The following is a 57,671-nucleotide window of genomic DNA, read 5'->3' on the forward strand; positions in this document are numbered from 1 at the left end:
TCATTGATTTTTTTGCACAAGCTCTAATTGCTGACTCTAATAATAGTCTGTCTCGTCCTTCTTTACTTCTCCAATATTAGACCTGAATCCTTACGATGTTTCATACAATTCTAGGATCTTAGATTGCAGGCAATAGTCTTCTTATACTGGTACAACCATAACCGGTGCGCTGTTAGCAGTGACTGCCCCAGTCATCGTAACAGCAGGTCCCATTGTCGCAGGTCCAACAACTGTAAAAGGTCCTGTTGTTGTCACAGTTCCTACCATAGTGATTGCAGGTGCCATCATATTAATTGATGCACCTTTTAATGAAATTGCGCCCACTGCATTGACATTGATCAAGGGACCAGCATTTACATTAATCGTTCCTGTGGTTCTAAGCATAACCGTCATTCCAGTGTCAAGAAAGGTTAGCTGTTGTCCCATTCTAGTTCTAACGCTAACAAGAGATCTTGTATCATTTAAAATCACTTGATTTCTACCTGACGTTTTAATTTCGATCTTTTTTGACATGGGTTTGTCGTCCATACGGATGCTATGCCTACCAGCAGTTTTAATTTCTATAAATTTCTGACTGTCGTTGATGTCGATACGATGTCCGCCGCTAGTTTTAATATAGATTCCTGCTTTGGACCTCTTATCATCTTCCTCAACAAATTGAATCGTATGTCCTGTACGGGTTTTAATGGTGCGTACTCTCACTTTGCGGTTCTTAATAGTATTAGCAACTGTTTCAACCGTTTTGTCCTTGCCATTCCACACGCCCCCTACTATATAGGGCCGATGAATATCACCGTGTTCAAAACCGACAAGCACTTCATCATTAATTTCTGGTAAGCAATAAAATCCTCTTTGATTAGCTGCCCCTAAACCTACTACCCTAGCCCAATTGCTTTCATGACCCATAGTCAAAGTGGGGAATTTTACTTTAACGCGACCCAAACCTTTTGGATCGTTATTCTTAGTCACCAAACCTACCAATAGAGTTTGACCAGGTTGCAGATGAGTCTTGGGAGGCAATGTAGAAAGTAAGCTACCTTCTCTTAGCCCTCGAACTGTAAAATCAGTTGTATAATTCCCCTGTATGTAGTGGTGACAAGTTTCTGTTACATAGTAATCACCACTGTAGCGAGTTCCCATATTTTTAAGTGTAACCACTTTGCCCGGTCGAACTAAAGGGTTTCCCATAGCTTTGGCATCAGCAGTCACAAACTCTCCGCCTAGCTCATTACAAAGAGCCTGAGCCATCTGTTCTGCTTCTTTTAGAGTATCTACAGGTTGGTCTACCACAATCATTTTAGGAGGTTGTTGCATTTTAAACTTATTACTGATGCTGCTCCCCTCACCATTTCCCGTCACCGTAACCAACTGTTCCTTTGAGGCGGTTCCTGTGATCAACTTTTTATTACTATAATCCCAGCTATTAACCTGAACCGAACTAACTTGTTCAGCACTGGTAACTCTTACATCAAAGCTCATAAGATTATGAAGCCACTCTAAGTTGATAGAGCCTTCACGTTTGGGCTTGCGAAAGTGAATCTTATTGTCTTGAACAAAGAGTTCAAACCCTATTCTTGCGGCTCGCTCTCGCAGAAACTCCATATTGGTTTGATTTTCTTGAAAAACATAATCATGGGAGACACCACTGGCATCCAATTGACCAATTTTAATCTTCGCTTCTTGAGCAACCTTTCGTACAATATCAGTATCCGTACAATTTAAGAAAGATCGGTTGTAGCGACCCCGATGCAGTCGATGGGAAACGTCATAGCCGCGCACAATAATATGGGCTGTAGATGGAGCGACAAATTTGACTTCAATACCTGTAATTTCGCCCTCAATTAACCGCTCCTCTATTTCAACCACATCAAATTCAATATCTTCTGTCGTACCAGCCCCAAATCCAATCGTAATTTGATCGCCAATATTAAAGTAATTTTCGTTTTTCCAAGGCTTGCTGTTCTCGCTTGCAGCAACATACACATTATGGATTTTCATGACAAACATACTTGGCAAATGTAAGCTTTCATCCACAACAATTTCCAGAATGTCATCTACTAGTTCCTTTGGTGCCGACGCTCCACCCAGTTTAAGTATAGGCTTGTTTAAATAAAGGTTTTCACTATTATTTTTGGCAGAGTTAGGTTTGGCAGACCTAGTTTTGGCAGAGTTAGGTTTGGCAGGCATTGGCAAATACTCTCAGTGTTGTTAGGTAATTTAGAGTTTGTTCTCTTAATAGGTAGAATAGATTCCTGGATTGATATAACCTTCAGCAAGTTTTAAAATTTAGTGAAGTCTTTTACCGCTTCGGCCTTGGCTTCGACGAGGGTGGATTTTTCGACCCAGGTGGTTTTTTTGACCCAGGTGATTTGCCCCCCGACATATCTTCAGGATCGACTTCTCGGAGCGAAATATTAACGATCGCTTTAACCGGGGTACCATCAGCTAAAAATAAAGTGAGTCGATAGTTCAAACTCGTCATAACACAGTGAAAATAGCTATCTTGCCAGGTCAAAATATAGACTGGCGGACGAGTAAGAGCAGTGCTACGAGCCGTTGCACCCTTTTTTATATTGTCAATATATTCCTTAAGAACAGATGTCTTTTTTTCGTAAGTATCAAATAACAAATTTTGTAATGTAAACGAATAGGGTTCTACTCCAGAAAAATTAACTTTTGGCAATAACGTGCTTCCCCGCTGACCTATATCACTATGCCAAATTACTTGACGAGTGAAATCAAGTTCTGACGGATTAAACATGAACTCAATATCTTTGGCCTGCCCGCTGGGGTCGCTATGCACCATCAGCTTTGCTTTTACAAGTTGCATTGCGTTTTTATCAACCTTTTAAATGTATTAAAATTACCAGGGTAAACAGCCTCCAGACCGTCCCCATCGCTCGCGCTCATAGATTAGACGGTGGTGCAAAAGCTGCTCGATTTCCTGGATCAGCCGTTCTAGTACATCTGCTGCCTGTTCAGATTTTGAGGAAATCTTATCGGTTGCAATTGTTTGGTGTGAAAAGATTCGGTTGCTTTGATGGAAGCCTCTACGTTCCATCTGAGAATTTAGATGCGGACTGATGCGATCGCAAACAATCTGTGCAAGTAATTCTAAATCTTTTGCTGCTTGCTCAATAGTATTGACGGTTGGAGTTAGGACTTCCTCAACTTTGGGGTTTTGGGGTGCAAAAGTACCTGGTGGAAGCTTACCTTCCTGCTGGGTCGAGTCTTGAGTTTGCGACGGAGCTTTAGCACGTTGGTCATGGCGATCATTTGTCATAAGCCAGTAACTCTCGAATACTAAACTGTTGTGTCGATCAATGGGTTGATGTCTTCGCTGCATTACTCCGATTGATCTGCCGCAATAGGTCATCAACACCATTATCAGAAGCGCCGTTAGATCGTTTTGACAATTTAAACTTAATAGAGGAGTTAAGGGACTTCCAATTAAAAAAATAATCAATCACTGTGTAAGCAGGGGGGAGAAAGAAGAATTCAGCACTCAGGAGTCAGAAGTCAGAATTTATAAGAAGTTTAGTAGAACTAGGATATTCATTTACAAAATCTGATTCTGATTCTTTAACTATTCAGACGGATGTCTTCTAACTCCTGAATTCTTACGAATATCATTTAAATAAATTGATTAATTTATTCTCTGGAAGCCCCTTCAACTCACTCATGATTAAACTTCCAATTTGCGTTCATTCCCAGGCGCTCTCAGCAAAATATCCCTTCGCATCCCTAGAGACTGCATCGCCACCAGCAGACTGCTTAGTAATTTTTAAACCCTCAAAGGCTAAAGTTAATTCTTCAACTGCAACCGTATTGCCATTAGCCTCTAAACTAGGGAGTTTCCACCCCACTGGAATGGCACCAATTAGGCACCAGCTCTTCATGATATCCCCAGCTTGGTTATAGGTCACAATATTAACGTTGCGTCGTTGCGTTTTTTGCTCAAATAATTCGCTTAACCACTGTGAAAAGGTATTGTCGTCAGTTGTACCCCGCTTTAGTGTGATATCTGAAAAACGAGTGTGTCCTAAGCTAATTCTTTGCTGATCGTTTACGCCACCCTCTTGATATACCTCTTTTTCTACGTCAATACTGATACCCGAACATTCCGAGAATGAGGCAACTGTATTTTCTTCAATTTCTATATAAAATCTATTGGTTGTGACGTAGTTCTCAACGTTAGAATTGGATTTTTTACTACTTGAATTACTAGGTTTTTTACTACTTGAATTACTAAGTTTTGGTGCAGCCATTTTATTGTCTTCCTGTACTAGAGTTACCGATTCTTTCTTTTTGAATTTTGATATCTGCGTTGAGTCGTTCGTAAACGCGATCGCATAATTGATGCATTAGCATCGGATTGTTGAGATATTGTTGCGCTGACTGTACCAGATGCTTATACTCAAAATTTGTGTCAGTTAAGTTTGTATGACTATTTTGGGGCATGGACATCACCGAATCATTGATGAGCGTTAACTTCCTAAGACGACCGCTACGCTATGAATGTGCGTAAGTCGGTGGGTAAGCTTATAATAGAGTGGGTAATGAAGCATGAAAACAGACAAAAGTCGGGTTTCAAATCCCAAAAGGCAGTTCTTTAAAATTACTTCCAACTTTGAATCAGCATCTGGGCATCCTTAAAAAAGTGGCTTGTCTCAGAAATTTGTTTAGCCATAGCTCGCGCATCGCGAAATTTACCATTTCTAGCCAGCTCTTTGGCAAAAGAAAGTCGACAATGATCCAACTCCCGCAGTTTTTTCTGATACTGTTCTGGGCTAGGCGGCTCTTCTGAAACCATCACGTTATGAGTAGAACGATTGATGCGGCTAGAAGATGGCTGTTCTAAAGTCTTCAATACAGCTTGCTCCCTGCCTAAATGAAAACGAGATTGTAGTTGCTTTAGGTTAATCTTCCTCCAGATTGAATCAAAAAATTGTCTTGTAAGACTTATAAAGCGCGAGGTAAACGAGCCTGATGTCCGAAAGATATCCCGAAAAATACTTGGATGGAATAGTTGAATATGTGCCCGATTTTTTGGTACATTCTCCGCAGGCATCAACACTGAAGATTGTGGCATCCTCGATTGCAAAACCGTTTGATCCAGTTCTGTAGACAATGGCCGTATTGCTTGATAAACCGTTCGATCTGCTGGATTATGAATAGCTGAGTCCGAGTATTGGACAATAGTCTGATTTGTTAGGTTTTGAATGACCGAATCTGAATATTGAACAGTGGTGTTGTCACAGTTTTGAACTACAGCAACGCTAGTAGTCTGCCAACCCAAAGATGCTGGGTGAGGGCTGGGGAAAGGGGAAAGGGAAAAGGGTAAGGGATTTAAAACCTTTCCCCCTTCCCCCTTACCCTTTACCCCGCCAAGTTCACTTGGCGAACTACTAGTAGCATTAAGATTTTTAGAATCATTCTCTAAAGAAAATTTAGCAATGGGATTTGACGTAAGGCTTACTGCCTCAACAGTTTGCGTAGGTTGGGATGAAGACCCGATCTGTTCTACCATTCCAGGTTTTTGAGGTGAGAGAGATACATGATTGACCTGGGGGCTTAGGTTCGGTAGTCTTTGCAAAATGGTCTTGTCATTCCCTGCTTCTACTTTTGGAAAAGGACTTGCGACTTGCATGATCGTCACATCTTCAGAAATTTGTGCTGACAATGCTTCTGCCTTGATGTCAGTGTTTATTGGAATCTGAGAAGGTCTGACCAATGGAGTTTTGACTGAGTGAGTCCCCATCCATTCAGGCTGGGGCGATATGCGTAGGCGTAGCCCGCCGGAGGCATCGCTCACTTTTACCTGTTCGAGTGCCTCCCGTAACTTTTGCTCTGAAGGGTTAAGATCGTTGGATGGATTCTGCATAGAGTGCTGTCTCATAATGATTAAATGTATAAGTTAAGACATCAATAAACATTTATTTTTTAGACTTGTCGTCTAGAAAATATTGGTTGTTTTGCAGCGTTGTAAGTGCCTATCCAATTCACACAACGTTGAAAGAAGATAATCTCAAATTGGAGCAGAGGAAGAAATGCAGAAAACAAAGAGTCATACTTTTAAGCAATTACTTAGATATAGACTATATAACTCTATATAAGGAAAATTTGAAGCAGAAGAGATCAGACAGAAGTATGATTTGATTTCCTCTGATCTCCATTTCCATTATTGGGGAATATGGACGGAACATTAGATGACGGTCTATCTGGTTCAATCCCATACTGAGCCTGCAAAAACGCCTGATGTGCCGCTTGGAATTCATGTTCCTCTTGGCGTTTGCACATGATGAAGATTGCCGTCGGGAGATGAATGATGCAGAAATTATTACAACGGCTACCTGTGCAGCAATATTCTTTAATGGCAATCAGAGTAAAGCTACTCAGTCCCAAACACAGATTCAACTTGTTCATACACTGACTGGACATAAAAAAGTGACTTTTGGTGTTCGAGCAGTTGTGATTAGCCCAAATGGGCAAACCCTGATTAGTGGAGGTAGAGATGATACAATAAAATTCTGGAATTTACGTACTGAAAAATTACTCCGCAGTTTAGATGCTGACTCAGATGGTGTCACTTAAATAGCTATAGCCGTAGTCACACAAGTTAGGAGATAAGGATGGGGTGAAAGAAGAGAGTTAGCAATAGTTTTACCTCCTGCCTCCTGCCCTCTGCCTCCTGCCTCCTGCCTCCTGCTATATTAGTCCAGAATGATGAAACCCCCAACAAGTTACTACGATACTGAGTTTGGACAGATAAGAAACGAAGATAACCACTGGACTTTAGCACAATGTGCTGTTTTAGGCGATCGCCATGTACCGATTTGTGTGGATTTTGAACAGGAGCAGATTGGGGAACTTTCATCGCTTCAGCGTGAAGCTATTCGGCAAGCTCTAGCTTTGCCACCCGATGTGTTAGGCATCACTGCTCCTGTTGTGCTGCAAAATTATGATGTATATCGTGACATGATTGGAGATCAGGAAATGCCGCTATTGGCTAATCCCATTCAGGTCTGGGATCAGGTCACTTTCTCATATATCTATGTGCCGCCCCACGTTGAGTATGACCTGCATATTGCTACCTTTAAGTTGATAGCTGAGTGTGACTGGGAGCCAGAACACGGCTTGGAAGTACGCTTTCGCAATGGAGTAGCAGATGATGCAGATCAGATAGGTGAAACAGGACGATAAAAACTATATAGCTTGGCATAAAACCGTGGTGAATTGAAGTCTATCGCTTATATGCTGCGATCGCTGCCAGATGAACCAAGTACGGGGCATAGTACATCATTGCTGGCATGATGTACTGATGAGAGAGAATCTGGGGATAGAACAAGTAAGCGACACCGATAGCGTAGGGTTAAAGATGCAGGAGCGTCACAGCCCATCCCGTCGTAGACATATCTAGGCGGGGCAGTCAATCGCTTAAGAGCAATCGATTCTCACGAGTGATTGCCGAAAGCTCTGTTGATGCTGACTAGTGAAGCTAGAGATGTATACCGAATTTGGTACTGAATCATGCTTGCCATTAGAGCCAGAATCAACGATATGCAACTTGAAAAAACAGCGATCGCTCGAATACAACAAATGTTCACGCTTTATCTAGTTAAACTAATTTTTGAATATCACCATAGGCACGGTAAAATCCGCCACTGGCTGATTCACGTATTTCTTGAACAAGGTAACGCGCACCTTCGATCCGAATATCCTTAGGAAACTGCACTTTCCAGTTGTGGTTGTAACCATCACAAACAACACGAACTCTCAATTTACTTCCTTCTCGAAAGCATTCAACAATAACCCCAGAGCTTGTATTTGTAGTAGTTTCTAAAACAGATGAGGGTGCGGCTCCTTCACCTAATGGTGCTTTAATAACTACTGCTTGGGGAACTGTACCCGTTTGAGCAGAAAGAATTGCAGTTTCATTGGCATCAATGCAAGCCAAATAACCATCTGTTGTAACAATATAAATATGGTTGTTGAAAAACTGCATAGATAAAGCCGAGCCACACCCTGTAGAAAGCTTCCAAAGACGCTTTCCTAGCTGATCAAAGCAGTAAATGGAAGAACTATTATCTCCGGCAAATACATACTGACCGTTAAGTGCGGTAGCGCAAGAGTAAACTGACGCATCACATTTAAAAACGGAGCCAACTTCCCCATTTTTATGAAAGCAGTGAACTTTATGGTCGCTTGTTCCGGCATAGACTGTTGATGCCTCTTGCCAACCAAACAGTACGCTGCCTTGAGTTTTTTGATGCCATAACATCCGACCTTGTTGGCGATCATACATAGTCACGCCTTTGCTATGACCGTGATAAACTCCAGATTGGTCACAGCGTACCATCCAGCCACAATCGCCTTGACTCAGACGAGTCCATTGTGATTCATCATCATGATCGATTGTTGTTACGCCACCATTGGCATCAGAGACGGCTAAGAGTCCATCTTTGATATCTAACCAAAAAATATCGACATTTTCATCAATTTTATAGCTCAAACGTGGTAGCTTGCCGGTCAAGTCGTAAACATTGCCGTCATCACAACCAGCATAAATCCAAATATCATCGGCCACTAAACATTTAACGCCATCAGGAAGCTTAAACCGATTGATCGCTTGACCTTGATGATTCAAAGCAAATACTTGACCTGCTTGATTCCCAACCCAGCAACGTTCGGCATCAATGAAAATTCCAAAAGCAGCTGAAGATGAAGCAAACTTCCAAATAATCGGAGCTTGTTTAGCGTTGGAAATGGTGCTGCTGACTTGGCGGCGTGTCACCGGGCGCTTCTGGCGAACACCCATGACAGCTATCTCGTAACCTTTGTTAAGCTTTTCTTTAATTTTTTTACTAGCTTCTGCTTTCGCTTTATCAGAAGTTGGATAAGCTTTTGTTTGAGTTTGCCCACAGTCGCCAATACGACCATAACGTATAGTTAATTGGTTATCTTGAACTATTACTTCATAAAACTTGTGAGAGCTTCCACTAGCTTCGGAAAGCTCTAAATATGTCTTTTCTTCTAGGATGACTTCTCTCATAAAATCAATACTAATGTTTAAATATATATAACTATTGACGTATGCTTGCTTAGAGGTTATGAAGCAAAGTAACCACAGAATTAGACTTTGCCATTATCTATTGTGGGAAGCATCTTAAGCTTTTAGCACTGATCTAGATCACGAGCTAATAAATGTTTTAAGTAATTTGTAATACTTATAGTATGATATAATTACATATATTAGCTAGCTAACAAAGCTACATTGTTGCAGCATTTCTACTGCTGATCTGTCTAGTCTGACTGTTGCGGCATCACTTAAATCAACGCCAGGAGTAAGTGATTGGTAGACTCCTAACCAAGTTAGTTCAAATTCAGGGCGAGTTAGGCGATCGCCACTTTCAAGCAAAGGCAGATGTCTCTGGTGTGGGTACTCTCTAACCATTTGCCAATCCCTAGTAGTCTGCCAACCCAAAGATGCGCTTTTTCGGGCTGGGGAAAGGGGAAAGGGAACTGGGTTTGGGATTTAAAACCTTTCCCCCTGCCCCTTATCCCCAGAGGGGGCCCCACCTTCCCCCTTACCCAATAAAGAGCTTTCGTCACGAAAGCGAACTACTAGAGTTGCCGGATACTTTTGACTTTAGCAAACCTCAGTTATCAGTTAACATTTCTTGATTTGCTGCTTTCCTGAAATTCCAAAAATCATAAAACGTAATGTTAATTGTCATCGTGTGTTCTACTGTGCCATGCTGTACTCGCTCAAGTTAGGCATCGCCGACAATTGATGCTGCACAACAGAGGCGAAGTAGCTATCATTAGCTAAATGGGATGCCAGATAGATTGATGGCAATACCATTTAGTTAGCAGCCTTTGTCAGCTGCTTACACTCGCACCCATAAAAATTAGTTCGATCCACTTTTTATTCCCGCTCTCTATTGTGATACGCATTAGCTAAAAGTACTCTAAATAGATACGGGGTGCAAAAAATACAAAAAGTTTTTCAAGAATCAAGATTAAGGATAAGGTTATGGCAACCGAACAGTTAACTAGAGACAGCGACAATCTCGATTTAAATCAGCTGTTAAGAACGCTGAATGCTGTTAAACAGGGTGACTTCTCGGCTCGGATGCCCATAGACCATACTGGTGTAGCAGGAAAAATCGCTGATACGCTCAATGGTATTATCAATCAAAATCAGCGGATGGCGGCAGAACTACAACGGATTGGTAACGTTGTCGGTAAAGAAGGCAAAATTGCCGATCGCGCCTCTCTCGGAGATGTTCGTGGTTCTTGGTCAGATTGTGTTACTTCTGTCAATACTTTAATTACAGATTTAGTTCAACCAACAGCTGAAACTACGCGGGTAATTCGGTCAGTCGCCAATGGTGACTTATCGCAAACGATCGCTACAGAAATTGATGGCAGACGTCTGCAAGGTGAGTTTCTCCAAACTGCTAATATTGTCAACACGATGGTGGATCGGCTTGGTTCTTTTGCATCGGAAGTGACAAGAGTTGCGCGTGAAGTAGGAACTGAGGGTAAATTGGGTGTCCAAGCCGAAGTGCAAGGTGTGGCTGGCACTTGGAAGGATTTGACTGATAATGTTAACTTGATGGCGGGTAATCTCACCGGACAAGTTCGTAACATCGCTGAAGTTGCAACTGCGATCGCAAATGGTGACTTATCGAAAAAAATCACTGTTAATGTGAAAGGCGAAATTCTCGAACTCAAAAACACCGTCAACACGATGGTGGATCAGCTTAATTCTTTTGCATCGGAAGTCACGCGAGTTGCCCGTGAAGTGGGAACTGAAGGGAAGTTGGGCGTACAAGCAGAAGTTAAAGGTGTCGCAGGAACTTGGAAGGATTTAACTGATAACGTTAACTTGATGGCAGGAAATTTGACCGCCCAAGTCCGTAACATTGCGGAAGTAACAACGGCGGTAGCGAATGGCGACCTTTCTAAGAAAATTACTGTTGATGTCAAAGGCGAGATTTTAGAGTTGAAAAACACCGTCAACATCATGGTGGATCAACTGAATTCCTTTGCCTCAGAAGTAACAAGAGTTGCGCGTGAGGTGGGTGCAGAAGGAAAATTAGGCGGTCAAGCAGAAGTGCGCGGGGTAGCGGGGACGTGGAAAGACTTGACCGATAGTGTGAATTTCATGGCAGGTAGCTTGACGGCACAAGTACGGAATATTGCGGAAGTGACAACGGCGGTGGCAACTGGCGACTTATCTAAAAAAATCACTGTCGATGTCAAAGGCGAAATTCTGGAGTTGAAAAACACCATCAACACAATGGTAGATCAACTGAATTCCTTTGCATCGGAAGTCACAAGAGTTGCGCGGGAAGTGGGAACTGAAGGAAAGTTGGGCGTACAAGCAGAAGTCCGAGGAGTAGCGGGTACTTGGAAAGATTTAACTGATAACGTTAATTTAATGGCGGGTAATCTCACCGGACAGGTGCGAAATATTGCTGAAGTTGCGACTGCGATCGCCAATGGCGATTTATCTAAAAAAATTACTGTCGATGTCAAAGGTGAAATTTTTGAACTGAAGAATACCATCAATATCATGGTGGATCAACTCAGTTCTTTTGCCAGTGAAGTCACAAGGGTTGCGCGTGAAGTAGGCAGTGAAGGTAAACTGGGCGTGCAAGCCGATGTCAAGGGTGTGGCTGGAACTTGGAAAGATTTAACTGATAGCGTAAACTTCATGGCCGGAAGTTTAACGGCACAGGTGCGGAATATTGCCGAAGTAACTACGGCGGTTGCAACAGGCGACTTATCCAAGAAAATCACCGTCGATGTCAGAGGTGAAATTTTAGAACTCAAAAATACCATTAACACAATGGTGGATCAACTCAATTCTTTTGCAAGTGAAGTTACAAGGGTTGCCCGTGAGGTAGGAAGTGAGGGTAAACTGGGCGTACAAGCAGAAGTACGCGGTGTGGCTGGCACTTGGAAAGATTTAACTGACAGCGTGAACTTCATGGCGGGAAGTTTGACGGCGCAGGTGCGGAATATTGCGGAAGTAACTACGGCGGTTGCAACAGGCGATTTATCCAAGAAAATCACCGTTGATGTCAAAGGTGAAATTTTGGAGTTGAAAAATACTATTAATACAATGGTGGATCAACTCAGTTCCTTTGCATCGGAAGTGACGCGAGTCGCGCGTGAGGTGGGAACTGAAGGGAAATTGGGCGTACAAGCAGAAGTCAAAGACGTTGCTGGTACTTGGAAAGATTTAACTGACAGCGTGAACTTCATGGCGGGAAGCTTGACGGCGCAAGTGCGGAACATCGCTGAAGTGACAACTGCGATCGCTAATGGTGACTTATCCAAGAAAATTACTGTTGCTGTCAAAGGCGAAATTTTAGAACTCAAAAATACCATCAATATCATGGTGGATCAACTCAACTCCTTTGCTAGTGAAGTCACAAGAGTTGCTCGTGAAGTGGGAAGTGAGGGTAAATTAGGCGTACAAGCAGATGTGCGCGGCGTGGCTGGCACTTGGAAAGATTTAACAGACAGCGTAAACTTCATGGCGGGAAGCTTAACGGCACAGGTGCGAAACATTGCCGCCGTCACCACCGCCGTAGCTAATGGCGACTTATCTAAAAAAATCTCCGTTGATGTCAAAGGTGAAATTTTAGAGTTGAAAAACACCGTCAACACGATGGTGGATCAACTCAATTCCTTTGCATCGGAAGTAACGCGGGTTGCCCGTGAGGTGGGAACTGAAGGTAAACTGGGCGTACAAGCAGAAGTTAAAGGTGTAGCTGGAACTTGGAAGGATCTCACCGACAGTGTAAATTTCATGGCGGGAAGTTTGACGGCACAGGTGCGGAACATTGCCGAAGTTACCACAGCAGTAGCAAACGGCGACTTATCTAAGAAAATCACCGTCGATGTCAAAGGTGAAATTCTAGAACTTAAAAACACCATTAATACAATGGTGGATCAGCTAAATTCCTTTGCATCGGAAGTTACCAGGGTTGCGCGTGAGGTGGGAACGGAAGGTAAATTGGGCGTGCAAGCTTACGTCAGAGGAGTGGCTGGAACTTGGAAAGATTTAACAGACAATGTTAACTCAATGGCGGAGAACCTCACCGGACAAGTTCGCAACATCGCGGAAGTTACCAAGGCGGTAGCTAATGGCGACTTATCTAAGAAAATTACCGTCGATGCCAGAGGCGAAATTTTGGATTTGAAGAACACCACCAACACGATGGTAGATCAACTTAGTTCCTTTGCAAGTGAAGTAACACGAGTGGCGCGGGAAGTGGGAACTGAAGGGAAGTTGGGCGGACAAGCGCAAGTCCAAGGTGTTGCAGGGACTTGGAAAGATTTGACAGATAACGTTAACTCGATGGCGGGGAACTTAACGGCACAAGTACGCGGGATCGCTAGAGTTGTAACCGCCGTTGCTAACGGTGACTTGAAACGGAAACTGATGTTAGATGCCAAAGGAGAAATCGAAACTTTGGCAGAGACAATCAACGAGATGATTGATACTCTAGCGACATTTGCCAATCAAGTAACTACAGTAGCGCGGGAAGTGGGAATTGAAGGGAAGTTAGGCGGACAAGCTAGAGTACCTGGGGCGGCTGGAACTTGGAAAGATTTAACGGATAATGTAAATGAACTTGCTGCGACACTGACAACTCAGTTGCGAGCGATCGCCGAAGTTGCTACAGCTGTAACTAAAGGTGATTTAACTCGTTCAATTGCCGTCGAAACACTAGGCGAAGTAGCAATACTCAAAGACAATATCAACCAGATGATTGCCAACCTGCGGGAGACAACGCAGAAAAACACCGAACAAGATTGGTTGAAAACTAACTTAGCCAAGTTTACCAGAATGCTGCAAGGTCAGCGAGACTTGGAAACCGTATCTAAACTGATTCTCTCAGAACTCGCACCTCTGGTAGGAGCGCAACACGGCGTATTTTTCCTGATGGACTTTGTTGAACATACACCGTGTTTGAAACTAATCAGTAGCTACGCTTACCGCGAACGCAGACATCTAGCTAACCGCTTCCAGTTGGGTGAAGGTTTGGTAGGACAATGCGCTTTAGAAAAAGAGCGAATTCTATTGACGGAAGTGCCCAGCGATTATATCAGAATTTCCTCTGGGTTAGGAGAAGCCACGCCTCTGAATGCTGTGGTGTTACCTGTACTTTTTGAAGGACAGGTGACAGCAGTGATTGAATTAGCATCCTTCCGCCGCTTTAGCGAAATTCATCTGACATTCTTCGACCAGCTTACCGAAAGTATTGCGATCGTTCTTAACACGATCGCCGCATCGATGCGAACTGAAGAATTACTCAAGCAATCGCAATCTTTGGCTGAAGAACTACAAGTCCAGCAAAGCGAACTCCGCGAAACTAACAAGCGTTTAGAACAACAAGCCCAATCACTCAAAACCTCTGAGGATTTACTCAAAGGACAGCAAGAGGAACTGCAACAAACCAACGCCGAATTAGAAGAAAAGGCAGAGTTGTTGGCGATGCAGAAGAAAGAAGTCGAGCGCAAAAATCAAGAAATTGAACAAGCGAGACTGTCTTTAGAAGATAAAGCCGAACAATTGGCCCTTTCCTCAAAATACAAATCAGAATTTCTTGCCAATATGTCCCATGAACTGCGGACACCGCTAAACAGCTTGTTAATTTTGGCGAAATTATTAACAGATAATATCGATCGCAACCTCACCGCCAAGCAAGTCGAATACAGCCAGACAATTTATTCAGCCGGTAATGACTTGTTAACCTTAATCAATGACATTCTGGATCTCGCTAAAATTGAATCTGGAACCATGTCCATTGACATGACCCAAATGCCATTGACAGACTTGGGCGAACAGATTGAGCGCACCTTCCGACAAATCGCTCAGAGCAAACGACTTAATTTCGCAATTGAATTTACTCCCGAATTGCCCAACAGCATCTATACAGATATCAAACGCATACAACAGGTGTTAAAAAACCTCCTCTCCAATGCTTTTAAATTTACAGAGCAAGGGGAGGTACGCTTACGGATTGCGGTGGCCAAGCTAGGGTGGAGCAAAGACAACGAAACTTTAAATCGGGCCCAGCTTGTGATTGCTTTCTCAGTCAGCGATACAGGCATTGGCATTGCCCCTGAAAAACAGAAAGTGATTTTTGAAGCATTCCAGCAAGCCGATGGCACTACCAGTCGGAGATACGGCGGCACTGGATTAGGTTTATCAATTAGCCGCGAAATCGCCCGTCTCTTCGGTGGTGAAATTAAACTAATCAGTCAACCTGGTAAAGGTAGCACCTTTACATTCTACCTACCACAAGTTAGTGCTGAGTCACGAACGCTGAGTCCTGAGTTGACATCGATACTCCCCACTCCTCACTCAGCAACGCCACTTGCTACAACGGAGGGAACCTCCGCAACGCAGTGGCTTCTCCCCACTCAGCACGGGCTAAACCTTAGCTATCCGCTAACAGCACTGATTAATGACGATCGCACTACTATTGGCATAGGCGATCGGGTGTTATTAATTGTCGAAGATGACGTTAATTTTGCGCGTATCCTGCTAGAGATGGCGCAACAGCAGGGATTCAAAGCGATCGCTGCCCAAACTGGTAGTACAGGTTTGATGCTAGCGCAGCAATTCTTACCTTCAGCCATTTTGCTAGATATCCGGCTGCCAGAAATGGATGGTTGGACGGTATTGGATCGTCTCAAACATGACCCAAATACCCGTCACATTCCCGTACATATCATGACAGTTGAAGAAGGAAAACAGCGCGGTTTACAACTAGGTGCGATCGCATATCTGCAAAAGCCCTTAACCAGCGAAACAATATCCGAGGCGTTGACCAAAATTAAAGGTTTTGTTGAGCGTCAGGTGAAAAATTTATTGGTAGTCGAAGATGATGATACTCAACGGTTGAGTATTGTTGAGTTGATTGGTAACAGCGATGTTTTGACCACTGCTGTGGCTAACGGTGCAGCAGCTCTAGAAGCGATTCGCACCCAGCATTTTGATTGTATGGTTCTCGATTTAGGGCTACCCGACATGACCGGGTTTGAACTAATTGAGCAGATAAAGCTTTTACCTCACGGCAAAACTTTACCAATTATTGTCTATACAGGTAGAGAAATTAGCAAAGCTCAAGAAACAGAACTCAGACGAATTGCCGAGACAATTATCATTAAAGATGTGCGATCGCCTGAACGTCTTCTTGATGAAACAGCATTATTTTTACACCGAGTTCAAGCAAATTTACCGACACCAAAACGCGAAATACTCGAACAACTGCATTCACAAGATTACTTACTCACTGGCAAAAAAGCGCTAATTGTAGACGACGATATGCGGAATATCTTCGCCCTCACCAGTATGTTAGAGCGTTATCAAATAGAGGTTATATATGCGGAAAATGGCAGAGAGGGAATTACCCTGTTAGAAAATACACCAGATATTGATGTCGTTTTGATGGACGTAATGATGCCAGAAATGGATGGTTACGAAACAACACGTACAATCCGCCAAAATGATCGATTTAAATCTTTGCCGATTATTGCACTGACTGCTAAAGCCATGCTAGGCGATCGCGAGAAGTGTATTGAAGCCGGCGCATCAGACTACATTACTAAACCCGTAGATACTGAACAATTACTGTCGCTGTTACGTGTTTGGCTATATCGTTAATAACGCGATCGCCTTTCGGAAAATGACAGAAGAGGGATATAGCCAATTTCTGCTGACTTCAAAACCAAAAGTAAGCTAAAATTCAAGCAGAGTAAGCATTTCCCGCTCAATAACTCCCCATGTTTGATAACTTGCAAACCCAAATTTACCAACTAGAACAATTTGCCAACAGCCTGGTTTCTAACCAACTAACACACTTAAGCGTGGTGAGTATTGGTATCATCTTTGCAGCTGGTTTGCTCACCAGTCTCACACCCTGTATGCTTTCCATGCTGCCAATTACCATTGGTTACATTGGCGGTTATGAAGCCAAAAGCCGTCTGCAAGCAGCTGCTCAATCAACTTGGTTTGCTTTAGGTTTAGCAACTACACTGGCAGGGCTGGGTATTGTAGCAGGTATTGTCGGAAAAGTCTACGGTCAAGTGGGAATTGGTTTGCCGATTATCGTCAGCATTATTGCCATTCTCATGGGGCTGAACTTATTAGAAGCATTGCCTCTGCAATTTCCATCCTTGGGTGAAACGAATTGGATTTCGCCGGATTTGCCAGCAGGGTTGCGTTCCTATTTGCTGGGACTGACTTTCGGCTTAGTAGCATCCCCTTGTAGCACACCTGTTTTAGCCAGCTTACTGAGTTGGATTGCTAATACACAAGACTTAATTTTAGGTGCTGTTTTGTTACTTTCTTATACGGCAGGTTATGTAGCGCCATTGATTTTGGCAGGTACTTTTACAGCTTCAATTAAAAAATTACTGGAATTGCGTCGCTGGTCTGGTTGGATTAACCCAGTTAGTGGGGCGCTGTTGGTAGGATTCGGTGTATTTTCCTTAATTTCTCGGATTCCCCTCGGCAGTTTTTAATATCAATACATTTGTTAGATTTTAGACATAATGACAATAGATGATTCAGCGTCCAAAGAATTAAAATGGTGGGCGATACCTGGGCAGTTCTTACGCCAAGAGCTTTTGCCTGTACTGACTGACTTACGATTAGCGATCGCACTACTGCTATTGATTGCAATCTTTAGTTCCACAGGTACTGTAATCGAACAAGGTCAATCACCCGCATTTTACCAAGCTAACTATCCAGAACATCCAGCTTTATTTGGTTTCTTAACTTGGAAGGTAATTCAAGTAGTTGGGTTAGACCATGTATATCGTACCTGGTGGTTTCTAGCATTACTCATCTTGTTCGGTACTAGCTTAACTGCTTGTTCATTTACCCGGCAGTTACCAGCCTTAAAAGCTGCCCAGCGCTGGAAATATTACGAAGAACCACGACAATTTCAAAAGTTAGCTTTGAGTACAGAACTAGATACTGGTTCCCTGAATTTTCTTAGCGAAATATTACAGAAACACCGCTATAAAATTTTTCCAGATCCAGAAAAAGCAAATCTCCTTTACGCCCGCAAAGGAATAGTTGGACGCATCGGCCCAATTATCGTTCATATTGGCATAGTTGCGATTTTGCTAGGAGGAATTTGGGGGGCGATGACTGGGTTTCTCGCTCAGGAAATGGTTGCTAGTGGCAATACATTTCAAGTGACAAATATTGTCGATGCTGGCCCAATAGCCGCCAAAATTTCGAGAGATTGGTCTGTGCGCGTCAATCGTTTTTGGATTGACTACACACCATCTGGCGGCATCGATCAATTTTATTCGGATATGTCTGTCTTGGATAATCAGGGAAAGGAAGTTGACCACAAGAAGATTTTTGTCAACGAGCCTCTACGCTATCATGGCATAACTTTCTATCAAACTGATTGGGGAATTGCAGGTGTTCGCGTCCAATTTAACAACAGTCCGATTTTTCAGCTACCGATGGCGCAATTGAACACTAACGGTAACGGGCGGATTTGGGGAACTTGGGTTCCAACTAAACCGGATTTGAGTGAGGGTGTCTCTCTGTTAGCGAAAGACTTGCAAGGGATGGTATTAATTTATGATGCCACTGGCAAACTTGTTGATACAGTCCGCGCGGGGATGTTCACTGAAGTTAATGGCGTGAAGCTGAAAATTCTGGATGTCATTGGTAGTACAGGCTTACAAATTAAAGCCGATCCAGGCATACCAATTGTTTACACAGGGTTTGGCTTGCTGATGCTGGGTGTGGTAATGAGTTACTTTTCCCACTCGCAAATCTGGGCATTGCAAAAAGGCGATCGCTTGTATGTGGGTGGCAAAACTAATCGCGCTCAAGTTGCTTTTGAACAAGAGGTTTTAGAGATTTTAGATCGGCTGAGTTCACAGCCAAAAGGTGAGGAAAAAGAGACGGCGATTGAAGTTTAAACGCAAAGGGGGCAAAGGAAATCGCAGAGGAACGCAGAGGATTATACCAATTCAAAATTCAAAATGACGCTCTCTACGAGACGCTGCGCGAACGCGGACTCGCTAACGCTGCGCTAACAAAATTCACGCATTAAGAAAGCCAGACAGAACAAAGGTATGTTCGGTATCTGTCGCATTCTTTTTTCAAATTGGTATTACTTTGCGTACTTTTGCTTTTTCAAGTTATTTACAATCAATTACGCCTACATAGCTACAAATTAGGAAATTACTAGAGATATTTATTAAACATTGAAACAAAAGATTTCTATATCTGCCAAGCTTCCATCTCAGGGACGGGTTTGCCTTCTACCTTTAATCGCTATCTTGTTAAGTATTGCTTCTTGCGCTGCCGAGCAGAAAAATATCAAGCATATTTCTCTTATTGGAACTGGGGCAAGTTTTCCCGCACCTTTGTACGAGCGTTGGCTTTCAGATTATAATCAGCTAAATCCCAATATAAAAATTAACTATCAAGCTATAGGAAGCAGTGCTGGAGTGCAACAGCTCATTGAAGGTACTGTGGATTTTGCAGCTAGTGATGTCGGAATTACAAGCGAACAAGCAGCAAAGATAAAACGCGGAGTAATCGCTTTGCCCATAACTGCTGGTTCTATTGTCCTAGCTTATAATCTCAAACCAGTTGCACAACAGTCGTCTCAAGTCAATGTGCCAACTGCTCTCAGGCTACCACGCCAAGTTTACGTAGATATCTTTCTTGGAAAAATTACGAATTGGAATCATCCGAGGATAGCCGCAGCTAATCCCGGTGTAAATTTGCCTGATTTACCGATTCAGGTTGTACACCGAACAGATGGTAGTGGAACTACAAGCGTGTTAACGCAACACTTAAGCACTATAAGTCCAGAATGGAAAAGCAAAATTGGGGCTGGTAAATCTGTAGCATGGCGAGTGGGAATTGGTGGAAAGGGTAACGAAGGTGTTACCGCCCTGATTCAACAGATACCAGGAGCTATTGGCTATGTAGAATACATTTACGCCAAACAAAATAAGCTTCCTGTGGCTGCTTTAGAAAATAAATCTGGTTATTATATTACACCGACACCAAAATCAGTAGCACAAACTTTAGAAGCAGTGAAATTACCAGATGATAACTTAATTGCTTTTATCACCGATCCCACAGATGCCCAGTCTTATCCCATCGTCACTTACAGCTGGCTTTTAACTTATCACCAATATCCCAACCGAGTCAAAGCTCAAGCGCTGAAAAATTTTATCGATTGGGCTGTGATTGACGGGCAAAAATCCAGTTTGGAACTTGGATATATTCCTTTGTCTAAAAAAGTTGTGCTTCAAGTGCAATCTGCCGTGAAGAAAATTGCTGAATGAAGCTGATTAATCCCATTTGCATCCATCAATGATAATGTTACTTTTGGTGACGCACTTCAATCACAGTATGTACATTCCCGCGAGGCGTGAAGTCTGCTTTCACCGTCACTTCCAACGGATCGCAAGCCGCCACAAAATCATCTAAAATTTGATTGGCAGATTCTTCGTGAGAAATGTAGCGATCGCGATAACTATTAATATAAAGTTTGAGCGCCTTCAATTCCACTACCCGTTCATCGGGCACATAGCTAACATAAATTGTCGCAAAGTCAGGATAACCGGAAAACGGACATTTACAAGTGAATTCTGGCAAAGTAATGTTAATGTCATATCGTCTCCCGACACGCGGATTCGGAAAGGTAATTAATTTACCTTCTGCAATGTCGCGTTCGCCATACTTCATTTCTTGGCTGATTTGGGATGGACTTTCAGATAATTTATCAGTTGTCATTTCTCAGTTGTTAGTTTTTAGTTGTAATTTGTAATTTTTCATTTACTTCCCCTGCCCCCTGCCCCTCTGCCTCCTAATACTCTTCCTTCTCCCAGTCTGGACAATTCTCATCTTCACAACCGTGGGGATGCATAGCACAAACTAATAAATTACCACCATAAACTTGACCGTGGTAGTGACTACAACCGATACAGGCAGGATTTTTTTCAGATGTAGGTTCAACTGAATAAGGAAAACCCGGATCGACATCTGCTACAATGTCTTCCAATTCCCAGTAAGCCTCTAACATCGGTTCAGCCAAATCCTGTAGATACTGATCGACTTCAGTAATAATATTATTGTGTACTTGCTCGCTGACTTCTTCCGTTAGCTCAAAAAATGCGTCTACCACTTCACCCATTCCCAGGAAGAAGCGCTCTACTTCATCACCCACTGCTTCGACGATTTCTACTAAATCTTTTTGCCACTGTTCCATAAACTTGACACCTTTGCAGGCTATAAACAGGACGCTTTATGTTATCTGGCTTGAAGCACTAAAATACACACTAAGCAATGTATCTTATCAAGTTTTATCCAAAGTGTCATGTCAAAATGCCACTTATTAATAATATTTTGCTCAAACAATGCTTTTTATTGATCGCGTTGCAATCGTTTTAACTCGTCTTGTAGATTTAGCACTTCTTGGCGCAATTTATCTACATTCTCATCATTTGACGCCTCTTTCACCGTTGGTTCTTCATCTTCCTCTAAAATTTCAATGCGGCGAGGTTGAGAAGGGGACGTTTCTGGTGAGGCTACACCAGATGGTTGGGCTTGTTGGGCTTGCTTCATCATATCTTCAACGAAGCGGCGGGCTTCTTCTGTGTTCATTTCGCCCTTTGCCACCATTTCATCTGCCAGTTTTTGGACTTGCGATCGCACTTCGGCTAATTTTCCCCCTGCTTTCTCACCCGCGTAAGAAGCTAATCCAACTCCGAGGTAAAAAGCTTTTTGAACAATATTTCCAAAACCAGGCATTATTGCTAACCGCTCCTAAAAATAGGGCGACCCGGAGACTAAGCCTACCACAAGCCTCCCGTGTTGCTGCTACCTTCCGGTTCTGACAAGATTTGGGTGTTGCGATCGCATAGATCCAGGTCTTATATAAGCATAACATTAAAATTCAGTAAGTGTGTGTTATTCCATGACAATTCGCCATTCATAAAGCTGATAGTTGACGCAGCCGTGTTTCACCAAGGGATCATCAGCTACAATCACTTCTGCTTCCTGCTTTGAGGCAGCCTCAAACAGCAACATCCCGCCTCTTTGCTCTGCCCAATAGCCTGTTCGCGCTTTGTGTCCTTTAGCAATCAAGTCCTGAATGTAAGCTTTGTGGGCAGGTACATATTGGTCAAATGTAGGTTTATCGACTTTGCCTTCTTCAATTTTTACAAACCACGGCATTAGCTTCTTAACTCCAGTTACAACAGATAGTCTGCTTTATTTGTAAATATTTTTGAGTAGCATTTGAGTAGCAATCCACACGAACTACAGTGATTTACTAATTAATATAGAGATATGAGCCGTTTTTTTGTTGCCCTCCTACCACCGCAAGATATTCAAGACTACGCCAACGAGATTAAGCAGTACTTTGCTGATCGCTATGCTAGTAGGGGGGCGCTAAAGTCTCCGCCTCATATTACTCTGCAACCACCCTTTGAATGGGCAGATGCTAACTTGCCATTGTTAGAAGCATCCTTGAAGGAGTTTGCCAGTGAACAACAGCCAGTGGCAATTACACTTAAAGGATTTAATGCTTTTGTGCCTCGTGTGATATACATTAATGTTGTCATAAGTCAAGAACTTTTAACTTTGCAAGCTGATTTAATGGATCATACAGAAAGCAACTTGGGAATTGTTGATCGGGTTTCTAAAACTCGCCCTTTTTCACCCCATTTAACGGTTGCATTTCGGGATTTAACGAAGCAGAACTTTAAAGCTGCTTGGCCAGAATTTGAAAATCGGCAGTTGCATTTTGAGTTTACTGCTGACAAATTAACCTTGCTGCTTCACGACGGAAAGCGCTGGAATATTAAACGAGAGTTGGCTTTTTTTTCTGGTAGTAATTGAGGGATATTTTTGTGATGGATGCTGGTGCTGTTGAATGTTGAATCTAATTTTATTTTGGATTAATTGGTGATTTATATATTCTCTAGTCATAGGTGCTATGGAGAAAAGGTTAGCGTTATTCTCTACTAAAGAACGCTCTTGCAAAGATTCCAAAGCATCTAATAATTGTGGTGTTGATATAGTAGGTGACATTTGCGATCGCAGTTTGGAAAGGGAGGCAGAAGGCAGAAGGCAGGAGGCAGGAGAAGCTGAAAGTAGTGGTAATAAATTATTTAGTGTTAATGCTCCTTCGGGAGATAAACTATATAGTGTAGTATCTGGAAAACCTTTGCCGCAATGTCCTTTAGAAGTTCAAGACACTCAGATAAATTTCTTTCTAGATTCAGACGATGCATCTAAAAGAGCTAAAGAACTAGATGCCCAAGGTTATTTTATCTACGTTTCTCCTATTGAGGAATTACGCAAAAAAGTACTTGATGCTCTGTACGATCAATATAGCAGTGGAAGTAAAAATCCATCTTGTTTCTTAGTTAATGGCACTACTAAGAAAATTACAGTTGATTTCCAAAATATTTATACTTTACTTCCTCCTCAATTGCAGCAGCCAGCTAGGGAAAAAGCACTCGTTTTCTTACCTAAGAATGAAAATGAGTTTTTATACGTTGTTAACGCCAGAGAGTCAGTCAGCTAATACTCCATCAGATTAAGTTTGATAAGTTCGTAGTGGATACAGCAGTAAGGGCGCGCAGATGTGCGCCCTGAACACGTAGTATCATTAATAGTTGAAAATAAGCGATCGCATCTCTTTGTTTTTCACTCTCTGTAGTCGTATACGCCAAACGTCTCAAAGAGTTGCAGCTTGTCGTCACACATCGCTTAACTTTTGGAACACCTTGCAAACAAAAAATGTTAGATTTATTTATTTCTACTTACCTAATTTTTGTCAAACAAGATACATTAAATGGTAGTTTAATTGCAAAGGAACCAAAAAGCATGGTCGTTAGTAGCCCTGAAGTCATCCGTCATATATTGATCGGATTGGGATATTTAGCTGCTGAGATCGATCCTAAGCCGGATCTGACTAAATTTGCTCCCTGGAAGCGGAATAACAACTCTTTGACAGATGATCCTACTGAAGAAGCGATTAAAAAGTTTCAAAAACAGTACTCACAAAAACTTACGGTTAATGGTAACGCTGATGCAGATACTCGAACTGTAATGGAAGATACAGTCAAAGGGCTTCAGAATAGATTGAAGTTTCACGGTTTTGCAACCAATGCTGAAATTCCAAAAGACTTGCCTTTTTATGGGCCGGCTACTTATACAGCAGTTAAAAAATTTCAGAAATCTCAGGGTTTAACTGAAAATGGGATTGCTAGTTTTGAACAGCGTCAAATTTTACAGCAACCTACTATAACAGATAAGCCTCAGTCACAAGTCAAGCTGAAAGATTTGTGTTTCCAATTCCAAAAGAATCCTCAAAATCCTTCTTACATTGCAGCATTAAATAATTTACAACAAAATTTACCCAAGGATGTTTTACACAAAGTTACTAACAAATGGAGGGGAACAAACGATCAAAATCCTGAGATTGTCAAGCTGACGAATGTGTTTACTTATTATGATGACAATAATACAAACCATCGTGATGCACTAAATCACTTACAAAGTCAGCTTACCCCAGCCATCTCTCAAGCATTTTTAAGTCTTTGGAATAAGAAGTAATAACCCAAGTTGCGGGTTATCTAGACAGAGGAATGCTTTTCCGTTTCTCTGTCAATGCGAATCAAAAACGCAGTCATCTCGTTTGTCTGAAGAATCTTTTGTTTAATCCTCCGCACATTGGTTTCGGCATAACTAAAGGGAGGAAGCGGCGCAACCAACACGTGCTGATGGCACATCAGGACGATACCGCCACAGCTGTTGAGCGCACTCCGTAGCCGACTGGGATAGAGCATGAAAAACCCCGCAATCAGCAGGGGATGATTGAGTCCCTGATTCATGACCCGCGTGTTCTTTGGCCAGATACTCTATCAGTGGCAAAAGATGGTTATCTTTATTTCACAGCTAATCAGCTGCATCGTCAAGCCAGATATCACCAAGGAAAAGACCTGCGCCAGAAACCTTATAGTCTGTTCCGAACTCGAATCGATGCCCAACCAGTTGCTTTGCTGCCAAAATAGCTGTCTTTATTTTATCGTTCTCATGCCTCAAAAGTATTACTTACCATAACTACTGGCTGTATGCTGTTGTGAATTGCTAGGAATGCATCTGTATCCAGCAATGCCTATTTACTTGTTTTTTAACAAGACGAAAGCGTTTTAGCAAAGAAAATAGCACAAGGGCGATCGCACAAAGTAGACAACTCACCCCATCCACTCCACGCAATCAGGCGCAGATGAAATCAACTGACCAAATTTCTGTGCGTTAACGTCCTCAAACTCTAGCACCACACCCCAGTGCTGATCACTCGTGAGTGTACTGAGAAATTCTTTAGAAGTTTTACTTGGTTTCAACTTTTACAACTGCTGACATTCCCGGAGTAAATCGAGATTCGTAACCTTGAATACTTGAACGATCAAACAGAATCTTGACGGGAATTTCATGTAGTGAATTACTAGAAGCTGAATTGCTCGTCAGATTATCTTGTGGCAGAAAAGCGATACTATCTACCTTGCCTTGAAACTGGCGATTAGCAAAGGCTGAAACTGTAATATTTACCTTTTGCTCTGGCTGTATTTTTTCTAACTGCTTTTCGGGAAAATAAGCAATAATCCAAGGACGTGGCTGTATTATTGATAAAAGAGTTTGCCCTGGAAGCACCTGCTGTCCTACCTGTACATTTTTATTCCCAACTACTCCACCGATCGGAGTCACAATGTTAGTATAGTTCAACTCCAGTTGTGCTTTTATTACCTCTATCTGCTTTTGAGCAAAAGTAGCGTTAGCTACATTATATTGTTGCTCATTTATCTTCTTTTGCTGATTTAGGACTTGTAGTTGTAAAGTTCTTTTTTTTCTGAAAGCTTGTTGTTGTATTTGATCCTTTTTATTTTCAGGAACTGGTTGTGGTGATAAAATCTCAATAGTAATTTGGGGAATTTTCTCTTGTGCCAATGCTGCTTGCTGTTTAGCTAATTCTAAAGATGCTTTTGCCCGTGCCAAAGATAATTGATAGTTGCTTTTATCAAGTTTCACTAATACCATGCCTGGAGATATCATTTGGTTATCATTGAATGTAATTTCAGTGACTATTCCTGATACACGACTAATCACAGGGCTAATCTCTGCGCTAACATAAGCATTATCAGTTTCTAGATATTTTTGCATATATTGCCATTGCTTATAAGCATAATTAGCTATATAAACTGCAATTACACTAAACAACACTCCCAATCCTATAAATAGTAGATACCGAAGCCAAAAAGGCGATAATCTTTCCTTAAAAGCATTGTTTGATTCACTAGAAGTGTTAGTTGGCTCGTGTTGTGACACAACTGGAGTTTTTTGTTCTGATAATCTAGTAATTTGTTGGGACTGCTGTAAAAAATTTTTAAGTTTCATCAGTGATATTTATGTAATTTCAGATTTAAGTATAAATATTGGCACTGCTAAAGAGTCTGTTTACAGAATACGGCAAATATTACTTAAATGCATAATTGCTCTTAAGAAAGCTTCATGGTCAGCTTCAGAACCCCTCAAATTGGCGCTGCCAAGGTTGCTCGCCACAATTGATGCCATCCATTCTACCCAATCGGTACTTAGAAGCTTAAAATTACAATGCAACGGACTGATGCGAGATCCTAGTGGTGCATCAAAGACCTCGGCAGTCGCACACCGATTTGAGAGGTTATGCAGATATTGCAAGAGGTATATGTATGGACAAAGATCAACTAAAGCGGGTTTTGACGGAGCGGATGGCAATCGGTCCTGGTCAGCCGTGGTTTGAGTCTAAGGTGCACCCCATTGACTGGTTGACTTCACATTCAGCCAATTTTTCTTCACACAACAAACCGCTTCTGTACTGGTGTGCGCGCTGGATGTATATGCGAATCCCTGCTGCCTTTGTACGCCTCGGCTTGCAGCCGAATGGTATCGACGAGGGCGCTGGGTGACGCTTCTAGACATCGACCCGAAATTTGCCGAATTTGCAGAGTTTCTCGGAAGCAACGCGATTTTGTGAGGTCAGGTAAAAAAGTGCGATGCCTGCGGCGGGCTACGCCTACGCTAAAACTTACATTTGTGTATGAAGTAATTTCATTTGCAATTAATATATGTAATTGCACGATAAATCGTCTTGATGAGAGATCTCAAAAAGATTGCTAATAAATTATTTGACGATTATTTTCAAATATATCTGCAATCAGTCTTTAAAACTTAGTATCAATTATGGCATAAACTAACTCAAGTACCCGATTAAAGTATAAAATTTATCAGGAAGTTTGGTGTTTGATAAACGAATTGAAGATAGAATCAGAAAAATTACTATTACATAAGTTCCCCATTTCCAGATTTAATATTTTTGATTGGCGAAGATTAATACCAATTTTACCAAAAAGGTAAGTCAGGCGTTCGATTCGTTTTAAACTAACATTTATTCCCCAATCTCTTAGTGTCAAACGTGCTGCATCAAAACTTAAAATTTATTCATAATTTATGTGTTAATATGGGACTTAATGTAATTAATAATTTATATTACTGAAGAAAGTTTTTAGCGTAGGCGTAGCCCGCCGCAGGCATCGCACTTTTTTCACCCAACCTCACAAAATCGCGTTGCTCCCGGCGCAAAATCAGTCAAGGGAGAGAATGTGCATGGAGAGACAGAGGCGATCGCGGCTGTTGTCCCTTAACCTTTGGAGACTTTTTCTACAGATGCCCAATGGCAATGGTAAGTAAGTTTGTAGTAAGTACAAAGCGTAGTTATTTTCTAAGTACGCTTTGTGCTGACTACAAAGCTCAAAACTATCGAGAGCTTTGTATAGCCGTAGTCACATAGGTTAGGACATAAGGATGGGGTGCAAGAAGACAGTTAACAATAGTTTTACCTCCAGCAAGAACTGCCCTCTGCCTCCTGCCCTCTGCCTCCTGCTATACTAGGTAATCACAGTTGGCTGTTCTCGTCCTGTGAGTGAGCGGATCTGGGCTATCTCCTGGACAATAGTAATTAAAGAAGCAAGTGCAAGCTGTGGCTCAAGGTCATGTTTTGCGGGATCTGGCTCGTAGCTTTCTAGATAAACTCTTAAGGTTGCACCTTGAGTCCCCGTACCAGAAAGTCGCACCACAATTCGAGAGCCATCGGTAAAGCCAATGCGAACACCTTGTTGCTCGCTAACGCTGCCATCAACAGGGTCGGTATAACTAAAGTCATCACTGTATTCAACTTGATAGTTACCGAATTGCTTGCCTTTGAGAGTTGGCAATAAAGAACGTAATCTTTCTATTAAGTTGGTTGCTTGCTCTGTTTCTATCTCTTCATAGTCATGACGAGAGTAATAATTGCGTCCATAGGTTTGCCAGTGTTCCCGTACAATCTGCTCAACAGATTGTTGCCGAACTGCTAGAATATTCAGCCAAAACAGCACAGCCCATAACCCATCCTTTTCGCGGATATGGTTAGAACCTGTACCAAAACTTTCTTCACCGCAGAGAGTAGCTTTACCCGCGTCTAAGAGATTGCCGAAAAACTTCCAACCAGTGGGTGTTTCATAAGATTCAATCCCAATCTGAGCAGCAACTCGATCCACTGCTTGGCTAGTAGGCATTGATCGCGCTACCCCGGCTAAACCTGCACTATAACCAGGGACTAGCTTGGCGTTTGCGGCTAAAACTGCAAGGCTATCGCTAGGAGTGACAAAGAACTTACGCCCTAAGATCATATTGCGATCGCCATCTCCATCAAAAGCTGCCCCAAAGTCTGGCGCATTCTCTGCGTACAAAATATCCACCAACTCATGGGCATAAACCAGATTTGGATCGGGGTGTCCGCCGCCAAAATCTTCCAGGGGTGTACCATTTTGCACAGTTCCCACTGGTGCGCCCAAACGTTGCTCGAAAATGGCATGGGCATAAGGACCAGCCACTGCATGTAAGGCATCGATGCCAAAGCGAAAATTTCCTCTTGTTAACAGTTGGTGAATCCGTTCAAAATCAAACAGGGACTCCATTAACTCTTGATAATCATCTACGGAGTCAATTACCTCAACAAGCGTCTCTCCTAAATGTGACTCACCCAAAGTTTCTAAATCTACATCTGGTGCTTCCAGAATTTGGTAGCTATCAATGACTTTACTGCGCTCGTAGATAGCTAAAGTCACCTTTTCCGGTGCTGGGCCACCATTGCTAATGTTATATTTCACACCAAAGTCACCATTTGGCCCACCTGGATTATGGCTAGCAGACAAGATGATGCCACCAAGAGCTTGGTACTTGCGAATAATTGCAGAAGTCGCAGGAGTAGACAAAATCCCCTGTTGACCAACTTTAATGCGCCTAATGCCATTGGCCGCAGCCATTTTCAAAATGATTTGAATGGCTTGGCGATTGTAATAACGACCATCACCACCTAAGACTAAGGTTTGAGAGCGTAAGTCCCCCACAGAATCGAAGATAGATTGGATAAAATTTTCCAGGTAATGGGGCTGCTGAAAAACCTTAACTGATTTCCGCAGTCCAGAAGTACCGGGCTTTTGGTCGCTAAAGGAAGTAGTTGAGACTTTATGAATGTTCATAGATAATGTTTAACAAAGCATTTTCCTTTTACAGCTTTGCATAGTAAAAGATTTTGCAGCCATTTAATCAGGTGAAAAGGCGAAAAATTACAAAGTCGTTACTGTCACGACGTTAAAACTACCACTGATATCGTGTCCGATTAAAGACTTATCATTAAGACCGCAGTTCTTAGCAGGGGGCAGGGGGAAAGAGGGTTTTCTAGTTTCTGCATAGATTATGGGAATTATAATTAATTAACCGGACATGATATGACAACTCTTATAATCAATTCAAGAGTGATATACAAACAAAAGTGATTTGGTAATGAGAAGTACCCATAACAAGGGTCAAGTTATTGAGGAGCGGTGTAAAGCGAAAGTTTTATGCACGGTTTTGTAGACCAGCGGGGCTGGTGAGTGTGGGAGCTGAGTTTAATATTCATTCCAAAACGGCTCACCATCAGCAATAGCCAGAGCATCATTGATTTTTAAAACTAAACAAAACCACAAAACCGTGCGATCGCCTTCAACTATACCCAATCGGGGGCATCTGTGACCAATTGAGCAAATCTGTCTGGATTTACCGACTCGAACTCCAGCATCACACCCCAACGCTCATCGCTCGTTAGTCTAGTGAGTAATTCTCTCACCTGTTCTACAGATTGTTCTATCCCTTCAATAACTAGTCGAGCGTAATACTTTAACATAGCCTGAATTTTACACCACTGCTCAATGACTTTACAGCCTATAATCATTATTTTTCAAGGCTTTCAGCTTAACAAGAGTCCCATTAGGATAAAGCAGTTTATGTCATTTGGTATATGTGAGCGAACAGCAGTAGTGATTAACTTAAGAATTAGGAAAATGTGCCAGTCAGTTGGGTGTGCGTCAAAAGGATCTGTACAAGCTGTTTAAGTTACTTTTTGATGGCACTCATGCCCAGTCTGACTGCGTGCGCTGTTGAGTCTTGGGAAGCTGGGGAGGCTCACCAAGCTTTGCGTGCTGCCGTCTTCAGGCAGAAGTCTAAACAACACTTCAACAACGAGCTAACTTAGCTCTGCTGACAGCGGGGCTAGACGATCCACTACACCATTCGGCTAGCTACGACATGAGCGAAGAGGTATTAGCACCCATCCGGGAGGTGATTGAATACAAACGACTTATGGAGCAAGATCAGTGCTTTTAGTTTATTAGATCAATCGCAAGAGTCACTAGTAGTTCGCTTTCGTGACGAAAGCTCTTTATTGGGTAAGGGGGAAGGTGGGGCCCCCTCTGGGGATAAGGGGCAGGGGGAAAGGTTTTAAATCCCAAACCCAGTTCCCTTTCCCCTTTCCCCAGCCCGAAAAAGCGCATCTTTGGGTTAGCAGACTACTAGCTGCAACCTATCGCTTTCAGGCTTAACCCCTTCCAGGTAGAGACTAAGGAATGTTCCACCTGGGTAACTGTTTGGGGAATATCTTGTGATGTTGTGTCAGTTACTGGTGTTGTTAACTCTATATTATTGGTGACTGACACCACTTCAGTATTCTGGGATATCGTGTCAATGGTTTGTGTGGGTAACACTATTCAGAATTCTAAGTTCTGATTTAATACTCAATTCCTGGTTGTGCTTTTACACCTTGATCGCGGAAAGGGTGCTTAACTAAGGTCATTTCAGTTACTAAGTCAGCACGCTCAATCAAAGCAGGTGGTGCGCCTCTACCTGTGAGAATAACGTGCTTGTTAGCGGGTTTTTGCGCCAAACCCGCTAAAACGTCTTCTACCGGTAAGTAAGCCATTTTGAGGGCGATATTGATTTCGTCTAACAGTACCAGTTGAAAGTCTGGATTGCGGATGTATTCTAATGATTTTTCCCAGGCGGCGCTAGCTTTGTCAAGATCGCGATCGCGGTCTTGAGTTTCCCAGGTAAAGCCTTCGCCCATTGCGTGAAATTCTATCTGGTCTTCCCAAGAGCTGAAAACCCTTTTTTCAGAAGGTTCCCAGCTACCTTTGATGAATTGGACGATCGCTACTTTATACCCATGACCGAGCGATCGCAACACCATCCCCAAAGCCGCAGTAGTTTTACCTTTACCGTTACCAGTATTTACAATAATTAACCCTTTTTCTGGTACAGCTTCTGCTATACGCTTGTCTTGCACTTCTTTGCGTCGCTGCATCTTTTTGCGGTACTGTTCATCAGTCAGAGATGAAGACATTACCTCATCAATCAAGCGCCCAATTTCTTGGTCTTGGTTCAATTCTTGCGGTGTATCGTTTTTCATCAAGCTTGTTTAGAAATAACTGTTAAAAGTGTTGAGTATGAACCAAAATGCCTTACTTATCCAATTTCACTTAAATTACTTGATTGAAAATATCCAGTAAGTTTTCATGTGAAATATCAATAGTGTGTTAGCTTTATTAATGATTTACAGACAAGTGGAAATATATATAATACACAAGTTAAACTTATAATTTTAGTTTTTTATTACTTTTTTAAATAATTTAATATGTTCATTAAAACACTTTACCGATAAAATATTATCATTATCTCCCTTGATACAGTCATTAGTTAGGCTAACAACCAAAAGCTTGATTTAAATATCAGGACTTATACATTTATAGATGTTGTTGTTTCCATTTCTCCCATAAAGCCTGCCTATCCTCTGGTTGCCCGTCATAGTTGAGCAATTGGTCTGAAATTATCACCCATGACTGGGCACTGCGTGTCCAAATATTACCCACTGGGCGTAACCAACTGGTATCATCTAAGGTTCCAGCTTTGACATTGATAGTATCTGGCTTGTAAGTCCGTTCATGGAACAATCGCGTTCCGCAATCGCCACAAAACAAGTTATTTACTTCACGTCCACTATCATTTTTTCGAGTCCAAGTTTTCGGTTTTCCCTGAACAATTACAACAGCATCTCGTAATACTGTAAGAGACATACCAAAGGCACTAGAAGATTGTTTCTGACATTCCTTGCAGTGGCATAGGTATAAAGTTAAAGGTTGAGCATGAATTTCATAAAGAATATGTCCACATTGACAACCTCCAGTATATGGAAGATTCACAGCTTTTATCTCCTGACAATTTTTGGAATTTAATATGGATAGTAACACTCGCCTACAGATGATTTTAGCTGATACACGTATTAATGCAGTATTAAGAGCGATCGCTCAACTAAATCTACCTAGCTGGTGGTTAGCCGGAGGTGCAGTCCGAAACACCGCTTGGTCTTCAATTTTTGGTAATGACTGTGGGTTAGGTATTAAAGATTTTGATATTGCATTCTTTGATATAGAGGGAAATCGTTCTCAAGAACTAGCAGCAAAGGCGACTCTCACAGAACAATTTCCTGATGACGAGTTTGATGTCAAAAATCAAGCCAGTTTTGCTCGTTGGCGGCTTGGTAGCAGACCTTACACTAGTACAGAGGATGGCATTACAGATTGGCTGCACACTGCTACTGCTGTGGGAGTTCGACTAGATGCTCAAGGACAATGGCAATTTTTTACACCTTACGGGTTGGATGACCTATTTGGTGGCATTATTCGACCTACACCAATGCATACTCATAATTTAGATGCCCATAATAAGGCATCTGGATTTTTACAGAAGTGTCCTTATCTGCGGTTGGTGTAAAAGTTAAAATTAGATTTTAGCCATTAGTTTCCGTTACTAGGAAATAATCGCTTTTTAATTTACAACTTGGATATTGAAGCGTAGTGTTGATAATTTTCTACACTCAAAAAGAACATCTATTAGTCATATTTTTATACAGCTTTGAATTCAAGAATTTTAAATTTTAGCAAACCTTTGTAGTCAGCCTTGATTTTGTTTGATGTATGAATAGAGAAGTTCGCGATCGCTTTGAGGATTTACAATTAAACATGGACTTTTACCGTGATTTCCATTACTGACAATAACAACAGTAATACCCATCCGTGGACAAACCCCTAAACAACTGGTGCTAACGACCCGAAATTCACCCCATAATCCCTCAAATTTTAAACGAGATTTCAACCAATTCTCTAAATCTTCGGAAGCGGTTGAGCCTGACTGCTCGTTTGCACATTGTGAACACACAAGCACCAAACCAGACTTCCATCGGGGATAAACGGTTGGAATACAAGTTTCTAATCGAGAATTTATTAGGGGCGATGGTTGCTGAGAATTAGATGTAAACTTCTTGAGGATACGTTTGAGTAATGCTTTAATACGCTGTAGTAATTTTTTCATAGACTATCCCACCTATTTCTCTGACAGGATAGTGTAAATTTCCTGTTTAGTCTGTTCTAGTAGAACGCCCAACAAATCCTAGTCTATGCCAAGTCATTTGTAGACGATGTAGAATTTTCATCTATGGATGCCAAGGGAACATGATATTACTATCTTTAATTGCAACTCAGTATTACAATCTAAGGGTTCCCACTCGCTGGGGAAACTATATGGAATTAAAACATGACTAAGCTGATCGAATACGAAGAAGCCAGCGACGAAGTACGTGCAGTGTATGATGACATCCGCACCACACGTCAGAATGAATACATTAATAACTTTTGGAAAGCCATAGCTAACCATCCTCCCACTCTACAACGAACATGGCAAGCAGTAAAAGAAGTAATGGTTAGCCCTGGTGAGATCGATCCACTGATGCGCGAACTGATTTATATTGCTGTGAGTGTGACGAATGGTTGTGAGTATTGCATCGCTTCGCACACAGCGGCGGCACGTGCCAAGGGTATGAATGATACTATGTTCGGGGAACTAATGGCGATCGCAGCCACAGCCAATATGACTAATCGCCTCGCCAACGGCTATCAAATTCCGGTGGACGAGAAATTCAAGACGTAGCAGTATAGCTTAATCTATCCTACTTAAAAATCAGGTTTAGCAGAATTATTTACTATGCCCAAGGTTCAGATTAACGGAATTGATTTGTTCTACGACATTAAGGGAACAGGTGAGCCTTTGCTATTAATAGCTGGATATCTTTGCGATCATGCTTATTGGTCGCTGATTATGCCATCACTGGTTTCGCAGTATCAAGTCATTCGCTTGGATAACCGAGGTATGGGAAGAAGTTCTGCTCCCGAAAACCCCTATAGTCTCAAACAGATGGCTAGTGACGTTGCAGGATTGCTCGATCGCATCGGAATTGATCGGGTGCATCTAGCAGGTCATTCAATGGGTAGTCAGATAGCCCAAGAACTAGTGTTAGCACACCCTGAAAAGGTAAAAAGTCTGATGCTACTTTCATCTTTGGCAAAAGGTGATGCATTATTCAATAGCATCATCGAGACTTGGGGCGAACTTCCTAGTAATGTAGACCTAAAACTTTATGAAAAAGTCATATTGCCCTGGATATTTACAGATGCCTTCTACTCAATTCCTGACATGATTGAAGGTCTGATTGAATTTGCTATCAGATATCCTTTCCCACCTGCAACTCATTCACTTTATCATCACAGTCAAGCCATTCTTAACAGTGACACAATAGACCGCCTCCAAGAAATTCATTGTCCTACCTTAGTTTTGGTTGGTAAACAAGATATTTTGACTCCACTAAAGTTTTCTCAACAACTTGCTCAAGGTATTCCCAATGCTGAACTTGTAGTCATCGAACGTGGTGGTCATGGCTTCTTGATTGAGTCGCCGGATGCTGTGGTTTCAGCTATGCTCAAATTTTTGGGAAAGTTGAAGCCAGCTTATACCAATTTTTGATTATTAAGATAATTTGCCAAATCCACCGCCACCAGGAGTTTCTATTACAAAAATATCTCCAGTTTTCATCTCTGCTGTTGCTGTGCTGTCTAAATTTTCTTCAATTCCATTCTGTCGTTGTATCCAGTTGCGTCCTACTTTTCCTGCTTCTGCACCATTTAATCCAAAGGGAGGAACAAGCCGATGACCTGAGAGAATATTAGCTGTCATCGGTTCTAGAAATCGAATACGGCGGACAACTCCATTACCACCCGAATATTTTCCTTTGCCACCACTATCGGGGCGAAGACTAAAGCTTTCTAAAAGTACAGGATAACGGGTTTCTAAAACTTCTGGATCGGTCAAGCGAGAGTTAGTCATGTGGGAATGTACACCATCAGTGCCAGCAAAATCTATTCCTGCACCAGAGCCGCCGCAAATAGTTTCATAATATTGATATTGCTGATTACCAAAAGTAAAATTATTCATCGTTCCTTGAGAAGCAGCCATAATACCCAAAGCACCATATAAAGCATCAACAATAGTTTGAGAAGTTTCTACATTACCCGCGACTACTGCGGCTGGATAGGTTGGGTTGAGCATACAGCCAACTGGGATAATAATTTCTAGAGGATTAAGACACCCGGCATTGAGAGGAATATTATCATCAACTAAAGTACGGAAGACATATAAGACTGCTGCTTGAGTTACGGCTTTAGGAGCATTAAAATTACTATTTAGTTGTAGAGAAGTTCCTGTAAAATCAATAGTAGCACTGCGGTTTTCTGAGTGAATCGTTACTTTAACTTGAATTTGTGCGTCATTATCCATTTTATAAGTAAATGAGCCATCTTTGAGAACTGCGATCGCACGTCTAACAGCCTCCTCAGCATTAACTTGTACAAATGTCATATAAGCTTGAACAGTATCAATTCCGTATTGTAAAACTATTTTACAAAGTTCTTGAACTCCCCGTTCATTTGCCGCAATTTGTGCTTTGAAATCGGCTATATTTTGTTCGGGGTTACGAGCAGGATAAATATGATTCAATAAGTGCTGTTTAACTGCGGATTCTCGAAAATTCCCTTCTTCAACCAAGAGGAAATTATCAAAGAGAATTCCTTCTTCTTCTACTGTGGTACTATGTGGAGGCATAGAACCGGGAGTAATTCCACCGATATCAGCTTGGTGTCCGCGAGAAGCGACGTAGAATAGGGGAGTAGATGCAGAATTTTCTTTACTTTCCAAAAAAACAGGGGTAATTGCAGTGACATCAGGAAGATGTGTTCCACCGTTATAGGGATTATTAGATAGATAGACATTTCCCAGTTTGAAAGTGTCGCCTTTATCATTAATTAAACTGCGGACACTTTCACTCATTGAGCCTAAATGTACAGGAATATGGGGAGCATTTGCTACTAATAATCCCGATGAGTCGAAAATAGCACAGGAGAAATCCAGCCTCTCTTTGATATTCACTGATGTCGCCGTATTTTGTAACACAATTCCCATTTGTTCGGCGATAAATTGATATAGATTTTTGAATATTTCTAAGCGGACGGGATCAGGTTGAGGTGTTGTGTACATTTTTGATTCCTTAAAAAAATTGTGTAGTAGTCGCTTAAGCACTTTTTTAAACACGTTCTAAAATTAGATGGTTTTGTTCAGTTAATTTCGCTTGCCAATTAGGTTCAACTACAATTGTGCTAATTTTTTCCACAACGATCGCAGGGCCATTAATACTATCTTCTGGTTGTAAATCTTCTCGTCGATAAATAGGAGCATCATGCCATCTCTCAGCAGTAAACATCTTTACTGTCTCGACAGATACGGGTGCTTCATGTAGAGAGCGAGTCCGAATAATTAAAGGTTCTTCGGGAGTATCCATTTTTTGAATTACTTCTACTGAAGCAGATTCAACAATTAAGCTTTTATCTAATTGAATAAAACCATAGCGAGATTGGTGTTCTCTCTCAAATTTTTGTTGCATCAATACCAAGTTATCAGCAAAGTTAACGGTCAAGGTAGAGTTAGTACCCTGATATTTTAAGTTAACTTTTCGGACTACTTCTAATTGATTATGTGCTTCATTTATTTCGCTTCTAGCTTGAGTTTCTAAATATTCCATTAACTGCTGTAGTTGAGAGATTAATGGTTGAGTTAAAGGTTGCTCAACTCCTCCTTCTCTAATTGCCCGGACATCAGCTAATCCCATCCCATAAGCGGAGAGAACGCCAGCATAAGGATGTAAAAATATTTTTTTCATTCCCAAGGTATCGGCAATTAAACAAGCAACTTGCCCACCTGCACCGCCAAAACAACAAAGCACATATTGGGTAATATCATAACCGCGTTGCAGACTGATTTTTTTAATTGCGTTCGCCATATTTTCTACTGCGATCGCCATAAATCCTGCGGCTACTTGTTCAGGAGTATAATGATTTAACGTAACGGCTTGAATGTCTTGAGTTAATTGGGTAAATTTTTGAATAACAATATCTTTATCTAAGGGTAAATTACCATCAATGCCAAAAACTGAGGGAAAATATTGTGGGTGAATTTTACCTAACATGACATTGGCATCAGTAACCGCTAATGGCCCGCCACGTCGATAACAAGCAGGCCCAGGATTTGAACCAGCAGATTTAGGACCAACACGATAACTAGAACCATCAAAAAAGAGAACAGAACCACCTCCAGCCGCAATGGTATTAATTGCTAACACAGGAACTCGCATCCGCGCCCCAGCAATTTCTGAATCTAGTTGTCGTTCATACTCTCCTTGAAAGTGGGCAACATCTGTACTTGTCCCTCCCATGTCAAAGGTAATAACTAACTCAAAACCTGCCCGTTTACTAGTTTGAACTGCGCCAACAATACCGCCAGCCGGTCCACTTAAAATACTATCTTTTCCTTGAAATTGTTCGGCTGCGACTAAACCGCCATCAGATTTCATAAACATTAATTTGACGCTGGGTAACTGACTTGCTACTTGGTTGACGTAGCGACGCAGAATAGGAGTTAAATAAGCATCGACTACTGTTGTATCTCCTCGGCTAACCAACTTCATTAAGGGACTAACTTGATGGGATACAGATATTTGAGTAAAGCCAATCTCTTGGGCAAGCTGGGCTATTTGTTGTTCGTGTTTGGGATAGCGATCGCTGTGCATAAAAACAATAGCACAACTCCGAATTCCTGTATGGTAAACTGCTTGTAAGTCACTTTTAACTTGTTCAATATTTATAGATATTAATTCATTTCCGTTAGCATCATAGCGTTCATCTATCTCAATCACCTGTTCATAAAGCATCGTTGGTAAAATTATCTGGCGCGCAAAGATGTTAGGACGGTTTTGGTAGCCAATTCGCAGCGCATCTTTAAACCCTTTAGTGATCAGAAGAACAACCCTATCTCCTTTTCTTTCTAATAGCGCATTTGTTGCTACTGTTGTCCCCATTTTTACCACTTCTATCGCCTCAGTAGGAATGGATTCGTTGCTAGCAATACCCATGATATCTCGAATACCTTGGATGGCTGCATCTTCATATTGTTCGGGATTTTCTGAAAGGATTTTGTAGACTATAATCCATTGCTGATTAGGCAGAGTTACAATTAAAAAACGTTCGGGATATTTTGAAAGTCTATCGATAATTGGTTGATTATTAGTAACAGCAACAATATCTGTAAATGTACCACCTCGGTCAGCAAAAACCTTTAACATTACTCTGTTTCCTGTACAATCATGAAAAATTACGCAATAGCTCTAAGCGCTTGAACGATCGCCGTTACCAAATTGAGTGCGAAAATAGTATGAAATGGTAGATGTCCGCAGGTTAATCGATCGAGTTCAGAACTTGAATGATGAAGATTAAAGCCGATAAACTACAGCGCCTTTATTATTTGCTCGAAATTGCGGCTATACACCTGTTGTCCGTATTCTTGCCACTCTTTGTCTGACGAGTAGGGTGAGCGTTTTAATGTTGCCTGTTGGACGTATGCTATCAATGGGCGACGAAGACACTCATATTTCTCAAAGGCTTTGGCTATAGCTTGCAGATCATCCCAGTTATTCTTCTCAGCAATTTTAGCGATGAGTGTTGTAACTACTAGTGCATCTTCAAATCCTTGATTAGCTCCTTGACCCATGAAGGGAGGCATTCCATGTGCGGCATCGCCAACTAATACGATTCGCCCTACACTCCAGGCTGGTGGAATTTTGGCAGCATTAGCTTCAGTATTGAGGTCTGTTGGGTTAGAAACTTGTAGAGAATCCGAAATGGTAGCATGGTGAATATAGTATGGACGCTGCTGTATCTTGGCAGGAGGAGATATACGTACTAATTGCTTAAGTGCATCAGGAAAGCCTGCCTTCTCCAACTCCTGGAGAGCTAAGTCAATTAAAGAACTTTCAGACTTTCCTTGCAACGAGTCTAAAGGCAAAGCAAGATGTATTATGTACCCTAGTTCACCAGTTGGTCTATGAAATAAAATTATCCTAATGTTATTTATACGAACAGAATTTCCAGATATTTCATCATTAGTGATTGTTACAATTGTTGAGTCTTGAAAGAAATCTTCTTCTAGTTTCGTCCACAGTTCCTTTCCTATCTCAGCTATTTCCATACAAAATATAGCTGCAAAGCCAGAGTATTCAGGTTGGGCAAAATCATGGTATTGAGTATCTGTGTAAAGTAGCCTCCGAACTGTAGAATTAATCCCGTCTGCTGCAACAATTAGTTTAGCTCTAATCGATTTTCTTGCTAATTGTTGGGGGGCAACATCTGAGTTTTGCGACTGCGTGTCATCATGTTTTTGGCCATCTGTCCAAAACGCATAGGGGTTGGCTTCTATTCCTGTGTCACCGACACAATCTATCCGAACACAACCTTTTTGCGGCTCATTCACAACATTAATACAACGGTGATTAGCTTTAACTCGGTCTTGGGGAAGTAGCTGTCTGAGGGTTGTCTGCAAATTGTACCAAGAAATTGACACTCGACCCTCGCCATAATCTTTAAACCAATCATCGAAACTAAGCGAGGTTGACCGAATTATCTGCCCCTGTAAATTTTTAGAAACCCATTGGGGTGAAGTCTTTGGAGGTTGTTGCTCTTGAGTAGTTTCGACAGTTTTCTGGACATTAGACTGCTTGGGACTCAATAAACCAAGCCCAATTTTTTTGACTTCTTCGTAAGCGTTAGAATCTAAATGTTTGAGAGCTTGTAATCCATTGGGGTGAAGATCCAATATTTGTCCAACTTCACGAAAGGCGCGAGTTTGATCGACGACAAGGACATTTTCAATACCACGTTTACGTAAGCCAATAGCAGTTGCTAACCCAATTGGGCCAGCGCCAACCACTACAACATCGTAGATATCCTGAGGAGCAGAAGAGGAGACAACAGATGCAGCTAAGGTATCAGCTTTGGTTGATGTGTTTGTATCTGTATGAGAACTTGATTTAGTTTTTAACATATTTATACATAGGAATCTGGGATCGAAGCTGGGCAATATGGAAAGCTATAGCCATCAAGTTACATAGCAACACACAACAATATTAAAATCAAATGCAACAAGTTAGATATTTCACCGCGATCGCACCTATTATCTGAAGCAAATTATGAAAATTATCGAACCGCCTTCGCATAGCGTCTCGTAGAGAAGCCGCCAAGAGCGCCAAGAGAAGAAACAGAAAAGTTTATAAATTATTACAGTTGGTGTTCAAAGGTGGAGCGATCGCCCTTTTTGCTCGACAGTTGGTGTTCAGAGATGGAGCGATCGCTGTTTTTGCTCGACAGTTGGTGTTCAAAGGTGGAATGGTGAGGTTTTGAGGTCGAGTCTAGAGGCGTAGGAACCTACGATGTTTACGACGAGCTACGCTAACGCACATTGCTACAATGCAATCCTTGATACAGGCTACATTATTAATTAGCTCGATTTCTCTGCTGCGCGTCCAAGCAGCAACTCGTCGTCAAGCATTGCCTCTGTAAAACCCAAAATGACTAACGAAGAACTGCTGCAAATTATTAAACAAACTACCAGAGAAAAGCTGACAAAATTAAACCTTTCTGGCAAAGGCTTAATAACCCTGCCAGCGGAAATTGGCCAACTCAGCAACCTGCAAACCCTCGACCTCAGCAGTAATCAACTGAGCAGTCTGCCAGCAGAAATTGGCCAACTCAGCAACCTGCAATCCCTCTACCTCTACAACAATCAACTGAGCAATCTGCCAGCAGAAATTGGCCAACTCACCAACCTGCAAACCCTCTACCTTAGCGGTAATCAACTGAGCAGTCTGCCACCGGAAATTGGCCAACTCACCAACCTGCAAACCCTCAACCTCAGCGGTAATCAACTGAGCAGTCTGTCAGCGGAAATTGGCCAACTCACCAACCTGCAAACCCTCAACCTCAACGGTAATCAACTGAGCAGTCTGCCATCGGAAATTGGCCAACTCACCAACCTGCAAACCCTCGACCTCAGCAGTAATCAACTGAGCACTCTGCCAGCGGAAATTGGCCAACTCACCAACCTGCAATCCTTCTACCTCTACAACAATCAACTCAGCAGTCTGCCACCGGAATTTGACCAACTCACCAACCTGCAAACCCTCTACCTCAGTGGTAATCAACTGAGCAGTCTGCCAGTGGAAATTGACCAACTCACCAAGCTGCAATCCCTCTACCTCTACAACAATCAACTGAGCAGTCTGCCAGCGGAAATTGGCCAACTCACCAACCTGCAATCCCTCAACCTCTACAACAATCAACTGAGCAGTCTGCCAGCGGAAATTGGCCAACTCACCAACCTGCAATCCCTCTACCTCAGCAGTAATCCTTTAGAATCACCTCCACCAGAAATTATCACGAAAGGGGTTAAAGCAATTCTTGACTTTTGCAGGCAACAACTAGAACAAGAAACTGATCGTCTCTACGAAGCCAAATTACTCATTGTGGGAGAAGGTGGTGCAGGTAAAACTACGCTAGCTAAAAAAATTCAAAACGAAAACTATAAGCTACAACAGGATGAAAGTTCTACTGAAGGCATTGATGTTATTCAATGGAAGTTCCCGTTCAAGAGTAAAGAATTTCAAGTCAACGTTTGGGACTTTGGTGGCCAAGAGATTTATCATGCTACCCACCAATTTTTTCTCACCAAACGCTCTCTTTATGTCATAGTTGCTGATACTCGCAAAGAAGACACAGATTTTTACTACTGGCTAAATGTGATTAAGTTGTTGAGCGATGATAGTCCTTTACTCATTATCAAAAATGAAAAGCACGACCGCAAACGGGAAATAAATGAGAAGGACTTACGAAAGGAATTCATCAATTTTAAGGAAACACTTACTACAAATCTGGCTACTGATCGCGGTCTGCCAGAAATCTTAAATAAAATTAAGCATTATATTACTAACCTACCTCATGTAGGAATAGAACTCCCTAAAACCTGGGTCAAAGTGCGAGAAGCTTTAGAAGGTGACTCTCGCGAATATATTAGCTTGGAAGAATATCTAAACATCTGTAATCAACATGGTTTTACTAAACAAGAGGATAAACTCCAACTCAGTGACTATTTGCATGATTTAGGTGTATGCCTTCACTTCCAAGATGATGACTTTTTAATAAAAACCGTAATTCTCAAGCCCACTTGGGGTACAGATGCCGTTTACAAAGTGTTAGATAATCCCCAAGTAATTCAAAACCTGGGTAAATTTGATCGCAATGATTTAAAAAATATTTGGCACGAAAACAAATATGCCAATATGCGACCAGAACTGTTGCGGCTAATGATGAAATTTAAACTGTGTTACGAAATACCTAGTCGTCCCGGCACTTATATCGCACCTCAATTACTCTCTGTCAACCAACCTGATTTCAATTGGGATGAATCCAATAACCTAATCCTGCGCTATAAATATGACTTCATGCCAAAAGGTATTCTCACCCGCTTTATAGTCGAAATGCACTCTGATATTGAACAACAAACCCTAGTTTGGAAAACAGGCGTTGTTCTTGCTAAAGACCAAACCCGTGCTGAAGTGATTGAACACTACAATCAACGAGAAATTAAAGTCCGCGTAGCAGGAAAAGACAAGAAAGAACGGCTAGCAGTTATCATCCATGAACTAGAAAAAATTCATAACTCTTACGAACCTCTGCAATATCAAACACTTGTTCCCTGCAACTGTGAAAGCTGTAAGAATAGTCAAACGCCTCATTTTTACCGCCGAGACGTGTTGTACAAATTCCGAGAAAATAATCGCGACCAAATCCAGTGCCAAGATAGCGGTGATATGGTAGATGTCCGCAGACTAATTGACGATATTTTACCGACATCACTAACTCTGCAAATACCTATGTTTGAACCCATAACCAGAAATCAAATTTTCATCAGCTATAGTCATCAAGATCGGGAGTGGCTTACCAAACTCCAGAAACACCTCAAACCAATGATTCGTAATCAAAATATGCTTGTGTGGGACGATACCAAAATTCAACCCGGTGCTGAGTGGCGTAAAGAAATTGAAAATGCTTTAGCAGCAGCAAAAGTGGCAGTATTGTTGGTTAGCCCCGATTTTTTAGCATCAGACTTTATTGCTGATAATGAGTTACCGCCATTGTTGGATGCAGCTGAAGCTAAAGGACTCACGATTATTTGGATACCTTTGAGTTTTAGCAGCTATCACAAAACAAAAATTGAAAAGTATCAGTCAGCGCACCCTCCCAATCAACCTTTAGACAGCCTGAACTCAGCACAAGAGAATAAAGCTTGGGTGGATATCTGTGACAAGATTGAAGCAGCACTCCTTCAGTAGAAGAACCTCTCCCTGCCTTGAACTAAAGTTCAAGTTTCTCTGGGAGTCGGAGAGGGACGGTTTTGCGTAGTAAAACCAGGGAGAGGTTTCTTTTGTAAAAGCGATCGCTGCACCAACGTCTTCTCTACGAGACGCTGCGCGAAGACGATCGCAGGTAAACTCTTAGCTATCGGTTAAAACTTCATCCAAGTCGAAGATAACCTGACTAATTTCCGAGCGTGTATTCTGCCAAGGTGGGAATTTTAACTTCTGTTTCAGCTTGTAAATCGAAGTCATACCACTGGTTACGCCATTGCAGACGAAATTTCAAACGCGTCCAGTTAGGTGGTAGATTGGGACAGGCAATGGGTCCAAATTGAGTCATGCGAATGCCGGCAAACCCGAAAACTACTGCTTGCCATACTCCTCCAGCACTGGCAGCGTGAATTCCTTCGGCTGCGTTCAGTCTGACATCATCTAAGTCTACCAAGGCTGATCGCAGAAAGTGTGTATATGCTTCAGTTGGTTGATTGAGGTCGCAAGCTAAGATAGCGTTAATGGCTGGGCCTAGTGAAGAACCATAACTGTGGTCGGTGCGTTGGTTGTAATAGTTCCAGTTGGTGGCGAGGGTGTTATAGTCGTAGCGTAGACGCTTTGCGTCTTGTCGCCAGACATCGCGCAATAAATACAAGAGCATCAACACATCTGGCTGCTTGAGAATCTGCTTTTGGCTGGTAGCTTCAATTCCCAACAAACTTTGCAGAGATTTGCTGCGCGGTTCGTAATCAGCGAGGTTAACGTCTTCTAGCTGGAAAAAACCTTCAAATTGCTCAATTAAACCCGTTTGAGCATCTTCATTGACAAATAGACGCTCTTGGATTTCTGCCCAATGGTGCAGACGTTCTGTGGTTAAATTGAGTTTTTGCTCCAGTTGTGCTGAGATTTCCGGATAAGCTCGTTTGAGCCAATCCCACAGTCGCAAAGCTGACTGCAAATGCCACTGTACCATGAGATTGGTGAAGGCATTATTATCGACGCGATCGTGATTTTCATCCGGGCCAATTACATCTAGGATGTCATAGCTGTGACGCTCTTGGTTCCACTGCACCCGACTTTCCCAGAACACAGCCGTATCAAGGATAATTTCCGCGCCATAATCGCGCATCCAGTCATCATCATTAGTAGTCTGCCAGTAATGCAAAATTGCATAAGCGATATCAGCAGTGATATGCACTTCAATGTCACCGCACCAGATACGGATTAATTCACCATTGGGAGCCGGAACCCAGCGCGGAGTGACTTCATCGCCAGTAGTGGCACTTTCCCAAGCAAACATGGCTCCTTGATAACCTGCTTCTTGAGCTTTGCGTCTCGCTCCTGGTAGGGTGTGGTAGCGGTAGGTGAGCAAGTTACGCGCTAGGGCTGGTTGAGTTAAGGTGAGGAAGGGCAGGATGAATATTTCTGTATCCCAAAAGATATGTCCGCTATAGGCAAAACCGGAAAGAGTTTTGGGAGGAATGCTCACCCGACTATCGTGACGCGGTGTTACAGCTAATAATTGGAAGAGATTGTAACGGACGCTCAATTGAGCCAAGCGATCGCCTTCTATAATAATGTCACTGTCTTGCCACACTTGCTCCCATGCAGTAATGTGAGCTGCCAACAGAGTAGTATATCTAGGTTCATCAGCGAGTCTTTGTAAGGCGGCGGCAATGGGGATTTCTGTCTCTCGTGAAGTAAACACGGTGACAATCTTTTCTACAGTTACCGTTTTTCCGGGATATAACTCTAAGGTGGTTGTCAAAATGGGAGAACTAGAAGTATTTTCGACGCTCACAAGTGTAGTCTCATCACCATCTACCACTAACTTAGCTGCCATCCCAAGTTGAATACCTGAGTGGAGAGTTGTACTGTTTAACCAGATAATCTGCTCTATGCCACCTTGGTTTATGGTTCGCCAATGTTTGATGCCTCGAGTATCTGGTTCGCTGTCAAATCCGGCTTCAACGGTAATTTCACCCTCAAAGTCTACCGATGTGATTTGAGCGCGAATCGCCAAAACGTGTTGGTCTGCTAAACTGGTGAAACGCTCGAAGTGAAAATCTAGGGTATGACCATTAGGACTACGCCACCGCACATCACGGCTAACTAAGCCTAAACGTAAATCGAGCCGACGTTCGTAGTTAAGAATCTCACCACTGTCCATAGTAAAACGTTCGCGTAGCGTCTCCGTAGGAGATTCGCCTGCAACTTTTACCACCAATGGCAGCCAGTTGGGACAGTTTACCAATTCGGTATGAGCAATTGTCACATCATCATAAACACCGTGGATGAGTGTGGCTGGAAAATCTTGGGAATACCCTTCCTCAAACGTACCCCGCACTCCTAACAACCCATTACCAAGAGTGAAGACAGTTTCTTTGTGATGTAACTGCGTCGGATTAAACTCCGTTTCAATAACGTTCCAGTCAGTATTGTCAATTAATTGCTGATTTTGTTGAGAAGTGTGAGTGGATACGTTAAGCATGAGTGATAAAACCTCTTAAGGATGGCTGTGGCTAGGATGCAGTAAAATTAGGAGCAATCTTTAAGTGATTAACTCCTTTTCTTTGGCGCGTAGATTAAAAGACAGTCTGAACACCAAAAAATACGCTTCTGATAAGAGTAGCGTTTCAAATTTCATCTGTCTATAGTTAGATATATTTAAAAATGCCAGTTATAACTCATAAATCTCAACTAACTACAAATTGATTCGGCTTTTCATCAATTTGTTTGGTATTTATGATTAAGGCAAGTCTTTGTGATGGATGATTTTTGACTGGTAAAATCTACAGGTGCAGTTAAGTAACGTTTTGTTCTTTTACCAGAAGTGCTATATTGGCACTTGACCCGACCGAGTACAAACTATGCATAAGCCCACAGGACAGCAAAGAGGTGTTGTACTCAATACTACAGGACAGGAAGGGGGAGTGGGCAGATGAATAAAAATACTGGGCTAGGTAGTGTTTTTTCTCTGTTTCGAGGCGTACCTCTAAGTCGCATCTTGGTAGCATTGTTTCTGCTGCAAATCTTGCTAGCTGTAGGATTGACTGCATACTTATCAATCGGGAACGGGCAAAAAGCAGTCAATCAGGTAGCTAGCGAATTACGTCATGAAGTTGCCAATCGAGTTGAGCAGAATTTACAAACTTATCTGTCAACGCCACGTCAGGTACTAGGCAGTAATCAAAATGTTATCAATATGGGGTTGCTGAAAATAGAGAATCTGGCAACCTGGGAGTCATATTTAATAGAGCAGTTAAAAATTTTTCCAGATGCGTTGGCCTTAACGGCAAGCAATGAACAGCAAGAATATCTAGCGGTGGAGAAGTTCAACGATCGCCAATTTTTACTCAGAAAAGCCGATAAGTCAACTGGCTACGATCTCTACACCTACATCATTGACTCTCAAGGTCAACGTACTCAACTACCAGAAGTAATCAAAAACTATGATGCGCGATCGCGTCCTGATTATCAAACAGCAGTTACCACCAAAAAATTCAGCTTTAGTCAGATTTTTACACCCCGCACTGAACCAACACTCCTAATTAGTGCATCTCAACCCATTTTTAACTCCCAAGGCGAATTACTCGGAGTTAATAGCACTCTCACTCACATATCACAAATTGGGGATTTACTGCAAAACGACAAAGTTGGCAAGTCTGGGCAAATTTTTATTATCGAGCGATCGGGGCTATTAGTTGCAAGTTCCACCGAAGAACCATTCCGCTTACAAAATGGCAAACCCATTAGGTTCGCAGCTTCCCAAAGCGGGAATTCTTTGACTCAAGCAACCGCTAAATATTTAGCAACTAAATTTAATAACTTTGACCAAATTCAACGTTTACAGCGACTAAATTTTTCCTTAGATGGCAAACGACAATTTTTAGAAGTTAGACCCTTTGAGGGCGAACCAAATGTCAACTGGTTGATTATCGTGGCTGTCCCAGAAGCAGACTTTATGGGGCAAATCAATCGCAACATTCCAACTACAATTTTTCTCTGTTTAGGAGCGTTGGGATTAGCTACTATATTGGCAATTGTTACTGCTCGGTGGATAAATCAGCAAATTTTGTATTTCAGCACAGTGACGAAAAATTTCGCTGATTTTCCCATTGGCGAAGACTTAGTGGTGAAAGTACAGGGCATTAAAGAATTAGAAGTGCTAAGTGGATCTTTCAACGAGATAGCACAGCAGTTACGCAAAACCTTTACTGCACTGATTACCAAAAATGAAGATTTAGAACTGCAAGTTAAGCAGCAAACTCAAGAATTACAACAGGAGATTCAAGAACGGATTGACAGCGAGCAAAAACTGGGTCAGTATAATCAAGTACTAGCAGAACTGGCAAATCACAAAGCAATTTTTGAAGGAAATTTAGAAATAGCATTCAAAGCGATCGCAGAAAAAGCGGCTAATGCCTTAGAAGTAGAGCGAGTGAGTGTGTGGTTATTCAATAGTGATAACACTAAACTACAATGTATAAGTCTTTACGAACGCAGCAATCAGAGACATTCGGCAGGTTTAGAACGCAACCTTGCAGATTATTTAATCTACTTTAAAGCTCTGGTTGTTTCTCGTACCATTGCTGTTTCTGACACTCGCACCGATCCACGAGTACAAGAATTATCGGATAAATTGCTCGAACCAAATAATATTGTCTCTTTAATTGATACCAGTCTTTGGGTTGGGGGCAAAATGGTGGGAACAGTATTGTACGAGCAGGTTGATATTCCCCGAAAATGGAAACTGAGCGAGCAAAACTTTGTTAGCTCAATCGCGGAAATTGTCGCCCTAACTTTAGAAGTATGCGATCGCAAACGTGCAGAATCCGCTCTATGTGAGGCTAAAGAAGCCGCCGACGTGGCAAATCGTGCCAAAAGCACCTTTTTAGGAAACATCAACCACGATCTGAGGACTCCTTTAAATTCAATTTTGGGAATCACAAAGGTACTCAAAGAGCAAATGTACGACCTGGTGAGTGAAGAACAACGTAAGTCTCTAAATATACTCGAATCTAATGGTAACAACTTACTAGAATTAATCAACCAAATCCTTGACTTTACCGACACTGAATCCAGGAAGATAGAGTTGCAACTAGATGCTACTTCGATTCAGGGATTATGTGATTCCAGCCTAAGTTTTGTCAAACATCTGGCGTTCCAAAAAAATATTCGACTGAGAACACAAGTACCTGAAGAACTTGAACCCATCCAAGTTGATGAACCCCGCATCCGCCAAGTATTTATCAACTTATTGACTAACGCAATCAAGTTTACTAGAGAAGGAGGCGAAGTTTGGATTGAAGTCCAGCCAAGTTCTACCAATGAATATATCTTTATCAGCGTCGTAGATACGGGCATTGGGATGCTTTCCGATGACCTTTTTAAATTATTTCAACCTTTTGTGCAAGTTGAAAATGCCTCTAACCCTCGTTCTCCAGGTACGGGTTTAGGATTAGTAGTAGTGCAAAAAATTGTCGAGTTGCATAGTGGGACTGTCCACGCCGAAAGTCAGTTAGGTAAAGGTAGTCGATTTACTGTCAAGCTTCCTTGGAAAAAGGCGGGAGAATGAGGAGTTAGGGACTTCCACATAAAAAATAATTAATTATCAAGTAAGCTGTTGTTAAGCTGTTCTTGAGCATGGCAAGAAAATATCTGAATAGTCGTTTTAGATGAAGGAATTGAGTAATTTAATTTTTGGAGTAACCTTAGAGGTTGTTTTAAAAGTAGTTGACTATACCCAAACCTTTGTTGTGTCTGGCTTTTTGAATTTTGAATTTTGAATTTTGAATTTTGAATTGGTATTACTGTAGGTAGATTTCAAGTAAATCAAAGAACATTCAAAATACTATTACAAACACTAATAATTTCTGATTGTAAATGAATATCCTGTGTCGCTGTTCCTGGAGATGGAAAAATGGTTTTTATGGAAAGTAAGCGCTCACTCCTCGTTGCTGACTTTCCATCTGTACAACTTGATAAAGACTCTTCTCAAACTTTAGTGCAAGTACTGCCTTCACCGCATTGTGAAGTTTGTGTAATTGTTCCAGTTTGCAATGAAGCTCAGACATTGGTAGCAACCCTTACTGCCTTAATACATCAAGTTGATCTAGAAGGACAGCTTTTAGATCCCAAACGCTACGAAATAATTTTGTTGGCAAATAATTGTAGCGATGATTCAGCAGCTATAGCCCGGAGTTTCGCAAGACAACATCCAGATATAGCACTGCATATAGTTGAAAAAACTCTGCCACCTGCACAAGCCTATATTGGTCGAGTGCGGCAGATTTTGATGGATGAAGCATATCACCGTTTGTTTAGTTTAGGACGTACAAGGGGGGTAATTGCTTCAACTGATGGAGACTCGCAAGTAAGCCCAACTTGGATTGCTGCCAACCTGTACGAAATTAACTGTGGTGCTGATGCTGTCGGTGGGCGAATTATCACTGAGGGTGCTGGTCGTGCGGCTTTAGACCCTTACGCCAGAGCTTGCTTTCTGCGTGAAGTGGGCTACCGCTATTTAATTACCGAATTAGAAAATTATCTCGATCCCGACCCCTACGACAGCTTTCCCCGCCACTATCAACACTATGGAGCAAGTTTAGCAGTAACAGCAGAAATGTATGCATTGGCAGGAGGCTTACCGCCAGTGCGGACTCCTGAAGATGTGGCTTTTTACCGTGCTTTGGTACGGGTAAATGCCCGTTTCCGCCACAGTTTGCTAGTGCGGGTAGTGACTTCGGCAAGACAAGTCGGACGTACTAATGTCGGTTTAGCAAATCAACTAAATGAATGGATAGAAATGGGACGGCAACAGCAAGCATTTGTAGTCGAGCCAGCAGCTGCTATCGAAACTCGTTTTGTTGCACGTCGCCAATTACGACTGATGTGGTGGTGCGCTCTCAATGGCTATCAGCCATGTTATCCCAGTGTCACGTCTTTGGCAGAGATGCTGGGAATTTCAGCCCAATGGCTTGTCGAGAAATTAACGCAACCTTATTCCTTTGGTCAGTTGTTTGAACTAGTCGAAGAACGCCAGCAAGAAGAACAAACTTGGGCTTCGCGCTGGAAATACGTGGATATCAAACAAGCAATTGGGGATTTGCGCTTACGTCTTGAGAGTTTGCGTCAGTAATTGCTAAGGGAAAGCGTTACCCTACTTTCGGGGGTTTTCTGGCGTTGCATAATTGTGGGATGGGCATCTTGCCCGTCCCTTGTATTTCTAGGCGGGCAGGATGCCCACCCCACAAAAATCATCCCTTGATTGAGCAACGCCGATTTTCTTTATCCAGCAAAAACCCTAGCTTTTTGGCAAATACTTTTTCCACATCACAGATTAGCGATGAAGTTAAAAAAGTAAAACTACTGTCCTATAAAAGTTTCAGTTTAAGCGATCGCGTTGGGAAAAAATGGATAAACACCCTCTCAGACTCGCTCGAATAAATCAAGTCGATATTCTTCCTCGCGTTGACCTTTTAAATGCCGCAATTTATTTGGGGTCAACTCAAAAAACGAGTTATGAACTTCATCTCCACTCAACGGATAATCACGAGCATAAAGTGTCCAATGAACTAAAAGTAAATGTCCTCCAGGTTCTAGGTGTTCTAAAATGTACTGTTGTGATTTTTTCAGGTCTTCCCAGCTTAAGTAATAGCCAACTTCCGAAATCAAGGTCAAATCAAACATTTCGTCAGGATATTGCTCTGGGACACGCATAATTTGGAACTTGACATTAGAGAGATGCTGACAGCGCTTTATTGCTTTATCTTGAGCTATTGTTGATACATCAATCGAGAGGAGTGAATCGCAACGTTTTTGCAGTTTCTCAGTTAAAACGCCAATGGAACCGCCCATTTCAAAGGCAGACCGATAGCGCTCTTTAGGTAAAGCTGCGATTGTGGCAGCATATTTGTTAGCTTCGTATTCGCTTGTCTCAAATCTCCACGGGTCGATGTTTTCGCTGTAGAGTTTATCGAAGTAGCTGGGTGGTAAAGAGTCGGATTGTAACGGGTTCATAGGTTTTCCTCTATATAAACTTCCCAAGGATGAGTGAAGTTCGCTAACATTTCGGCACTCAAGCGAAAGCCTTCTGGATCATCGTCAATTAAGTCTGTAATTTGGGAACGATAAGCAGCGATCGCTTGTTGTTTCAATTCCACTACCGTGCTAATATCTAGTCGCCAGGTTGTCACTTCCAGAGATGCTGGCAAAATCCCGCGTTGCTCCCAGTCCCAATCCCAAATAGGATATTCAATCAATCGCGGGGATAAAGGCAAATCAGCCAGCGCTGCTTTAATTAACTTCCATGTTGCTCGATGGTCTGCGTGCGGGTCATATCGCCACGGTAAAAAGATAATTTCTGGGGCGACTTCTGTGATATATGCACGACAGCTAGCTACTGCACTTTCATACTGTGTTGTAATTGACCCATCTTGCATTCTCAAAAAGCTGACAGCATTCGCTTCTACATTTAGTAATTTCATTGCTGATTGCGTTTCCGCCTCCCGCAATCCCCGGAGCTTATCTGCGGGATATTTCTGGGAATGAGGGTGTGAAAGTGTACCATCACTGACAACTAATATTTGCACACGGCAATTTAAAGACCGTAACAGCGCGATCGCACCTCCACAACCTAATGTCTCATCATCAGGATGGGGTGCGACAATTAGCGCGGAACTACAAGCGATCTCTTTAACTGAACGCCAAGGCAAAATACCCGGATTGTTTAGTGGTAGTCCAATCAAGCTAGATTTATTCATTATTCCAAAGCAAATCAGCAGGATTACTTTTACCCAAGACATACTGTCCTACATTCGCCAAGGATGCATCAAAAGCAGGTTGACGCAGATACAGAGTCAAATCTCGGATGATGCGTTCCATCGGATTTGGTGGCATTAAGCCACGAGTCCCAACAGAACGTTCGCACAACTGCATTACATCAATGCAAATTTGTTCGATTGCTGTCCTCACCATGTTTGCATAGGCTACGAGTTGGTCTGCTTGCGGATGGGGAACTGTGGGATAGCCACCAAATATAGGTGCATAGGCTGCGACCTTATCCGCAGCCCCCCGCAGCCAGAGATTACCACTTTCAATAGCGATCGCCATTCTCCCCAGCCGTTCTTTTTGATAGGGATCGTTCGTATATTGCAAGTCCTGAAGATACTGGCGAGTCAGGTTAAACAGTGCTTCTGCACCACCTAGTTGCACAGCCGCAAACCGAATCACCCCAACAGATAACCAAGGTTGTCGATAGTAATCTCCTGACTGTCCGATTAAAGCGCTCCCATCCAACTCTACACCGCTAAAATCTACTTTATAACTAGCAGTAGCTCGCATCCCAGAAGGTTGCCACCAAGATGCATCGCTAACTGTTGTCACTTCCTCCATCGGCACAATGCATATTTGCCAACCGCCGTCTGGCAATACTCCATTCACGAAAGGACGTTCCACATAACCTGCACCAGTACAAAAGGTTTTAGAACCTTCCAACCGATAACGTCCATTTTCACAAGGAATTACCTTCACACCATCTGAGGCTTCGGCATTCCAAACGCCAAATATTTTATGATCCTCGCGGGCATCACGAGCATATCTGGTGATTTGTTCTCCAGTACCAAAGGTCTGAATCAGTTGCAGAGCGTTGATATGTCCTTCATAAATTCGCCCAACTGCTAGATTGCCATGCCCTATCTGTTTTAATAGTTTTAGAAGCTCGTAGGTAACATTAGCATCTATTCCTGCACCCCATCCACCTAATTCTTTCGCCAATGGTGCAGCCAACAACCCAGCCTTAGCAATTAACTCAAACTCGTGCTTAGGAAAAGCACCATTGTAATCTATTACACTGGCATTATTTGCACAATAATCAGCAATTTCTGTGGCACGTTTGAGATCCAGAGTAATGTTGGAATCATGCCATTTCGGAATGACGACATTCTGTGGTAGTTGGATGCTAATAACCGACTCCTTTGTATAATCTTTCTTTATGCATTGTTGATAATAATGAAATTAAGTCGTTTAATACCTCTATCTTTTGTGTGATTATATACTCAATAAAAAGGAGGAAAATTTCAATGTTGCTACCCCCCTTAGTCCCCCCTTATAAAGGGGGGAAACAAGAAAAATCCAGTTCCCTCCCCTTGTAAAGGGGAGGGTTAGGGAGGGGTAAAAAATATTTGATACATCAATCATGACTTTTCAAACATCCTCTTAGCAACAATTGGACTCCAAAGCACAAGTAATACAACTCCAAAACCTAAAATCAAGAGCTGAATGTTGTTTGTAAGTCTTTGTTCGGTGTAGACGGAATTATTAATCTGCGTCCAGGGTACTAAAGTTTTGCCCCAAACCAAAAAATCATCAATTACTAGGAATGACCCCAAAGCATAGGACTTTTCTTCACGCCATACTAGCGGTAATCCCAAAATTTCAGTGATAGCGAGCGTACTTTCAAACAACTGAGTATCTTGATAAGCATGTGCTGGAGCAATGCTGACAATTGTACTGGTTGGGCCAATGCCAAAGATAATTGGCCCAGAATCAACATCTGCGTGGCCATCAGCGTTGACGGGATACTCCCTCACGGGGAAAAAGCCTAAGACTGAGGAAACAAACTGTTTGCGAAACTGAGCATACTGCTGTTTTGCAAAGTTTGAATCTAATTCTAGGAGAAACGGCAAAAGATAGACTTGACTGGTACCTCGTGCGCCAATCTTAATTTCACCAGTCACAGCGTCAATTTTGTGAGGAATTAAATTTGTTTGTCGGTCAAGATGCTGGCGAGTATAGCTAACCCAACGCTGAATTACTGGTTGATAATTACTATCAAACAATTCATCGTGCAAAGCTAAAGATGCTAAAGCTACGGTTTGGTCACAAGGCCAAGCTTGTCTGGGATAAGCATCAATGGTTACAGTGGAACTTTTTGTAAACGCCTGGGCTAACTCTTGAGATTGGGCACGAAATCGAGTAATATCTTGGAGCGATCGCTCTTTTGGTGACTGAATTTTTAATAGTCCACCCAACAACCGATTACTCCAACCTAAATAAAATACACCATTGGCAACTTGGGTATCTGCTGTAAAAGGTGCGCGTCCTTCGGGTGTATCTATTTGAGATAAAACCCAACGCACCTCTTTAATTGCTTGTTGGCGAAGAGGTTCGGACTTGGAAGACAAAGCAACATTTACCCAACTGTAACCATAAATTATATGGCTAAAAAACCATCCTTCTGGGAAAAACGCTTGCATCGTTTTTCCTTCACCTGCATTTAACCGTCGTTTGATGTTCTTTAATTGCATTAGTGCATCAGGACTAAGTTGTTCAGGTGCATAATCTTTGGCTGACACTGTTAACAGGCAAAAATTAACTCGGAGTGCAAGTAGACTTATAGCAATAGTTAAGAAGACATAAGTCCAATAGCCAAATTTCTGCAATCTACTCATGTTAATTATTTCTAACAGATTTATTCTTTGTGTTTTCTCACAAAGAATTATCTTCTCTTCTTTTTGACCTTTTTTTATGACGGGCTGTACTAAGCTATGTGACGATAAGTATTAAACGGTAATCCAGTGCGCTGCTTGACATCAATCAAGGATTTATACTCACCTCGTTGCTGCCTTTCTGCTACAATTTGTTCTGCGATCGCTCCATCTAATCCACAGGTAATCAATTCATGAGTTGAGTATGTGTTTAATCGTTTCCAAGAAAAATCAGCTTCTTTCTTATAGTTGTAGCTAAAAGTAATCAGTGGTGTAATTCGAGTTACCTGCTTTTCGGGAATTCCGGCTATTTCGATTAACTCTTCTACATGAGTGAAAACATATCCCTCATTCATTAAGGATTCGATGTTATTTGCATAAACTATCGGTAGCCCTAAATAGTTAACTAGTTCATGCTTTGAGCATTCATTAATATCTACTTTATCACGAGAACTCGCAACTAACTTTGCTAACTCTTGTTCTTCAGGAATAGGTAAATTCTTTGGATAAGTTTTGACTAAATAAGATTTTTTGAGATAAAAAGCAATACCAATTTGAGCCATCCAGATTGCAAAGGCTAAATTACTTGCTGATAAAGCTAAAGCTAAAGTAGAGATGCTAATCCCGATGACAACCAAAGTTTTAGTCTTGGATTTATAACCTGCATAGACAATCGCAAATCCCCCCAATGTCGGAATTAATGATAACCACACCCAAGCAGGAGTTTGTTGAAACCAAGATTTAGATTGTGACACAATAAATCAGCTGATAATTTTTATTTACCGAAGAAGAATTCAAGAGTCAGGAGCCAGAATTAAGAATTTAATTCTGTGCGACTGGTGGATGAATCATGGTCTAAAGCCCCCAATTTCAGTCGTGGAGGAGAAAAAAAGTATTCCTTGCTTGAAACCCCTGACTTCAGACACGGGGTATTCTGACTCCTGAATTCTGACTTCTGACTCCTTTTCATAAAGATTTCAGAAGTTTTTGCCGCTTTTCTTCATACTCTTCTGCGGTAATTATCCCAGAATCAAAAAGAGTTTTTAAATCAGCTAAGGCACTGGTTGCATCTTTTGCAGATATTGCCCCATTTGCGCTTGGTAGACCTTTATTATATTTTGTATTGAATTCTGTATCTGACATGACAATTAGCCCGAAGAACTCAACAAACGCTATTAAAGCTGGAATAAAAGTCCAGCAAAACAATAAGTACAAAATACCTGCTACATTTTCTCCTAAATAAAATTTGTGAATTCCCAGCCCTCCGCCAAAAAAGCAAAGCAGAATTGCTGTAGATTTAGTCTTCATGATATTTCCTTCTTTAATTAACTATAATAAATATTGATTGGTATATAATACAAGCAATACTTTTGTCGTCATTTATTATTTATATGGTTTACTAGTGGCTTTTGTTGTCAAGAAATAAATAATTACTATACATACTTGAGACTCCATTAAGACTAAATATCCTTTGATTAGATAGTTTAAATCTAGATTGGAATTAAAATAAAAAATCAGAGAACCAATTGCTAGATATGGAACTAAACGCAACTGATGAAGTTTAAGTTTGAGTCTTTGGTTATTCAAGTCGCTCATCAGTATATAAAGTGATATTAAGCAATAATTACTTATAAATCAATACGCTTGGATTAGTGCCAAAAACTTTAAACTATGTAGGTTGGTTGAGGAACGAAACCCAACATTTACTGAGCTTTGTTAGGTTGCGCTTTGCTTAACCCAACCTCCAATTTTTCTTAGCTGAACTGTATTGGTTTATAAACAATCGAGCAGTTATTACAAATTTATTTGGTTTAACAGATATTGACTTTTATTTAAAACTAATTTTAGTTAGTTTCTATCTGTTAAACCTCACGAATTTTACCGACTTTACTTATAGTTATATTAATGGAGTTACGTAAAGTTTCTGATGACTCAAGTAAAATGCAAGTTTTACCTTCTTTGCTGTTTTAGATAACAGAACAATCTAAAATTCAAGCAGGACAGCGATTAGCAGTTATTG

At 41.8% G+C, this 57,671-nt stretch carries 47 protein-coding genes, 1 other RNA gene and 2 pseudogenes; 17 read left to right on the forward strand and 33 right to left on the reverse strand.

Features of this window, described 5'->3' with window-relative positions:
• Nucleotides 1–141 precede the first annotated feature (141 nt).
• The 6 genes from V7K79_RS20640 to V7K79_RS20665 all read right to left on the reverse strand — a co-directional run bounded on the left by V7K79_RS20640 (nucleotide 142) and on the right by V7K79_RS20665 (nucleotide 5,899).
• Nucleotides 142–2,187: a VgrG-related protein gene (locus V7K79_RS20640; RefSeq protein ID WP_335049913.1), complete on the reverse strand. Its 2,046-nt coding sequence runs from the start codon at nucleotides 2,185–2,187 to the stop codon at nucleotides 142–144.
• A gap of 112 nt (nucleotides 2,188–2,299) precedes the next feature.
• On the reverse strand, nucleotides 2,300–2,830 hold the full coding sequence (locus tag V7K79_RS20645) for a CIS tube protein (RefSeq protein WP_335049915.1): 531 nt from the start codon (nucleotides 2,828–2,830) through the stop codon (nucleotides 2,300–2,302).
• A 33-nt stretch (nucleotides 2,831–2,863) separates the two neighbouring features.
• Nucleotides 2,864–3,283, reverse strand: a complete 420-nt coding sequence (locus V7K79_RS20650) for a hypothetical protein (RefSeq protein ID WP_335049917.1) — start codon at nucleotides 3,281–3,283, stop codon at nucleotides 2,864–2,866.
• A gap of 421 nt (nucleotides 3,284–3,704) precedes the next feature.
• Complete coding sequence (locus V7K79_RS20655; RefSeq protein WP_335049918.1) at nucleotides 3,705–4,268, reverse strand: phage tail protein; 564 nt, start codon at nucleotides 4,266–4,268, stop codon at nucleotides 3,705–3,707.
• A gap of 1 nt (nucleotide 4,269) precedes the next feature.
• Nucleotides 4,270–4,467: a hypothetical protein gene (locus V7K79_RS20660; RefSeq protein WP_335049920.1), complete on the reverse strand. Its 198-nt coding sequence runs from the start codon at nucleotides 4,465–4,467 to the stop codon at nucleotides 4,270–4,272.
• A gap of 151 nt (nucleotides 4,468–4,618) precedes the next feature.
• Complete coding sequence (locus tag V7K79_RS20665) at nucleotides 4,619–5,899, reverse strand: hypothetical protein (RefSeq protein ID WP_335049922.1); 1,281 nt, start codon at nucleotides 5,897–5,899, stop codon at nucleotides 4,619–4,621.
• A 386-nt stretch (nucleotides 5,900–6,285) separates the two neighbouring features.
• Between V7K79_RS20665 and V7K79_RS20670 the strand changes: the two genes are divergently transcribed.
• Nucleotides 6,286–6,594 (forward strand): WD40 repeat domain-containing protein, encoded by a 309-nt coding sequence (locus V7K79_RS20670; RefSeq protein ID WP_335049924.1) that lies wholly within the window; start codon nucleotides 6,286–6,288, stop codon nucleotides 6,592–6,594.
• Between the two features lie 129 nt (nucleotides 6,595–6,723).
• Entirely contained in the window at nucleotides 6,724–7,203 is a 480-nt protein-coding gene (locus V7K79_RS20675; protein WP_335049926.1) for a DUF6985 domain-containing protein, read from the forward strand.
• 47 nt (nucleotides 7,204–7,250) lie between these two features.
• Here the strand turns inward: V7K79_RS20675 and V7K79_RS20680 are convergent, their stop codons facing one another.
• From V7K79_RS20680 to V7K79_RS20690, 3 genes are all read right to left on the reverse strand, one after another.
• Nucleotides 7,251–7,433: a hypothetical protein gene (locus V7K79_RS20680; protein WP_335049927.1), complete on the reverse strand. Its 183-nt coding sequence runs from the start codon at nucleotides 7,431–7,433 to the stop codon at nucleotides 7,251–7,253.
• A gap of 185 nt (nucleotides 7,434–7,618) precedes the next feature.
• Entirely contained in the window at nucleotides 7,619–9,040 is a 1,422-nt protein-coding gene (locus V7K79_RS20685) for a WGR domain-containing protein (RefSeq protein ID WP_335050035.1), read from the reverse strand.
• 216 nt (nucleotides 9,041–9,256) lie between these two features.
• Nucleotides 9,257–9,454 (reverse strand): hypothetical protein, encoded by a 198-nt coding sequence (locus V7K79_RS20690; RefSeq protein WP_442938959.1) that lies wholly within the window; start codon nucleotides 9,452–9,454, stop codon nucleotides 9,257–9,259.
• Between the two features lie 582 nt (nucleotides 9,455–10,036).
• Between V7K79_RS20690 and V7K79_RS20695 the strand changes: the two genes are divergently transcribed.
• The 4 genes from V7K79_RS20695 to pstS all read left to right on the forward strand — a co-directional run bounded on the left by V7K79_RS20695 (nucleotide 10,037) and on the right by pstS (nucleotide 20,373).
• Nucleotides 10,037–16,699, forward strand: a complete 6,663-nt coding sequence (locus V7K79_RS20695; RefSeq protein ID WP_335049929.1) for a hybrid sensor histidine kinase/response regulator — start codon at nucleotides 10,037–10,039, stop codon at nucleotides 16,697–16,699.
• Between the two features lie 119 nt (nucleotides 16,700–16,818).
• Nucleotides 16,819–17,559 carry a cytochrome c biogenesis protein CcdA gene (locus V7K79_RS20700; RefSeq protein ID WP_335049931.1) on the forward strand — a complete coding sequence of 247 codons (741 nt, stop codon included), beginning with the start codon at nucleotides 16,819–16,821 and terminating at the stop codon, nucleotides 17,557–17,559.
• A gap of 30 nt (nucleotides 17,560–17,589) precedes the next feature.
• A complete protein-coding gene (locus V7K79_RS20705; RefSeq protein ID WP_335049933.1) occupies nucleotides 17,590–18,987 on the forward strand; it encodes a cytochrome c biogenesis protein in 1,398 nt (465 codons plus the stop codon).
• A gap of 288 nt (nucleotides 18,988–19,275) precedes the next feature.
• Nucleotides 19,276–20,373, forward strand: coding sequence for a phosphate ABC transporter substrate-binding protein PstS (gene pstS / locus V7K79_RS20710; protein ID WP_335049935.1), 1,098 nt, complete (start codon nucleotides 19,276–19,278; stop codon nucleotides 20,371–20,373).
• A 37-nt stretch (nucleotides 20,374–20,410) separates the two neighbouring features.
• Here the strand turns inward: pstS and queF are convergent, their stop codons facing one another.
• The 5 genes from queF to V7K79_RS20735 all read right to left on the reverse strand — a co-directional run bounded on the left by queF (nucleotide 20,411) and on the right by V7K79_RS20735 (nucleotide 22,267).
• A complete protein-coding gene (queF, locus tag V7K79_RS20715) occupies nucleotides 20,411–20,824 on the reverse strand; it encodes a preQ(1) synthase (RefSeq protein ID WP_335049937.1) in 414 nt (137 codons plus the stop codon).
• 73 nt (nucleotides 20,825–20,897) lie between these two features.
• The gene (locus V7K79_RS20720; RefSeq protein ID WP_335049939.1) at nucleotides 20,898–21,299 is read right to left on the reverse strand and encodes a hypothetical protein; all 402 of its coding nucleotides are present in this window, start codon (nucleotides 21,297–21,299) and stop codon (nucleotides 20,898–20,900) included.
• A 155-nt stretch (nucleotides 21,300–21,454) separates the two neighbouring features.
• Nucleotides 21,455–21,841, reverse strand: coding sequence for a phasin family protein (locus V7K79_RS20725; protein ID WP_335049940.1), 387 nt, complete (start codon nucleotides 21,839–21,841; stop codon nucleotides 21,455–21,457).
• Nucleotides 21,842–21,866: 25 nt separating this feature from the next.
• Nucleotides 21,867–21,963, reverse strand: an RNA gene (ffs, locus tag V7K79_RS20730) — signal recognition particle sRNA small type.
• A 37-nt stretch (nucleotides 21,964–22,000) separates the two neighbouring features.
• On the reverse strand, nucleotides 22,001–22,267 hold the full coding sequence (locus V7K79_RS20735; protein ID WP_334845999.1) for a YciI family protein: 267 nt from the start codon (nucleotides 22,265–22,267) through the stop codon (nucleotides 22,001–22,003).
• Between the two features lie 114 nt (nucleotides 22,268–22,381).
• Between V7K79_RS20735 and V7K79_RS20740 the strand changes: the two genes are divergently transcribed.
• From V7K79_RS20740 to V7K79_RS20750, 3 genes are all read left to right on the forward strand, one after another.
• Complete coding sequence (locus V7K79_RS20740) at nucleotides 22,382–22,933, forward strand: 2'-5' RNA ligase family protein (protein ID WP_335049942.1); 552 nt, start codon at nucleotides 22,382–22,384, stop codon at nucleotides 22,931–22,933.
• 97 nt (nucleotides 22,934–23,030) lie between these two features.
• The gene (locus tag V7K79_RS20745) at nucleotides 23,031–23,624 is read left to right on the forward strand and encodes a hypothetical protein (protein WP_335049944.1); all 594 of its coding nucleotides are present in this window, start codon (nucleotides 23,031–23,033) and stop codon (nucleotides 23,622–23,624) included.
• Nucleotides 23,625–23,839: 215 nt separating this feature from the next.
• Nucleotides 23,840–24,658 (forward strand): peptidoglycan-binding domain-containing protein, encoded by an 819-nt coding sequence (locus V7K79_RS20750; protein ID WP_335049946.1) that lies wholly within the window; start codon nucleotides 23,840–23,842, stop codon nucleotides 24,656–24,658.
• Between the two features lie 26 nt (nucleotides 24,659–24,684).
• On the opposite strand, the pseudogene V7K79_RS20755 reads toward V7K79_RS20750, so the two are convergent.
• A pseudogene (locus V7K79_RS20755) lies at nucleotides 24,685–24,901 on the reverse strand (hypothetical protein); the annotation flags it as partial.
• 14 nt (nucleotides 24,902–24,915) lie between these two features.
• Here V7K79_RS20755 and V7K79_RS20760 point away from each other — a divergent pair.
• Nucleotides 24,916–25,116, forward strand: a complete 201-nt coding sequence (locus tag V7K79_RS20760) for a hypothetical protein (RefSeq protein WP_335050040.1) — start codon at nucleotides 24,916–24,918, stop codon at nucleotides 25,114–25,116.
• 319 nt (nucleotides 25,117–25,435) lie between these two features.
• On the opposite strand, the gene V7K79_RS20765 is transcribed toward V7K79_RS20760, so the two are convergent.
• Nucleotides 25,436–26,497, reverse strand: a complete 1,062-nt coding sequence (locus V7K79_RS20765; protein WP_335049948.1) for an HlyD family secretion protein — start codon at nucleotides 26,495–26,497, stop codon at nucleotides 25,436–25,438.
• A 463-nt stretch (nucleotides 26,498–26,960) separates the two neighbouring features.
• Between V7K79_RS20765 and V7K79_RS30045 the strand changes: the two genes are divergently transcribed.
• Nucleotides 26,961–27,116 carry a hypothetical protein gene (locus V7K79_RS30045; protein WP_442938960.1) on the forward strand — a complete coding sequence of 52 codons (156 nt, stop codon included), beginning with the start codon at nucleotides 26,961–26,963 and terminating at the stop codon, nucleotides 27,114–27,116.
• A 298-nt stretch (nucleotides 27,117–27,414) separates the two neighbouring features.
• Here the strand turns inward: V7K79_RS30045 and V7K79_RS20775 are convergent.
• From V7K79_RS20775 to V7K79_RS20800, 6 genes and pseudogenes are all read right to left on the reverse strand, one after another.
• A pseudogene (locus V7K79_RS20775) lies at nucleotides 27,415–27,570 on the reverse strand (ISLre2 family transposase); the annotation flags it as partial.
• A 456-nt stretch (nucleotides 27,571–28,026) separates the two neighbouring features.
• Nucleotides 28,027–29,661: an alpha-D-glucose phosphate-specific phosphoglucomutase gene (locus V7K79_RS20780; protein WP_335049951.1), complete on the reverse strand. Its 1,635-nt coding sequence runs from the start codon at nucleotides 29,659–29,661 to the stop codon at nucleotides 28,027–28,029.
• Between the two features lie 509 nt (nucleotides 29,662–30,170).
• Entirely contained in the window at nucleotides 30,171–30,347 is a 177-nt protein-coding gene (locus V7K79_RS20785) for a hypothetical protein (protein ID WP_335049953.1), read from the reverse strand.
• 664 nt (nucleotides 30,348–31,011) lie between these two features.
• Nucleotides 31,012–31,203, reverse strand: coding sequence for a hypothetical protein (locus tag V7K79_RS20790; protein ID WP_335049955.1), 192 nt, complete (start codon nucleotides 31,201–31,203; stop codon nucleotides 31,012–31,014).
• 23 nt (nucleotides 31,204–31,226) lie between these two features.
• Entirely contained in the window at nucleotides 31,227–31,904 is a 678-nt protein-coding gene (gene cobO, locus V7K79_RS20795) for a cob(I)yrinic acid a,c-diamide adenosyltransferase (protein ID WP_335049957.1), read from the reverse strand.
• Between the two features lie 334 nt (nucleotides 31,905–32,238).
• Nucleotides 32,239–32,694 (reverse strand): GFA family protein, encoded by a 456-nt coding sequence (locus V7K79_RS20800; protein WP_335049959.1) that lies wholly within the window; start codon nucleotides 32,692–32,694, stop codon nucleotides 32,239–32,241.
• Nucleotides 32,695–32,728: 34 nt separating this feature from the next.
• Here V7K79_RS20800 and V7K79_RS20805 point away from each other — a divergent pair, with 34 nt between their 5' ends.
• A complete protein-coding gene (locus tag V7K79_RS20805) occupies nucleotides 32,729–33,265 on the forward strand; it encodes a nucleotidyltransferase family protein (protein ID WP_335049961.1) in 537 nt (178 codons plus the stop codon).
• A 180-nt stretch (nucleotides 33,266–33,445) separates the two neighbouring features.
• On the opposite strand, the gene V7K79_RS20810 is transcribed toward V7K79_RS20805, so the two are convergent.
• Entirely contained in the window at nucleotides 33,446–33,862 is a 417-nt protein-coding gene (locus tag V7K79_RS20810; RefSeq protein ID WP_335049963.1) for a (2Fe-2S) ferredoxin domain-containing protein, read from the reverse strand.
• 222 nt (nucleotides 33,863–34,084) lie between these two features.
• On the opposite strand from V7K79_RS20810, the gene V7K79_RS20815 reads away from it, so the two are divergent.
• Nucleotides 34,085–34,477, forward strand: a complete 393-nt coding sequence (locus V7K79_RS20815; protein WP_335049965.1) for a carboxymuconolactone decarboxylase family protein — start codon at nucleotides 34,085–34,087, stop codon at nucleotides 34,475–34,477.
• 54 nt (nucleotides 34,478–34,531) lie between these two features.
• A complete protein-coding gene (locus V7K79_RS20820) occupies nucleotides 34,532–35,347 on the forward strand; it encodes an alpha/beta fold hydrolase (protein ID WP_335049967.1) in 816 nt (271 codons plus the stop codon).
• Between the two features lie 3 nt (nucleotides 35,348–35,350).
• Here the strand turns inward: V7K79_RS20820 and V7K79_RS20825 are convergent, their stop codons facing one another.
• From V7K79_RS20825 to V7K79_RS20835, 3 genes are all read right to left on the reverse strand, one after another.
• The gene (locus V7K79_RS20825) at nucleotides 35,351–36,913 is read right to left on the reverse strand and encodes a hydantoinase B/oxoprolinase family protein (protein ID WP_335049969.1); all 1,563 of its coding nucleotides are present in this window, start codon (nucleotides 36,911–36,913) and stop codon (nucleotides 35,351–35,353) included.
• Nucleotides 36,914–36,959: 46 nt separating this feature from the next.
• Nucleotides 36,960–39,050 carry a hydantoinase/oxoprolinase family protein gene (locus V7K79_RS20830; protein ID WP_335049971.1) on the reverse strand — a complete coding sequence of 697 codons (2,091 nt, stop codon included), beginning with the start codon at nucleotides 39,048–39,050 and terminating at the stop codon, nucleotides 36,960–36,962.
• Nucleotides 39,051–39,211: 161 nt separating this feature from the next.
• Nucleotides 39,212–40,804 (reverse strand): FAD-dependent oxidoreductase, encoded by a 1,593-nt coding sequence (locus V7K79_RS20835; protein ID WP_335049973.1) that lies wholly within the window; start codon nucleotides 40,802–40,804, stop codon nucleotides 39,212–39,214.
• 523 nt (nucleotides 40,805–41,327) lie between these two features.
• On the opposite strand from V7K79_RS20835, the gene V7K79_RS20840 reads away from it, so the two are divergent.
• Nucleotides 41,328–44,147 carry a leucine-rich repeat domain-containing protein gene (locus V7K79_RS20840; protein WP_335049975.1) on the forward strand — a complete coding sequence of 940 codons (2,820 nt, stop codon included), beginning with the start codon at nucleotides 41,328–41,330 and terminating at the stop codon, nucleotides 44,145–44,147.
• 205 nt (nucleotides 44,148–44,352) lie between these two features.
• Here the strand turns inward: V7K79_RS20840 and V7K79_RS20845 are convergent, their stop codons facing one another.
• Nucleotides 44,353–46,653, reverse strand: coding sequence for a glycoside hydrolase family 65 protein (locus V7K79_RS20845; RefSeq protein WP_335049977.1), 2,301 nt, complete (start codon nucleotides 46,651–46,653; stop codon nucleotides 44,353–44,355).
• Nucleotides 46,654–47,103: 450 nt separating this feature from the next.
• On the opposite strand from V7K79_RS20845, the gene V7K79_RS20850 reads away from it, so the two are divergent.
• Together V7K79_RS20850 and V7K79_RS20855 are read left to right on the forward strand one after the other, a co-directional pair.
• On the forward strand, nucleotides 47,104–49,740 hold the full coding sequence (locus tag V7K79_RS20850) for a sensor histidine kinase (protein ID WP_335049979.1): 2,637 nt from the start codon (nucleotides 47,104–47,106) through the stop codon (nucleotides 49,738–49,740).
• A 354-nt stretch (nucleotides 49,741–50,094) separates the two neighbouring features.
• On the forward strand, nucleotides 50,095–51,303 hold the full coding sequence (locus V7K79_RS20855; RefSeq protein WP_335049980.1) for a glycosyltransferase family A protein: 1,209 nt from the start codon (nucleotides 50,095–50,097) through the stop codon (nucleotides 51,301–51,303).
• A gap of 290 nt (nucleotides 51,304–51,593) precedes the next feature.
• Here V7K79_RS20855 and V7K79_RS20860 read toward each other — a convergent pair whose 3' ends face one another.
• From V7K79_RS20860 to V7K79_RS20885, 6 genes are all read right to left on the reverse strand, one after another.
• The gene (locus V7K79_RS20860) at nucleotides 51,594–52,184 is read right to left on the reverse strand and encodes a class I SAM-dependent DNA methyltransferase (RefSeq protein WP_335049982.1); all 591 of its coding nucleotides are present in this window, start codon (nucleotides 52,182–52,184) and stop codon (nucleotides 51,594–51,596) included.
• Nucleotides 52,181–52,927 (reverse strand): PIG-L deacetylase family protein, encoded by a 747-nt coding sequence (locus tag V7K79_RS20865; protein WP_335049984.1) that lies wholly within the window; start codon nucleotides 52,925–52,927, stop codon nucleotides 52,181–52,183. Before V7K79_RS20865 ends, V7K79_RS20860 begins: the two co-directional genes overlap by 4 nt.
• Nucleotides 52,920–54,158: an acyl-CoA dehydrogenase family protein gene (locus tag V7K79_RS20870; protein ID WP_335050036.1), complete on the reverse strand. Its 1,239-nt coding sequence runs from the start codon at nucleotides 54,156–54,158 to the stop codon at nucleotides 52,920–52,922. Before V7K79_RS20870 ends, V7K79_RS20865 begins: the two co-directional genes overlap by 8 nt.
• A 200-nt stretch (nucleotides 54,159–54,358) precedes the next feature.
• Nucleotides 54,359–55,615, reverse strand: a complete 1,257-nt coding sequence (locus V7K79_RS20875; RefSeq protein ID WP_335049986.1) for a hypothetical protein — start codon at nucleotides 55,613–55,615, stop codon at nucleotides 54,359–54,361.
• Between the two features lie 89 nt (nucleotides 55,616–55,704).
• Nucleotides 55,705–56,406, reverse strand: coding sequence for a helix-hairpin-helix domain-containing protein (locus V7K79_RS20880; RefSeq protein ID WP_335049988.1), 702 nt, complete (start codon nucleotides 56,404–56,406; stop codon nucleotides 55,705–55,707).
• Nucleotides 56,407–56,617: 211 nt separating this feature from the next.
• Nucleotides 56,618–56,959, reverse strand: coding sequence for an NINE protein (locus tag V7K79_RS20885; protein ID WP_335049990.1), 342 nt, complete (start codon nucleotides 56,957–56,959; stop codon nucleotides 56,618–56,620).
• Nucleotides 56,960–57,671: the final 712 nt, after the last annotated feature.

The organism is Nostoc sp. (assembly GCF_036917575.1).
GTDB lineage: Bacteria > Cyanobacteriota > Cyanobacteriia > Cyanobacteriales > Nostocaceae > Nostoc.

Excerpts from the sequence above, each read along its gene's own strand:
- V7K79_RS20640 (WP_335049913.1), bottom strand. The coding sequence starts at position 2,187 with ATGCCTGCCAAACCTAACTCTGCCAAAACTAGGTCTGCCAAACCTAAC.
- V7K79_RS20645 (WP_335049915.1), bottom strand. The coding sequence starts at position 2,830 with ATGCAACTTGTAAAAGCAAAGCTGATGGTGCATAGCGACCCCAGCGGG.
- V7K79_RS20650 (WP_335049917.1), bottom strand. The coding sequence starts at position 3,283 with ATGACAAATGATCGCCATGACCAACGTGCTAAAGCTCCGTCGCAAACT.
- V7K79_RS20655 (WP_335049918.1), bottom strand. The coding sequence starts at position 4,268 with ATGGCTGCACCAAAACTTAGTAATTCAAGTAGTAAAAAACCTAGTAAT.
- V7K79_RS20660 (WP_335049920.1), bottom strand. The coding sequence starts at position 4,467 with ATGTCCATGCCCCAAAATAGTCATACAAACTTAACTGACACAAATTTT.
- V7K79_RS20665 (WP_335049922.1), bottom strand. The coding sequence starts at position 5,899 with ATGAGACAGCACTCTATGCAGAATCCATCCAACGATCTTAACCCTTCA.
- V7K79_RS20675 (WP_335049926.1), top strand. The coding sequence starts at position 6,724 with ATGATGAAACCCCCAACAAGTTACTACGATACTGAGTTTGGACAGATA.
- V7K79_RS20690 (WP_442938959.1), bottom strand. The coding sequence starts at position 9,454 with ATGGTTAGAGAGTACCCACACCAGAGACATCTGCCTTTGCTTGAAAGT.
- V7K79_RS20695 (WP_335049929.1), top strand. The coding sequence starts at position 10,037 with ATGGCAACCGAACAGTTAACTAGAGACAGCGACAATCTCGATTTAAAT.
- V7K79_RS20700 (WP_335049931.1), top strand. The coding sequence starts at position 16,819 with ATGTTTGATAACTTGCAAACCCAAATTTACCAACTAGAACAATTTGCC.
- V7K79_RS20705 (WP_335049933.1), top strand. The coding sequence starts at position 17,590 with ATGACAATAGATGATTCAGCGTCCAAAGAATTAAAATGGTGGGCGATA.
- queF (WP_335049937.1), bottom strand. The coding sequence starts at position 20,824 with ATGACAACTGATAAATTATCTGAAAGTCCATCCCAAATCAGCCAAGAA.
- V7K79_RS20720 (WP_335049939.1), bottom strand. The coding sequence starts at position 21,299 with ATGGAACAGTGGCAAAAAGATTTAGTAGAAATCGTCGAAGCAGTGGGT.
- V7K79_RS20725 (WP_335049940.1), bottom strand. The coding sequence starts at position 21,841 with ATGCCTGGTTTTGGAAATATTGTTCAAAAAGCTTTTTACCTCGGAGTT.
- V7K79_RS20735 (WP_334845999.1), bottom strand. The coding sequence starts at position 22,267 with ATGCCGTGGTTTGTAAAAATTGAAGAAGGCAAAGTCGATAAACCTACA.
- V7K79_RS20740 (WP_335049942.1), top strand. The coding sequence starts at position 22,382 with ATGAGCCGTTTTTTTGTTGCCCTCCTACCACCGCAAGATATTCAAGAC.
- V7K79_RS20745 (WP_335049944.1), top strand. The coding sequence starts at position 23,031 with ATGGAGAAAAGGTTAGCGTTATTCTCTACTAAAGAACGCTCTTGCAAA.
- V7K79_RS20750 (WP_335049946.1), top strand. The coding sequence starts at position 23,840 with ATGTTAGATTTATTTATTTCTACTTACCTAATTTTTGTCAAACAAGAT.
- V7K79_RS20760 (WP_335050040.1), top strand. The coding sequence starts at position 24,916 with ATGATTGAGTCCCTGATTCATGACCCGCGTGTTCTTTGGCCAGATACT.
- V7K79_RS20765 (WP_335049948.1), bottom strand. The coding sequence starts at position 26,497 with ATGAAACTTAAAAATTTTTTACAGCAGTCCCAACAAATTACTAGATTA.
- V7K79_RS20780 (WP_335049951.1), bottom strand. The coding sequence starts at position 29,661 with ATGAACATTCATAAAGTCTCAACTACTTCCTTTAGCGACCAAAAGCCC.
- V7K79_RS20785 (WP_335049953.1), bottom strand. The coding sequence starts at position 30,347 with ATGTTAAAGTATTACGCTCGACTAGTTATTGAAGGGATAGAACAATCT.
- cobO (WP_335049957.1), bottom strand. The coding sequence starts at position 31,904 with ATGAAAAACGATACACCGCAAGAATTGAACCAAGACCAAGAAATTGGG.
- V7K79_RS20805 (WP_335049961.1), top strand. The coding sequence starts at position 32,729 with ATGGATAGTAACACTCGCCTACAGATGATTTTAGCTGATACACGTATT.
- V7K79_RS20810 (WP_335049963.1), bottom strand. The coding sequence starts at position 33,862 with ATGAAAAAATTACTACAGCGTATTAAAGCATTACTCAAACGTATCCTC.
- V7K79_RS20815 (WP_335049965.1), top strand. The coding sequence starts at position 34,085 with ATGACTAAGCTGATCGAATACGAAGAAGCCAGCGACGAAGTACGTGCA.
- V7K79_RS20820 (WP_335049967.1), top strand. The coding sequence starts at position 34,532 with ATGCCCAAGGTTCAGATTAACGGAATTGATTTGTTCTACGACATTAAG.
- V7K79_RS20825 (WP_335049969.1), bottom strand. The coding sequence starts at position 36,913 with ATGTACACAACACCTCAACCTGATCCCGTCCGCTTAGAAATATTCAAA.
- V7K79_RS20830 (WP_335049971.1), bottom strand. The coding sequence starts at position 39,050 with ATGTTAAAGGTTTTTGCTGACCGAGGTGGTACATTTACAGATATTGTT.
- V7K79_RS20835 (WP_335049973.1), bottom strand. The coding sequence starts at position 40,804 with ATGTTAAAAACTAAATCAAGTTCTCATACAGATACAAACACATCAACC.
- V7K79_RS20840 (WP_335049975.1), top strand. The coding sequence starts at position 41,328 with ATGACTAACGAAGAACTGCTGCAAATTATTAAACAAACTACCAGAGAA.
- V7K79_RS20845 (WP_335049977.1), bottom strand. The coding sequence starts at position 46,653 with ATGCTTAACGTATCCACTCACACTTCTCAACAAAATCAGCAATTAATT.
- V7K79_RS20850 (WP_335049979.1), top strand. The coding sequence starts at position 47,104 with ATGAATAAAAATACTGGGCTAGGTAGTGTTTTTTCTCTGTTTCGAGGC.
- V7K79_RS20855 (WP_335049980.1), top strand. The coding sequence starts at position 50,095 with ATGGAAAGTAAGCGCTCACTCCTCGTTGCTGACTTTCCATCTGTACAA.
- V7K79_RS20860 (WP_335049982.1), bottom strand. The coding sequence starts at position 52,184 with ATGAACCCGTTACAATCCGACTCTTTACCACCCAGCTACTTCGATAAA.
- V7K79_RS20865 (WP_335049984.1), bottom strand. The coding sequence starts at position 52,927 with ATGAATAAATCTAGCTTGATTGGACTACCACTAAACAATCCGGGTATT.
- V7K79_RS20875 (WP_335049986.1), bottom strand. The coding sequence starts at position 55,615 with ATGAGTAGATTGCAGAAATTTGGCTATTGGACTTATGTCTTCTTAACT.
- V7K79_RS20885 (WP_335049990.1), bottom strand. The coding sequence starts at position 56,959 with ATGAAGACTAAATCTACAGCAATTCTGCTTTGCTTTTTTGGCGGAGGG.